At 60.8% G+C, this 53,153-nt stretch carries 63 protein-coding genes and 1 pseudogene; 40 read left to right on the top strand and 24 right to left on the bottom strand.

All coding sequences use genetic code 11. The features are described from left to right. Window positions 1-323: 323 nt before the first annotated feature. Entirely contained in the window at window positions 324-1,313 is a 990-nt protein-coding gene (locus tag J9893_RS09930; protein ID WP_210601815.1) for a luciferase-like monooxygenase, read from the top strand. Between the two features lie 233 nt (window positions 1,314-1,546). Next, window positions 1,547-2,047, top strand: coding sequence for a 2TM domain-containing protein (locus J9893_RS09935; RefSeq protein WP_206865755.1), 501 nt, complete (start codon window positions 1,547-1,549; stop codon window positions 2,045-2,047). 152 nt (window positions 2,048-2,199) lie between these two features. Here J9893_RS09935 and J9893_RS09940 read toward each other — a convergent pair whose 3' ends face one another. From J9893_RS09940 to lptD, 6 genes are read right to left on the bottom strand one after another with little or no spacing between them, the layout of a single operon-like run. Further along, a complete protein-coding gene (locus J9893_RS09940; protein ID WP_210601814.1) occupies window positions 2,200-3,021 on the bottom strand; it encodes a symmetrical bis(5'-nucleosyl)-tetraphosphatase in 822 nt (273 codons plus the stop codon). Window positions 3,022-3,027: 6 nt separating this feature from the next. Further along, window positions 3,028-3,390 (bottom strand): Co2+/Mg2+ efflux protein ApaG, encoded by a 363-nt coding sequence (gene apaG, locus J9893_RS09945; RefSeq protein WP_010673206.1) that lies wholly within the window; start codon window positions 3,388-3,390, stop codon window positions 3,028-3,030. Window positions 3,391-3,394: 4 nt separating this feature from the next. Further along, window positions 3,395-4,207: a 16S rRNA (adenine(1518)-N(6)/adenine(1519)-N(6))-dimethyltransferase RsmA gene (rsmA, locus tag J9893_RS09950; RefSeq protein WP_010673207.1), complete on the bottom strand. Its 813-nt coding sequence runs from the start codon at window positions 4,205-4,207 to the stop codon at window positions 3,395-3,397. Next, window positions 4,197-5,243 (bottom strand): 4-hydroxythreonine-4-phosphate dehydrogenase PdxA, encoded by a 1,047-nt coding sequence (gene pdxA, locus J9893_RS09955; protein ID WP_246875544.1) that lies wholly within the window; start codon window positions 5,241-5,243, stop codon window positions 4,197-4,199. Before pdxA ends, rsmA begins: the two co-directional genes overlap by 11 nt. Continuing rightward, window positions 5,243-6,535: a peptidylprolyl isomerase SurA gene (surA, locus tag J9893_RS09960; protein WP_010673209.1), complete on the bottom strand. Its 1,293-nt coding sequence runs from the start codon at window positions 6,533-6,535 to the stop codon at window positions 5,243-5,245. Before surA ends, pdxA begins: the two co-directional genes overlap by 1 nt. 30 nt (window positions 6,536-6,565) lie before the next feature. After that, window positions 6,566-8,998, bottom strand: coding sequence for an LPS assembly protein LptD (gene lptD / locus J9893_RS09965; RefSeq protein ID WP_039040025.1), 2,433 nt, complete (start codon window positions 8,996-8,998; stop codon window positions 6,566-6,568). A 174-nt stretch (window positions 8,999-9,172) separates the two neighbouring features. Between lptD and J9893_RS09970 the strand changes: the two genes are divergently transcribed. The 3 genes from J9893_RS09970 to djlA are packed head-to-tail and all read left to right on the top strand — an operon-like array spanning window position 9,173 to window position 11,692. Further along, entirely contained in the window at window positions 9,173-10,183 is a 1,011-nt protein-coding gene (locus J9893_RS09970; RefSeq protein ID WP_052816415.1) for a phosphotransferase, read from the top strand. Beyond that, entirely contained in the window at window positions 10,180-10,848 is a 669-nt protein-coding gene (murU, locus tag J9893_RS09975; RefSeq protein ID WP_201996042.1) for an N-acetylmuramate alpha-1-phosphate uridylyltransferase MurU, read from the top strand. The genes J9893_RS09970 and murU overlap by 4 nt, the downstream gene beginning before the upstream one ends. 19 nt (window positions 10,849-10,867) lie before the next feature. After that, a complete protein-coding gene (djlA, locus tag J9893_RS09980) occupies window positions 10,868-11,692 on the top strand; it encodes a co-chaperone DjlA (RefSeq protein WP_069784555.1) in 825 nt (274 codons plus the stop codon). 84 nt (window positions 11,693-11,776) lie between these two features. Here the strand turns inward: djlA and J9893_RS09985 are convergent, their stop codons facing one another. From J9893_RS09985 to J9893_RS10070, 18 genes are all read right to left on the bottom strand, one after another. Continuing rightward, entirely contained in the window at window positions 11,777-13,132 is a 1,356-nt protein-coding gene (locus J9893_RS09985; protein ID WP_104454691.1) for an NCS2 family permease, read from the bottom strand. Between the two features lie 255 nt (window positions 13,133-13,387). Beyond that, window positions 13,388-13,717: a hypothetical protein gene (locus J9893_RS09990; RefSeq protein WP_039040029.1), complete on the bottom strand. Its 330-nt coding sequence runs from the start codon at window positions 13,715-13,717 to the stop codon at window positions 13,388-13,390. A 111-nt stretch (window positions 13,718-13,828) separates the two neighbouring features. Continuing rightward, a complete protein-coding gene (gene ettA, locus J9893_RS09995; RefSeq protein WP_010673216.1) occupies window positions 13,829-15,496 on the bottom strand; it encodes an energy-dependent translational throttle protein EttA in 1,668 nt (555 codons plus the stop codon). Window positions 15,497-15,524: 28 nt separating this feature from the next. Then, the gene (locus J9893_RS10000; RefSeq protein ID WP_128341967.1) at window positions 15,525-16,832 is read right to left on the bottom strand and encodes a DUF3596 domain-containing protein; all 1,308 of its coding nucleotides are present in this window, start codon (window positions 16,830-16,832) and stop codon (window positions 15,525-15,527) included. Then, window positions 16,808-17,023: an excisionase family protein gene (gene xisR, locus J9893_RS10005; RefSeq protein WP_307773191.1), complete on the bottom strand. Its 216-nt coding sequence runs from the start codon at window positions 17,021-17,023 to the stop codon at window positions 16,808-16,810. The genes J9893_RS10000 and xisR overlap by 25 nt, the downstream gene beginning before the upstream one ends. 60 nt (window positions 17,024-17,083) lie before the next feature. Next, window positions 17,084-17,542, bottom strand: coding sequence for a single-stranded DNA-binding protein (gene ssb, locus J9893_RS10010; RefSeq protein ID WP_210601813.1), 459 nt, complete (start codon window positions 17,540-17,542; stop codon window positions 17,084-17,086). Then, window positions 17,539-18,153 carry a 3'-5' exonuclease gene (locus tag J9893_RS10015; protein ID WP_210601812.1) on the bottom strand — a complete coding sequence of 205 codons (615 nt, stop codon included), beginning with the start codon at window positions 18,151-18,153 and terminating at the stop codon, window positions 17,539-17,541. Before J9893_RS10015 ends, ssb begins: the two co-directional genes overlap by 4 nt. Before the next feature lie 21 nt (window positions 18,154-18,174). Beyond that, window positions 18,175-18,474 (bottom strand): hypothetical protein, encoded by a 300-nt coding sequence (locus J9893_RS10020; protein WP_041205538.1) that lies wholly within the window; start codon window positions 18,472-18,474, stop codon window positions 18,175-18,177. Between the two features lie 13 nt (window positions 18,475-18,487). After that, window positions 18,488-18,904: a hypothetical protein gene (locus J9893_RS10025; RefSeq protein WP_210601811.1), complete on the bottom strand. Its 417-nt coding sequence runs from the start codon at window positions 18,902-18,904 to the stop codon at window positions 18,488-18,490. Then, entirely contained in the window at window positions 18,901-20,595 is a 1,695-nt protein-coding gene (locus J9893_RS21640) for a phage N-6-adenine-methyltransferase (protein WP_246875545.1), read from the bottom strand. Before J9893_RS21640 ends, J9893_RS10025 begins: the two co-directional genes overlap by 4 nt. Beyond that, window positions 20,592-21,143: a hypothetical protein gene (locus J9893_RS10035; RefSeq protein ID WP_210601810.1), complete on the bottom strand. Its 552-nt coding sequence runs from the start codon at window positions 21,141-21,143 to the stop codon at window positions 20,592-20,594. Before J9893_RS10035 ends, J9893_RS21640 begins: the two co-directional genes overlap by 4 nt. Next, entirely contained in the window at window positions 21,140-21,484 is a 345-nt protein-coding gene (locus tag J9893_RS10040) for a DUF4406 domain-containing protein (protein ID WP_210601809.1), read from the bottom strand. The genes J9893_RS10035 and J9893_RS10040 overlap by 4 nt, the downstream gene beginning before the upstream one ends. 136 nt (window positions 21,485-21,620) lie before the next feature. Then, window positions 21,621-21,917 carry a TM2 domain-containing protein gene (locus J9893_RS10045; RefSeq protein ID WP_246875546.1) on the bottom strand — a complete coding sequence of 99 codons (297 nt, stop codon included), beginning with the start codon at window positions 21,915-21,917 and terminating at the stop codon, window positions 21,621-21,623. A gap of 281 nt (window positions 21,918-22,198) precedes the next feature. After that, on the bottom strand, window positions 22,199-22,516 hold the full coding sequence (locus J9893_RS10050; protein WP_182951248.1) for a hypothetical protein: 318 nt from the start codon (window positions 22,514-22,516) through the stop codon (window positions 22,199-22,201). Window positions 22,517-22,582: 66 nt separating this feature from the next. Beyond that, the gene (locus J9893_RS10055; protein ID WP_182951246.1) at window positions 22,583-22,948 is read right to left on the bottom strand and encodes a hypothetical protein; all 366 of its coding nucleotides are present in this window, start codon (window positions 22,946-22,948) and stop codon (window positions 22,583-22,585) included. A gap of 54 nt (window positions 22,949-23,002) precedes the next feature. Continuing rightward, a complete protein-coding gene (locus tag J9893_RS10060) occupies window positions 23,003-23,833 on the bottom strand; it encodes a DUF3037 domain-containing protein (RefSeq protein ID WP_210601808.1) in 831 nt (276 codons plus the stop codon). Continuing rightward, window positions 23,830-24,618, bottom strand: coding sequence for a HipA family kinase (locus J9893_RS10065; RefSeq protein ID WP_210601807.1), 789 nt, complete (start codon window positions 24,616-24,618; stop codon window positions 23,830-23,832). The genes J9893_RS10060 and J9893_RS10065 overlap by 4 nt, the downstream gene beginning before the upstream one ends. Window positions 24,619-24,647: 29 nt before the next feature. Next, window positions 24,648-25,310, bottom strand: coding sequence for a S24 family peptidase (locus J9893_RS10070; RefSeq protein ID WP_246875547.1), 663 nt, complete (start codon window positions 25,308-25,310; stop codon window positions 24,648-24,650). A gap of 112 nt (window positions 25,311-25,422) precedes the next feature. Here J9893_RS10070 and J9893_RS10075 point away from each other — a divergent pair, with 112 nt between their 5' ends. From J9893_RS10075 to J9893_RS10245, 35 genes and pseudogenes are all read left to right on the top strand, one after another. Continuing rightward, entirely contained in the window at window positions 25,423-25,629 is a 207-nt protein-coding gene (locus tag J9893_RS10075) for a helix-turn-helix transcriptional regulator (protein ID WP_171865123.1), read from the top strand. Window positions 25,630-25,640: 11 nt separating this feature from the next. Then, entirely contained in the window at window positions 25,641-26,162 is a 522-nt protein-coding gene (locus J9893_RS10080; RefSeq protein ID WP_246875548.1) for a phage regulatory CII family protein, read from the top strand. Next, window positions 26,162-26,443: a hypothetical protein gene (locus J9893_RS10085; protein ID WP_242897884.1), complete on the top strand. Its 282-nt coding sequence runs from the start codon at window positions 26,162-26,164 to the stop codon at window positions 26,441-26,443. The genes J9893_RS10080 and J9893_RS10085 overlap by 1 nt, the downstream gene beginning before the upstream one ends. Then, entirely contained in the window at window positions 26,433-26,699 is a 267-nt protein-coding gene (locus tag J9893_RS10090; protein ID WP_210601806.1) for a hypothetical protein, read from the top strand. The genes J9893_RS10085 and J9893_RS10090 overlap by 11 nt, the downstream gene beginning before the upstream one ends. Window positions 26,700-26,751: 52 nt before the next feature. Further along, window positions 26,752-27,756, top strand: a complete 1,005-nt coding sequence (locus J9893_RS10095; RefSeq protein ID WP_349237078.1) for a hypothetical protein — start codon at window positions 26,752-26,754, stop codon at window positions 27,754-27,756. Continuing rightward, on the top strand, window positions 27,734-28,219 hold the full coding sequence (locus J9893_RS10100; protein WP_210601804.1) for a hypothetical protein: 486 nt from the start codon (window positions 27,734-27,736) through the stop codon (window positions 28,217-28,219). Before J9893_RS10095 ends, J9893_RS10100 begins: the two co-directional genes overlap by 23 nt. Further along, the gene (locus J9893_RS10105; protein WP_113724886.1) at window positions 28,219-28,479 is read left to right on the top strand and encodes a hypothetical protein; all 261 of its coding nucleotides are present in this window, start codon (window positions 28,219-28,221) and stop codon (window positions 28,477-28,479) included. Before J9893_RS10100 ends, J9893_RS10105 begins: the two co-directional genes overlap by 1 nt. Beyond that, window positions 28,476-28,703, top strand: coding sequence for a hypothetical protein (locus tag J9893_RS10110; protein WP_246875549.1), 228 nt, complete (start codon window positions 28,476-28,478; stop codon window positions 28,701-28,703). The genes J9893_RS10105 and J9893_RS10110 overlap by 4 nt, the downstream gene beginning before the upstream one ends. 109 nt (window positions 28,704-28,812) lie before the next feature. Continuing rightward, window positions 28,813-29,514 carry a phage regulatory protein/antirepressor Ant gene (locus J9893_RS10115; RefSeq protein WP_246875550.1) on the top strand — a complete coding sequence of 234 codons (702 nt, stop codon included), beginning with the start codon at window positions 28,813-28,815 and terminating at the stop codon, window positions 29,512-29,514. Then, complete coding sequence (locus tag J9893_RS10120; RefSeq protein WP_005324004.1) at window positions 29,511-29,708, top strand: DUF3283 family protein; 198 nt, start codon at window positions 29,511-29,513, stop codon at window positions 29,706-29,708. The genes J9893_RS10115 and J9893_RS10120 overlap by 4 nt, the downstream gene beginning before the upstream one ends. After that, entirely contained in the window at window positions 29,705-30,697 is a 993-nt protein-coding gene (locus tag J9893_RS10125) for a DUF968 domain-containing protein (protein WP_349237076.1), read from the top strand. The genes J9893_RS10120 and J9893_RS10125 overlap by 4 nt, the downstream gene beginning before the upstream one ends. Next, on the top strand, window positions 30,684-31,070 hold the full coding sequence (locus J9893_RS10130; RefSeq protein WP_041211155.1) for a RusA family crossover junction endodeoxyribonuclease: 387 nt from the start codon (window positions 30,684-30,686) through the stop codon (window positions 31,068-31,070). The genes J9893_RS10125 and J9893_RS10130 overlap by 14 nt, the downstream gene beginning before the upstream one ends. Window positions 31,071-31,164: 94 nt before the next feature. Continuing rightward, window positions 31,165-31,686: an antitermination protein gene (locus tag J9893_RS10135; RefSeq protein WP_232300634.1), complete on the top strand. Its 522-nt coding sequence runs from the start codon at window positions 31,165-31,167 to the stop codon at window positions 31,684-31,686. 193 nt (window positions 31,687-31,879) lie between these two features. Continuing rightward, window positions 31,880-32,086 (top strand): hypothetical protein, encoded by a 207-nt coding sequence (locus J9893_RS10140; RefSeq protein ID WP_073349951.1) that lies wholly within the window; start codon window positions 31,880-31,882, stop codon window positions 32,084-32,086. 2 nt (window positions 32,087-32,088) lie between these two features. Continuing rightward, on the top strand, window positions 32,089-32,580 hold the full coding sequence (locus J9893_RS10145) for a lysozyme (RefSeq protein ID WP_210601802.1): 492 nt from the start codon (window positions 32,089-32,091) through the stop codon (window positions 32,578-32,580). Further along, window positions 32,580-33,119, top strand: a complete 540-nt coding sequence (locus J9893_RS10150; protein WP_210601801.1) for a DUF2514 family protein — start codon at window positions 32,580-32,582, stop codon at window positions 33,117-33,119. Before J9893_RS10145 ends, J9893_RS10150 begins: the two co-directional genes overlap by 1 nt. 126 nt (window positions 33,120-33,245) lie before the next feature. Further along, window positions 33,246-33,782, top strand: coding sequence for a terminase small subunit (locus tag J9893_RS10155; protein WP_041205565.1), 537 nt, complete (start codon window positions 33,246-33,248; stop codon window positions 33,780-33,782). After that, window positions 33,754-35,700, top strand: coding sequence for a terminase gpA endonuclease subunit (locus J9893_RS10160; protein ID WP_246875551.1), 1,947 nt, complete (start codon window positions 33,754-33,756; stop codon window positions 35,698-35,700). The genes J9893_RS10155 and J9893_RS10160 overlap by 29 nt, the downstream gene beginning before the upstream one ends. Further along, window positions 35,697-35,906 (top strand): hypothetical protein, encoded by a 210-nt coding sequence (locus J9893_RS10165; protein WP_210601800.1) that lies wholly within the window; start codon window positions 35,697-35,699, stop codon window positions 35,904-35,906. Before J9893_RS10160 ends, J9893_RS10165 begins: the two co-directional genes overlap by 4 nt. A 14-nt stretch (window positions 35,907-35,920) precedes the next feature. Then, window positions 35,921-37,465 (top strand): phage portal protein, encoded by a 1,545-nt coding sequence (locus J9893_RS10170; RefSeq protein ID WP_246875552.1) that lies wholly within the window; start codon window positions 35,921-35,923, stop codon window positions 37,463-37,465. Next, window positions 37,377-39,476 (top strand): ClpP-like prohead protease/major capsid protein fusion protein, encoded by a 2,100-nt coding sequence (locus tag J9893_RS10175; RefSeq protein ID WP_349237074.1) that lies wholly within the window; start codon window positions 37,377-37,379, stop codon window positions 39,474-39,476. The genes J9893_RS10170 and J9893_RS10175 overlap by 89 nt, the downstream gene beginning before the upstream one ends. Window positions 39,477-39,532: 56 nt before the next feature. Beyond that, window positions 39,533-39,847 carry a capsid cement protein gene (locus tag J9893_RS10180; protein WP_210601799.1) on the top strand — a complete coding sequence of 105 codons (315 nt, stop codon included), beginning with the start codon at window positions 39,533-39,535 and terminating at the stop codon, window positions 39,845-39,847. Further along, window positions 39,847-40,143 (top strand): hypothetical protein, encoded by a 297-nt coding sequence (locus J9893_RS10185; RefSeq protein WP_005323966.1) that lies wholly within the window; start codon window positions 39,847-39,849, stop codon window positions 40,141-40,143. Before J9893_RS10180 ends, J9893_RS10185 begins: the two co-directional genes overlap by 1 nt. A 7-nt stretch (window positions 40,144-40,150) precedes the next feature. Beyond that, the gene (locus J9893_RS10190) at window positions 40,151-40,759 is read left to right on the top strand and encodes a phage tail protein (protein ID WP_102948355.1); all 609 of its coding nucleotides are present in this window, start codon (window positions 40,151-40,153) and stop codon (window positions 40,757-40,759) included. Between the two features lie 34 nt (window positions 40,760-40,793). After that, window positions 40,794-40,958, top strand: a complete 165-nt coding sequence (locus J9893_RS10195; protein ID WP_162624078.1) for a hypothetical protein — start codon at window positions 40,794-40,796, stop codon at window positions 40,956-40,958. Window positions 40,959-40,990: 32 nt separating this feature from the next. Further along, on the top strand, window positions 40,991-41,392 hold the full coding sequence (gene gpU / locus J9893_RS10200) for a phage tail terminator protein (protein WP_210601798.1): 402 nt from the start codon (window positions 40,991-40,993) through the stop codon (window positions 41,390-41,392). After that, entirely contained in the window at window positions 41,392-41,865 is a 474-nt protein-coding gene (locus J9893_RS10205) for a phage tail tube protein (protein WP_210557534.1), read from the top strand. Before gpU ends, J9893_RS10205 begins: the two co-directional genes overlap by 1 nt. Continuing rightward, window positions 41,862-42,299 carry a hypothetical protein gene (locus J9893_RS10210; RefSeq protein WP_210601797.1) on the top strand — a complete coding sequence of 146 codons (438 nt, stop codon included), beginning with the start codon at window positions 41,862-41,864 and terminating at the stop codon, window positions 42,297-42,299. The genes J9893_RS10205 and J9893_RS10210 overlap by 4 nt, the downstream gene beginning before the upstream one ends. Before the next feature lie 26 nt (window positions 42,300-42,325). Next, the gene (locus J9893_RS10215; RefSeq protein ID WP_223918242.1) at window positions 42,326-42,637 is read left to right on the top strand and encodes a phage tail assembly protein T; all 312 of its coding nucleotides are present in this window, start codon (window positions 42,326-42,328) and stop codon (window positions 42,635-42,637) included. Further along, window positions 42,615-44,744, top strand: a complete 2,130-nt coding sequence (locus J9893_RS10220; RefSeq protein ID WP_210601796.1) for a hypothetical protein — start codon at window positions 42,615-42,617, stop codon at window positions 44,742-44,744. The genes J9893_RS10215 and J9893_RS10220 overlap by 23 nt, the downstream gene beginning before the upstream one ends. Window positions 44,745-44,746: 2 nt before the next feature. Beyond that, window positions 44,747-45,343 (top strand): hypothetical protein, encoded by a 597-nt coding sequence (locus tag J9893_RS10225; protein WP_210601795.1) that lies wholly within the window; start codon window positions 44,747-44,749, stop codon window positions 45,341-45,343. After that, the gene (locus tag J9893_RS10230; protein WP_171865159.1) at window positions 45,340-45,924 is read left to right on the top strand and encodes a hypothetical protein; all 585 of its coding nucleotides are present in this window, start codon (window positions 45,340-45,342) and stop codon (window positions 45,922-45,924) included. Before J9893_RS10225 ends, J9893_RS10230 begins: the two co-directional genes overlap by 4 nt. Before the next feature lie 5 nt (window positions 45,925-45,929). After that, entirely contained in the window at window positions 45,930-46,331 is a 402-nt protein-coding gene (locus tag J9893_RS10235) for a hypothetical protein (protein ID WP_102948362.1), read from the top strand. Further along, a complete protein-coding gene (locus J9893_RS10240; protein WP_210601794.1) occupies window positions 46,331-51,979 on the top strand; it encodes a DUF1983 domain-containing protein in 5,649 nt (1,882 codons plus the stop codon). Before J9893_RS10235 ends, J9893_RS10240 begins: the two co-directional genes overlap by 1 nt. Window positions 51,980-52,037: 58 nt before the next feature. Next, window positions 52,038-53,153: pseudogene (locus J9893_RS10245) on the top strand (hypothetical protein); the annotation flags it as partial.

Consider the following 53,153-nt stretch of genomic DNA (forward strand, 5'->3'; position numbering starts at 1 on the left):
GGACAAGAAAATCTCTTTTCTAGTCTGACGGCGCTTACTGCTGAATTCACTGTCGGCGAAGGTGAGCTGATGACTCATAATGAACCCTTTTTCATGGCTCCAGATGACAAACATGATCTCATATCAGGGACTTGTTCGCACCTTCCCTAACAGTGTGCTTGCTGGATGACAAAAAGCCTAGGACTCGATCTTGCGCTCTTCAGCCCCAAATCAACAGCCGGCCTTCACGCTGCGTCCTTGCCCCTGTGGTGAGATGATTCGTTCAGATATCTCGTGCTACATTGCTCCCCTGATAAACGCCCTGTGAACCAATGGAGTGTCCCATGTCTGTCGTCCCCTATTCCGTGCTGGATCTGGTGCCCGTTCCCGAAGGTGGTCTGCCGGCCGAGTCGTTTCGCCACTCGCTGGATCTGGCTCGCCATGCGGAGCGCTGGGGTTACCATCGCTACTGGCTGGCGGAGCACCACAACATGCCGGGCATTGCCAGCGCCGCCACAGCGGTGCTGATTGGCCACCTGGCCGGGGGCACCACGACGTTGCGGCTCGGGGCTGGCGGCATCATGTTGCCGAACCACTCCCCCCTGGTCATTGCGGAGCAGTTCGGTACGCTAAGTTCCCTCTATCCGGATCGCATCGATCTCGGCCTGGGCCGCGCCCCTGGCAGCGATCAGCGCACCATGCAGGCGCTGCGCCGCCAGCGCAGCGGCGAGGTGGATGATTTCCCGGCGGATGTACGCGAACTGATGAGTTATTTTGGCGACGAGGTCGGTGCCGTGCAGGCGGTGCCGGGTCAGGGACTCCATGTGCCCATCTGGCTGCTGGGCTCCAGCCTCTACAGTGCCCAACTGGCTGCGGCCATGGGGTTACCGTTCGGCTTTGCCTCCCACTTCGCTCCCGCCATGTTGCTGCAGGCGCTGGAGATCTACCGTACCCAATACCGCCCCTCTGCCCGCTGGCCCAAACCCCATGCAGTGGTGTGCGTGAATCTGATCGCCGCCGACACCGACCGTGAGGCCCGCTTCCTGTTCACCACCCTGCAGCAGCAGTTCCTGCGTCTTTACCGGGGGGATGCCGGCAAGCTGCCACTGCCGGTGCAGACGCTGGGGGATGAGTGGTCTCCCCGCGAATTGATGGCGATGGAGCAGACCCTGGCTCGCTCCCTGGTGGGGGAGCCGGATCGGGTACGCCACGGCCTCAAGGCCCTGCTGGCCGAGACCGGTGCCGACGAGCTGATGTTCAACGGCCCCATCGTCGATCACCAGGCGAGGCTGCGCTCCTTTGAAATTGCCGCCGAGCTGATGCAGGCGCTATAAGCTCGACTCCCCGAAGAGCAGGGCGCTATCTTGCTAGAAGCGCCTCTGTCGCCCTGCTGTCAGGTCATCGAGAGGGGGCGTTGTGGGGAGGAAAGATGGGGTTTTTGCCCTCTCTATTTTATCTAATGCACTGAATTAAAAGGAAAGTCAGGTTGGTGTCAGGCTGCTGTCGTGTCGCATGCCACCCTCCGGCCCCTATGCTGGCCCCGTCAATCAACCACAAGGAGTTCGAGATGATCGTCAGGAAGTTGAGATTGCAGCGGGGCTGGTCACAGGAGCAGTTGGCCGCCTTTACCGGCCTGAGCGTTCGCACCATTCAGCGGATCGAGCAGGGTCAGCAGCCCGGACTGGAATCCCTCAAGGCCCTGGCCGCCGTCTTTGAGCTCGAGGTGGCGCAACTTGACGGTACAAGCCAACAGGAGCATGAGATGAGAGGGAGTGACACGATGGAACGGGATCCGATTCGGGTATCGGTAGAGGAGCGGGCCGCCATGCGTTATGTGGAGGGGCTCAAGGGCTTCTATTACCACATCGCCAGCTACCTGCTGGTAATATGCGGGCTGTTTGTCATCAACTACCTGAGCAACCCGGGCTATATCTGGGCCTGGTGGCCGGCACTGGGCTGGGGGTTGGGGCTGATCTCCCATGCCATCAACCTGTTCCAGCCCTTCAAGCTGTTCGGCCCCGAGTGGGAGCGACAGCAGATCGAGAAACGACTGGGACGCAAGCTCTAGGGTGAGCTGTGCACCATAAAAAACGGGCCCGGCAATACCGGGCCCGTTTTGTTTTATTGTCTGCAGCTACTTGGCGTTGGCGGGACTGTGAGTGACGATCAGGGCATCATCTTCATGGCACCACAGGGTTGCTCAGATTCAGCCGCTTATCGTCACTTGGCGTAGGTAGGGCAGGGGGTCGCGATCAGGGCATCATCTTCATAGCGCCACAGGGTGAGGCTGTTGCCCCAGACGCACCCGGTGTCGAGTCCCTTGATATCGGATTTGCCGGTGTTGCCCATCAGGGCCGCCCAGTGGCCGAAGACCAGAATGGGGTCATCCACATGGTGCTCGCGCTGCTCGAACCAGGGGCGCAGGCCCGGGGTCGATTCGGTGGGGCCCTTCTTGCATTTGAAGTCGAGGCGCCCGTCGAAGTAGCAAAAGCGCATCCGGGTGAAGCTGTTGATGATGTAGCGGTAACGCTCTATGCCTAGCAGGTTGTCGTTCCAGCTGTCGGGCTGATCGCCATACATGTTGTGCAGCAGCCAGCTGTACTGATCCCCGCGCAGCAGGCTCTCCACCTCCCGGGCACAACTGCGGGCGGTGTGGGCGTCCCATGCGGGGGAGAGGCCCGCATGCACCATCATGATGGGCAGGTCGGGGTGTTCTGCCAGCAGGGGACGGTGACGCAGCCACTCCAGCAGCTCGTCCCGATCCGGGGCCTCCATCAGCGCCTGCAGCTTGTCTTTCTTCTTGAGCGGGGCGACCCCGTGGGCTACCGCCAGCAGATGCAGGTCGTGGTTGCCGAGCACGGTGACGGCCTGCTGCCCCAGTGATTTGACGAAACGCAGGGTGTTGAGGGAGTCCGGCCCCCGGGCGACGAGATCGCCGCACAGCCAGAGCGTGTCGTTATCGAAGTCGAACTCGGCAAGATCCAGCAGACGGCGCAAATCGTCGTAGCAGCCCTGGATATCACCGACGAAACAGTTCGCCATGAAACCTCAGTTGATTATGTTGGGGACGGCCAGCGTGAAGGGGGCGATGGGGGCTTCGAATTGTTGCCCCGATTCATCCTGCAGGATGTAGCTGCCTTCCATCACGCCAAGCGGTGTGGCTAGGGGAACGCCACTCTGGTAGGAAAAGGTCTCGCCGGGGGCGATCAGGGGTTGTTCACCGACCACGCCGGGACCTTCCACTTCCAGCATCTTGCCATTGGCATCCGTAATGAGCCAGCGTCGATGCAGCAGTTGCACCGTGCCCGGACCCAGGTTCTCAATCTCGATGCGATAGAGAAAATGGTAGGGATCTGCGGTTCCCGCCACATAGCTGGGGTGGGGGCGGACCACTATCCGGGCTTGGGTCATGGGATCAGGCCTGTTGCTGGTCGGCCAGCCAGTTGGCGATCGTGACGAACTGCTCGAGGGAGAGATTCTCCGGGCGCAGGTTGCCATCGATGCCAAGCTCGGTCAGCTGGGCGTCGGTGATGAAGTTGGAGAAGCTGTTGCGAATGGTCTTGCGACGCTGGCCGAAGCCTTCGGTGCAGACCCGGTTCAGGCAACGAATGTCTTTCGCGACGATAGTCGGGTTCTTGTGCGGGATCAGACGCACCACGGCGGAATCCACCTTCGGCGCCGGCTTGAAGGCGCCCGGGCCCACTTCCAGCACCGGCACTACCTGACAGTAGTACTGGGTCATCACGCTCAGACGGCCATAGGCCTTGCTGCCCGGGCCGGCGGCCAGACGCAGCACCACTTCCTTTTGCAGCATGAAGTGCATGTCCTCCACCCGGTCGGCAAATTCGCACAGGTGGAAGATGAGCGGGGTGGAGATGTTGTAGGGCAGGTTGCCGAAGATGCGCAGCGGCCCCTTGCCTTCCCCCATCAGGGTGCTGAAGTCAAAGCGCATGGCATCGGCTTCGATGACGGTCAGCTTCTCTTTCAGGGTGGGGTGTTCGCGCAGACGTGCGGCAAGATCCCGGTCCAGCTCGACCACGGTCATCTTGTCCATCTGGGCGGCGACCGGCTCGGTGAGCGCGGCCAGACCCGGGCCAATCTCCACCAGATTCTGACCCGGTTGCGGGTTGATGGCGGCCACTATCTGGTCGATCACATACCGGTCGTGCAAGAAGTTCTGACCGAAACGCTTACGGGCCGTGTGGCCCATGTGCACCTTACTGCTCATATCTTTTTTTCTCTACCATCTGGATGGCGTGGTTGATCGCGGTGGTGAGGCTGCCGGGGTCTGCCAGGTTCTTGCCTGCCAGATCCAGCGCGGTGCCGTGGTCCACCGAGGTACGGATGAAGGGAAGTCCGAGGGTGATGTTGACCGAGTTGCCAAAGCCCTTGTACTTGAGCACGGGCAGCCCCTGATCGTGGTACATGGCGAGTACCGCATCCGCATCCTTGAGGTATTTGTCCTGGAACAGGGTATCGGCCGGCAGCGGGCCGACCAGATCGATCCCTTCCTGGCGCAGGGCGGCCAGGGCGGGTTCGATGACATCGATCTCTTCACGGCCCAGATGACCCCCTTCCCCGGCATGGGGATTGAGGCCGCAGACATAGATCCGGGGCTGTTCGATGCCGAATTTGCGCTTGAGATCCGCATTCAGGATGCGGATCACCTTGCCAAGGCGATCCTCGGTGATGGCCTTGGCCACATAGGCAAGGGGAATATGGGTGGTCGCGAGGGCCACTCTCAGCCCTTCGGTGGCCAGCAGCATCACCACATCGGCGGTGTCGGACTGCTGGGCGAAGAACTCGGTGTGACCGCTGAACGAGACGCCCGCCTGGTTGATGATCCCCTTGTGCACCGGCCCGGTCACCACGGCGGCAAATTCGCCGCTCAGGTTGCCGTCGCAGGCGCGCTGCAAGGTAGCCAGCACATAGGCGCCGTTGCCCTCATCCAGCTTGCCTGGCACCACGGGGGCGCCGAGCGGCACGGGGCAGACGGTCAGAGTCCCCGCCCGCTGCGGACGAGTGGGGGCGCTTTCGTCATAGGGTTCAAGCTCGACGGGCAGCCCCAGCAGGGCGGCCCGTTCGCGCAGCAGGGCGGGATCGACGATCACCACCAGCTGATGGGGCCAATCCTGCTGGGCAATCTGCAGGACCAGATCCGGACCGATCCCGGCCGGTTCACCCGGGGTGATGGCAAGCCGGTGGCAGCTCTGTTGTGCCTCGGTGTGCCCTGGATGCGCCTTGATCATCTGCGTGTCGCCCATCAATTGGGTTCGATCTGGATGTAGGCTTCGTCGCGCAGCTCATCCAGCCAGGCCTGGGACTCTTCGGCGAAGCGGCGGTTGAAGATGAGCTGGTAGGCGCGTTGCTCCTGGGCCTTGCCGGTGGCGTCCTGGCTGCGGCGATCCTCGAGCTGCACGATGTGCCAGCCGTGGCTGGTGCGGAAGGGTTCGCTGATCTGGCCCGGTTGCAGGCGACCCAGCATGTCGCGGAATTCCGGCACATAGACGTTGGGATCAGACCAGCCCAGCTCGCCACCCTGCACCGCAGAGCCCGGATCCTCGGAGTATTTCTCTGCCATGCTGGCAAAGCTGGCCTTGCCGCTCTTGATGTCGTGCAGGATGCCGTCCAGGGTGCCCTTGGCCTTCTCCTCGCTCAGGATGATGGAGGGCTTGATCAGGATGTGGCGCGCCTTGACCTCGGTCTGCATGACCTGTTGCTGACCCTTGGTGTCGAAGATCTTGATGATGTGCAGACCGGCGCCGGAGCGCAGCGGGCCGACGATGTCACCCTTGCCGGCCCCTTGCACGGCTTCCGCCATCAGGGTGGGCATCTCCTGCGGGCTCAACCAGCCCCAGTCACCCCCTTCCAGCGCCTTGGGACCGTTACTCTCGGCAATGGCCAGCTTGCGGAAGTCGGCCCCCTCTTTCAGGGACGCCAGAATGCGCTCGATCTTTGCCTTGGCAGCGTTGAGCTGCTCGGCATTCGGGTTGTCCGGCAGCGCGACCTGGATATGGCCGATATGATATGACGTCTGCTGCTGGCCCTGTTTGCTCAGGGCCTCGACCACCTGCTTGACCTCCTGATCGGAGATGTTGATGCGACGGCGGACCTGGCTGCGGCGCACCTCGTTCATCAGGATCTCGCGGCGCACCTCCTCACGGTACTGGGCGTAGGTCAGGCCTTCCCGCTCCAGTTGGGCGCGCAGTTGCTCCAGGTTCATCTTGTTGTCGGCGGCAATGCTCTGGATGGCCTGTTCCAGCTGGGTGTCACTGATCTTGAGCCCCTGGCGCTCCGCCAGTTGCAGTTGCAGGCTCTCCTGGATCAGGCGATCCAGTGCCTGCTTGCGCAGGGTGACGTCATCGGGCAGGGACTGGCCGCTCTCCTGGGCAGAGGCCTTGACCTTTTGCACCAGGGCCTCCTGCTGACTGGCCAGCACCACATCCTTGTTGACCACGGCCAGCACCTTGTCCATCAGCTCGGGGGCGGCGAGTGCACCCTGGCTCATGACTCCGAACAGGCCTGCGGTCAGCAGGGAAATCAACGTCTTCTTCATATCCATCTCTCAAGGCGTTTGCCAGACCGGTTACTGGTCTCGCAGGTTAAACGGACGAATGTAAGGCAGTGCTTCGGTGTCCAGGGAAGTGCCCTTGGAGCCGGTACCCACGCTACCCAATCCTTTCATTTCAAATTGAATGCCGAGGCTGCGCTCGGACGTCGGGGTCAGGTTCACGTTGTCTGGCGTGTTGACCCATTCCAGGTTGAAGTTGATGCTCCAGCAGCAGGAGTCGTATTTCAGACCCACCTTGCGGTCCACTTTGACGTTCTGGTTGAGCTCCTGATAGTAGCCGCCATAAAGGTGCCAGCGATCGTCCAGCGGGGTGGTCAGCAGCAGGCCGATCTGGTTGAGATCCGTCACCTGGCCCTTGTGGTCGAGGTCGTAGTTGGCATCCCGCACGAAGCGGTGGTTCAACTGGCTGATCAACTTTTCGTGACGGTATTCCAGGGCGCTGTTGGCAGAGCTTATCTGGCGCTGTTCCATATCATATTGTGCCCCCGCATGGGCATACCACTGCTCGTTGATCTTGGCGTCACCCTCGAACGACAGCGGGGAGCGGGTATTGGTGCTCAGCTCATCGCTGCTGTAAAGCTTGACCCTGGGCGCCACGAAGTCGAAGGCTTGGGCAACGGCCAACCGGATTCGTTCATCCCCGGCCGGATCATAAATGCGGGTGGTGACCCCCAAGGAGAGCCGGTTTGAGTCGCTGATGCGGTCCAGACCGGCGAAGCGGCGATCGCTGAAGAGGCTGTAGTAGTCCTGGCGCATGGTGGTGGAGTCATAGACACCGATGTTGTCCTGATCCTTGTAGGGCACATAGAGGTACTGGAATTCAGGCTCCAGGGTCTGGTTGGCACCCTCGCCAAACCACTGCTGATCCCGCTCGAAGGTCATGCCGCCCTTGAGACGGAACGAGGGCAGTACCCGGGTGATGGTCCCCTCTTCCAGGGTGACGTCGCCGCCCTCTCTCGGGGTGAAACGATTGGTGAAGGTGCTGCTCATCTGGTCAGGCACCGTCTGGTCGTAACGGGTGTACATCAGCTTGTACTGGCTGTCGAGGAAGTAACCCGCCTCGTCAACGAGGGGGATAGTCAGGGTGGGGGCCGTGTAGACCCGGGTGCCGGTGTAGGCTTCACCCTTGTTCTGCTCGATGGCCTGATCGTTGTTGTAGCCGAAGTTGGTCAGCTCGGTATTCCAGGCCAGATCGTACCAGCTGCCCTGCTGGTAGTAGTTGTGGTTGATGCGCGGCATCAGCTCGTGGGGCTGCTGGGCGCTGGCCAGCAGGATCTGGTAGGTCCGTACCTCGGCATCGAGGTTCCAGTTCTGCTGGTAGTAACCCGCCTTCAGGGATTGCTGCAACTGGTTGTCGACCTGGGTCCCCACCTTGGGGGTGAAGTCGTTGAAGTAGTTGTAGTCCTGGTCCCGTACCTTGGTGTAGTCCACCGACACCCGCATGGCGTTGTCCATGAACATGGAGGTGTGGCGGGCACTGAGCAGGTAACGGTGACCATCAGAGAGATGCTGATTGAGGCTGGCCGTCTCGTCGTACTGCTTGTCGTCCGCCAGGTTCTCGAAGTAGAGGCTCCCCACGTGGGCCGGGTCCGGCATGTAGCGGAACTCGACCTGTTCCATCAGGCCCCGTCTGTCCATGAAGCGGGAGGTGATGGTGGCATCGTAGTTGGGGGCGATGTTCCAGTAGAACGGCTGGGTGATGTCCATACCGTTCTTGGAGCTTTGGGTATAGCCCGGGTAGAGCAGACCGGTCTTGCGCTCATCCTTGATGGGGAAGTTGATATAGGGGAAGTAGAAGACCGGATAGTCATAGAGCCAGAGGCTGGCGTTCCAGGCCTCCCCAAATACCTCGGACTGATCGATGTCGATGCTGCCGGCCTTCAGGGTCCAGGCCTCCTGGCCCGGTGGGCAGGTGGTGTACTGGGCCCCTTCCAGAGTGATGTTCTGGTTGTTGTTGGTCATGGTCACCTTTTCGGCGAAGCCGCGCACCGGTGAGCCATGGACCTGATACTTGCCCTCTTCCAACTCGGAGTTCTTGGTGTCCAGGTTGGATTTCAGGGTTTTGTCGCTGGTGACCGTGATCTGGCCATCGTTGTAATAGATGTTGCCGATGGCGATGACATCCCGGCTCTTCTGGTCGAGCTGGGCATAGTCGGAGTCGAACTTGCGCACGCCCTGGCGCACCTTGACGTCACCCTCGTAGACGGCGGTACCGCCCTGCTTGGCCTCCAGGCGATCGGCATCCACCTCGACGGGCTGGGCATTGGCGTCCTGGTCCGCACTGGGCTTCTCTATCTTGGGAACATAGTCATAGCAGAGGCTGTCGAGGATCCCGGTAGCGGGTGGCGCATTGAGTGGCGCTGCCTGGGCCATGAGCGGGCTCAGGGCAGGAACAAGGCTGATGGTCAGGGCGATGGGACAGGAGTATCCCAGTGTCCATTTTGTCATGTGAAAGGCTCGCGCAATCCGTAGTAAAAACGGTGGATTCAGGGCATGCATTTTATGTCAGGATCCATCGAGTTGACATTGCATGTCATTGCTTTATGTTAGCCGGCAATGATAAAGCATTATTGCGGCCAGGGCTAACAGCCAAGTGCTGCTTTCCAACTTGGTTCCCGACTCATGCACGATCGCGCTTCCCTGCTTTTGCAATGGGCTCGCCGGATTTCCGGTGACGCCAACCTCTCGTTGACGCTTATTTCCGGTGACGCCAGTTTCCGCCGCTACTTCCGGGGCGGCGGTCTGGTGTGGGTGGATGCTAATCCGAAAACCGAAAAAAATCATGAATTCGTTCGCAATGCCACCGCCCTGCACGATGCGGGGCTGCTGGCCCCCGAGGTAAAGGGGGTCGACTACGAGCAGGGATTGCTGGCGGTGACGGACCTGGGGGATACCCAGCTTATCGGCTGCCTGAACGAAGCGAGCGTACTGGCCTGGTATGGCAAGGCCATCGCCCTGCTGCCAAGGCTCGGCACTGTGGCGCTCGAGCTCGAGCCCTTCGATGAGGCCTTCATGGCCCGCGAAAATGCCATCTTCCCCGAGTGGTTGCTGGGACATCACCTACAACTGACCCTGAGCGATGAAGAGCTGCAGTTGCTGGCGGAGACCTTCGCCTGCCTCACGGCGAGCAACCAGGCCCAGCCACAAGGAGTGATGCACCGGGACTTCCACAGCCGCAACCTGATGGTGTGCGGCGGGATGAACCCGAAGGAGAGCGACCTCGCCCTTATCGACTTCCAGGACATGGTCATCGGGCCGCTGAGCTATGACCTAGTTTCCCTGCTCAAAGATTGCTACGTGCGCTGGCCGGACGCGGTGATCGAGCAGGGCATGCGACTTGGCTTCGACACCCTGCAAGGGGCCGGCCTGCTCGGCAATCTGGACTATGCCGCGTTTCGTCGCGCAGCCGATCTCACCGGCATGCAGCGCCATCTCAAGGCGGCGGGTCTCTTCACCCGCCTCTATCACCGCGATGGCAAGGCCGGCTACCTCAAGGACATTCCCCGCACCCTCGGCTATGTGGTCGATGTTTGTCGCAGCCATGGCGCCGCCTATCCGGTGCTGGCCCGCTTCGGCCAGTGGCTGGAGCAGGTGGTGCTGCCCGGATTGGCGCGCACCGGGGTGACACCATGAAGGCGATGATCCTGGCCGCGGGGCGGGGGGAGCGGATGCGCCCGCTCACCGATCTGCTGCCCAAGCCGCTGCTGGCGGCGGGGGGCAAGCCGCTCATCGTGCACCATATCGAAAAACTCAAGGCAGCCGGCGTGACCACACTTGTCATCAACCACGCCTGGCTCGGACACAAGCTGGTGGCGGCACTCGGCGATGGCAGTGCGCTCGGGGTATCCATCCACTGGTCGGCCGAAGAGAGCGCGCTCGAGACCGCCGGCGGCATCGTGCAGGCGCTGCCTCTGCTGGGCAGCGAACCCTTTCTGGTGATCAACGGCGATACCTGGCTCGACCTGGATTATCGCGCTCTGGTGAACCAGCCGCTTGGGGAGGATCTCGCCCACCTCTGGCTGGTGCCCAACCCTCCCCAGCATCCGCAAGGGGACTTCTCCCTGCAAGCGGGTCGGGTGCTGGACACCCCGGCCCTCACCTTCAGCGGCGTCGGCCTCTATCACCCCGCCGCCTTTGCCGGCTTGCCCTGCGGGGTGCGCAAGCTGGCCCCCCTGCTGCGCGACTGGATGGCGCTGGGACGGGTGGGTGGCAGCCTGCTGGCTGGCGAGTGGCGCGACATCGGCACAGTGGATCGGCTGCGCGAGCTGGACGAGCAACTGCTCGCCGGCACCCATTAACATCACGAGGTCTTGAACCATGCGTATTTGGGGCAAGGTGCTTGGCACCTTCTTCGGTTTTCTGCTCGGCAACATCTTCGGTGCCCTGCTGGGCCTGTGGATCGGCCATCGCTTCGATCGGGGCATGGGGATCCGCGGGGCCTTCCAGCGGGCACCCAGCCAGCAGCAACAGGCCGTCTTTTTCCATGCCACCTTCGCCGTCATGGGCCACATCGCCAAGGCGAGCGGCCAGGTCACCGAGCACGAAATACGGGTCGCGTCCAACCTGATGGACAGGATGCGGCTGGCCGGAGAGCAGCGGGTACGGGCTCAGGAGTCGTTCCGCCTTGGCAAGGAGGCGGACTTCCCCCTGCGCGAGACCCTGGCGGAGTTTCGCCAGGCGAGCCTGGGGCAGCGTGACATCCTGCGCTTCTTCCTCGAGGTCCAGCTGCAGGCCGCCTTCGCCGACGGTCAGGTGGAGGCGAACGAGCGGGCCATCCTGCAAACCATCGCCGACGAGCTGGGGTTCAGTCGCATCGAGCTGGCCCGCATTCTGGCCATGGCCGAGGCCCAGATGAACTTCTTCCACCGTCAGCAACAGCAGGGCAGTGGCCAGGGGCAGCAATACCGTCAGGAGCCCCCCTCCCGGGATCGCCTCAAGGATGCCTATCAGTTGCTTGGGGTGAACGAGAGCGACAGCGATCAGGAGATCAAGCGTGCCTATCGCAAGGAGATGAGCAAGCATCACCCTGACAAGCTGGCTGCCAAGGGATTGCCCCCCGAGATGATGGAGATGGCCAAGGAGAAGACCCAGGAGATCCAGCAAGCCTGGGAGTGGATCCGCGAGGCCCGCGGTATTCGCTGAGCCCTGTACCCGCCAAAAAAAATGCCCGTCGATGACGGGCATTTTTGTTTTCAGAGTCTGGTTTTTCTTTTCATGGAAGAAAAATCAGTGGGCATCGACCCAGACAAACTTGAGGACGAAGAGCAGAGCCACCACCAGCACGCAGGGGTTGATCTCGCGCCAGCGGCCGGTGCCCGCCTTCATCACGCAGTAGGAGATGAAGCCCACGGCGATCCCCTCGGTGATGGAGAAGCTGAACGGCATCATCACCGCGGTCATGAAGGCCGGCACCGCTTCGGTCAGGTCTTCCCACTTCACCCGGGTCAGCTCGGAGCACATCAGCACGCCCACGTAGATGAGGGCCCCCGCTGCGGCATACGCCGGCACCATGGCGGCGACCGGAGAGAAGAAGATGGCCAGCAGGAACAGGATGCCCACCACGATGGCGGTCAGGCCGGTGCGACCGCCGACGGCGACGCCGGAGCTGCTCTCGATGTAGGCCGTCACGGACGAGGTCCCCATGAAAGCGCCGCCGACGGAGCTGACGCTATCGACCACCAGGGCCTGCTTCATGCGCGGGAAGTGTCCCTTGTCATCCGCCAGCTTGGCGCGGTTGGTCACGCCGATTAGGGTGCCGGAAGAGTCGAACAGGTTGACCAGCATGAAGGAGAAGATGATCCCGGCGAGGCTGATGTCCAGCGATCCCATCAGATCCAGCTGGCCGAAGACGGGGGTGATGCTCGGCGGTACGGAGACGAAGCCCTTGAAGGTGACGTCGCCGAACAGCCAGCCCAGGGTGGTGGTCACCACGATGGCGATCAACACGGCGGAGTGGACGCCACGGGCGGAGAAGATGCAGATGAGGAAGAATCCCAACAATCCCAGCAGGCAGGGCAGGGAGGTGAGGTTGCCCACGGTCACCATGGTGGCGGGGCTCGCGACCACGATGCCGGCATTGTGCAGGCCGAGCAGGGCGATGAGCAGACCGATGCCGGCGGTGATGCCGACCCGCAGGGTCAGGGGAATGTTGGCGATGAGCCAGTAGCGTACCCGCAGCAGGGTCAGGATCAGCAGGCCCAGCGCACCCCAGAAGATGGTGCCCATGCCGACCTGCCAGGAGTAGCCCATGCCGGCCACCACCACGAAGGCGAAGAAGGCGTTGAGGCCCATGGCGGGAGCCAGGGCGATGGGCAGGTTCGCCAGCAGACCCATCAGGATGCTGCCGATGCCGGCGATGAGGCAGGTGGTAACGAACACGGCCTGGGTGTCCATGCCGGCCGCAGAGAGGATCTGCGGGTTGACGAAGACGATGTAGACCATGGTCAGGAAGGTGGTGATGCCGGCGATCACCTCGGTGCGGGCCGTGGTGCCATGACCGCGCAGGGCAAACAGGCGCTCGAGCAATCCCTGCCCGGCAGCCGGGCTGGCGGTCTGCCCGGTAGCGTGATGTGGTTGATTCATGTTGGATTCCAATGGGTGACGTGAAATAGGCAGCAGGAGGCCCGGCCCATCCATGCGGGGCGACGGACCCTGATTCTGGCGGTGAAGTGACCAGACTCGTCCTGATACCGTGACAGCGCGCACATTTTCACACAGGCGGCCAGGTTTACAAACCCCGGATGTGCGAGGCGGATCAATGAATAGAGTAAAAATTCAAACGTTTTCCCCCGGAGGCAGGAAAAAGGGGACCAATAGAGCCCCGTTTCCACATCGGGATCAACGGTTTTTCTGGTAGCGTTCGATAAGCTGGCTCAGCACGGCATCGCTCTGCTCCAGCAAGGGATCGAGGGCCAACCCCATGCGTTGTAGCAGCAGGGTGGCCTGGGTTTCGCTCAAGGGACGGCCATCGAGGAAGTAGGCCTGCTCGGCCAGTTGCTTGTCATGGCGGGGCAGCAGCACCCAGTGCACTCGTCGGGGTTCGATGGCGGCGAGGATCCGGTTGGCGGCCGCGCAGAAGGTATCGATGTGCTGCTTGCCATCCGGCCCCAGACAGCCGGGTTCGAGCCGGATCTGGATGGTGAGTCTGGTGGTGGAGGCTTGGGTCATGGGTCGCTATCGCTGGGGTAGAGGTGGAGATTGTAAGTCAGAAGAGGCAAAAAAGGGGAGCCCCGGCTCCCCTTGTGACGTCATACCTGGCGGCGCGGCTGTTGCCTCGCCTTACTTGGCAATGCGCTTGTACTTGGCGCGGCGCGGCTGGATAGCCTCGGCACCGTAGGTTTTCTTCTTCCACTCTTCGTATTCGGTGAAGTTGCCTTCAAAGAATTCGATCTTGCCCTCGTCCTGGTAGTCCAGGATGTGGGTGGCGATGCGGTCGAGGAACCAGCGGTCGTGGGAGATGACCATGGCGCAACCCGGGAACTCCAGCAGGGCGTTCTCGAGGGCGCGCAGGGTTTCGATGTCCAGATCGTTGGTCGGTTCATCCAGCAGCAGCACGTTGCCGCCGGTCTGCAGTAGCTTGGCCAGGTGCAGACGGCCACGTTCACCACCGGAGAGCTCGCCGACCCGCTTCTGCTGGTCGGAACCCTTGAAGTTGAAGCGGCCGATGTAGGCGCGGCTCGGGAACTCGTAGTTGCCGATGCGCAGGATGTCCTGGCCGTCGGCGACTTCCTCGAACACCGTCTTCTTGTCGTTCATGCTGTCGCGGAACTGATCCACGGAGGCCAGCACCACGGTGTCACCCAGGGTGATGGAACCGGAATCCGGCTGCTCCTGACCCGACATCATGCGGAACAGGGTCGATTTACCGGCACCGTTCGGACCGATGATGCCGACGATGGCACCCTTCGGAATGGAGAAGGAGAGATCGTCGATCAGCTGGCGGTCGCCATAGGACTTGCAGAGGTTGGCCACCTCCACCACCTTGTCGCCCAGGCGCGGTCCGGGCGGAATGAACAGCTCGTTGGTCTCGTTGCGCTTCTGGTAGTCGTTGGTGTTGAGCTCTTCGAAGCGAGCCATACGAGCCTTGGATTTGGCCTGACGGCCTTTCGGGTTCTGACGAACCCACTCCAGTTCCTTCTCGATGGACTTGCGACGGGCGGCTTCGGAACTCGCTTCCTGGGCCAGACGGGCATCTTTTTGCTCCAGCCAGGAGGAGTAGTTGCCCTCCCAGGGGATGCCTTCGCCGCGGTCCAGCTCCAGGATCCAGCCCGCCACGTTGTCGAGGAAGTAACGGTCGTGGGTGATGGCCACGACGGTGCCTTCGTAGTCGTGCAGGAAGCGCTCCAGCCAGGCCACGGATTCCGCATCCAGGTGGTTGGTCGGCTCGTCCAGCAGCAGCATGTCCGGTTTTTCCAGCAGCAGGCGGCACAGGGCTACCCGGCGGCGCTCACCCCCGGAGAGGTGCTTGATCTGGGCATCCCAGGCCGGCAGGCGCAGGGCGTCGGCCGCACGCTCCAGCTGGTTTTCCATGTTGTGGCCGCCCTGGGCGGCGATGATGGCTTCCAGCTCGCCCTGTTCGCGGGCCAGCTTGTCAAAATCCGCATCCGGGTCGGCGTAGGCTGCATAGACCTCGTCGAGGCGCGCCATGGCGCGTTTGACGTCGCCGACCGCCTCTTCGACCGCTTCGCGTACGGTCTGCTCCGGATCCAGCTTCGGCTCCTGGGGCAGGTAGCCAATCTTGATGCCGGGCTGCGGACGGGCTTCCCCTTCGATCTCGGTGTCGATACCCGCCATGATGCGCAGCAGGGTCGATTTCCCGGCGCCGTTCAGACCCAGCACGCCTATCTTGGCCCCCGGGAAGAAGGAGAGGGATATGTTCTTGAGAATATGACGCTTGGGCGGCACGACCTTGCCAACCCTGTTCATGGTGTAAATAAATTGAGCCATTGGCTAATTCTCTTTAATTTACAGGTTGTTATTGTGTTGCTGTGAAATCTTGGGGCTGTATTGGGGCCAAATCTGAAAAGCTGGCCCCAAGCCTGCCCCAAACCCTGTCCGCTTCGTCGCGGTCTTGTTCGGGAATCCATTTGCCATAGACTGTTCGCACCATGGTGCTGTCCTCGTGCCCAAGGTAAGACGCAACCCATTCAGGGTTGGCGCCAGCGGTCAGCATCCAGCAAGCAAATGTATGGCGCATATGGTATTGGGTTCGGCGGCGAATGCCAGCCCTCTTTATCAACCTGTCCCATTTGTCGCCCAAGGTGAAGGCTGTGTAGCAGATACTGAGCCCGGGCGTCTTGCTGGTGACGTCTGGACTAAATACAAACGTGACCTTCTCGTCGACCTGCCGGCGGTCCCTCAACGTCTTCTTGATGTAATGGGACTGGCGCATGGCTGTCATTGGCCGCATGCGCTTCAGCGCCTCGATTGCAGGGGGCAGGAGTACAATGGTTCGCTCATGTCCGGTCTTCGGTACCTTGAAGTTGCGGGCCTGGGTGATGTTGCGGCGGATTTGGAGCTCCCCGCGCTCCAGGTCAACATCCTCCCATGCTAGGGAGCAGAGCTCCCCAGTACGCATGCCTGTCCAGCATGCGAGCTGGATCCACATCGCATCCATATCGTGCCGAGCTGCTTCCTGCAGGCGCCGGAACTCATCTTGATCAAAAGGGTCTGGTTTATCCCGGATCACTTCCACCTTGGTCAGCACTGAAGAAAGGTCCTGGTGGGTGTAGCCGTTCTGCTTGGCGAAGTTGAACAGCCCAGCGGCGACCATCATGTAGTAGTTGACCGATCTCGGAGCCAAGGGCTTGCTGGTTCTGTTCCGCGGCTCGGTCATCAGGTACCGGCGCCATTGTTGCAGGTCTTCGGTCCGGAAGGTGCTGACGATCCGGGTGTGGTCCAGGTCGGCGGCCATCATCCCCAGAATGGAGCGATAGCGACCACGGGCGTTATCGCCGATGTCCACATCCTTGATCTTCAGGTAGTGCTCCACTAGGTCACCTAGCGAAATGTCACGGCTTGCAGTCGTGCCAGCGAACCGGTGGGCATTCTTGCTGTCTGGGAAGTGCTTGGCGTAGTCGAACACCCCGATGGCAATCTCGTGCAGGATGGCCTCCCGTTTTCGGGAGGCATGCTTGATGTTGGCTTTGGTGGCCGGCATGTTGAGCGTTTCCCGGCATCGCTTGCCGTGGAAGCGGAAGTCGATGCGAAGGCTCTTGCCGTGTAGTTCGACACCTGGTGTTACCGCAACGATGTCGATCAGTTCTTGGTTCCGGTCAGCCAATCCTCATATCTCCGCCAGTGATAGACATACTTCCCATCCGGGGCCAACTTGTAGTGGACCCCCTCTATAAGCTGGCCCTTCTTCCGCTTCTCGCTGATGGCCTTCTCAGTGTACCCGAACATCTCCCCCAAAACTCGAGGCAGAACCCAACTGGGGCGTTCCATCACAACCACTTTCTGATGCATATTCATGTCTCCTTTACGCCTCACGGCTAGAAGATCGGCCCCATGGGGCCACTGTCTTTCGTTGGCCTAGAACGGCAGATCGTCGTCATAATCGATGGGTGGTTCGGTGTAGGCCGGCGACTGCGCCGGTTGTTGGGTTGGCCTTGGCTGACCGCTTGCTCCCTGCTGTTTCCCTCCTCCATTCCCTCCCAACATCTGCATCACACCGGTGAAGCTGTCGACCAGCACCTCGGTGGTGTAGCGCTCCTGGCCTCTCTGATCCTGCCATTTGCGGGTCTGCAGTTTCCCTTCCACATAGACCTGTGAACCCTTCTTCAGGTACTGGCCCGCCACTTCGGCCAGCTTGCCCACAAGCACCACCCGGTGCCACTCGGTACGTTCCTTCTGCTCGCCGGTCTGCTTGTCGCGCCAGCTTTCGCTGGTGGCCAGAGAGAGGGTGGCGATCGCCATGCCACCCGAGGTGTATCTGATTTCAGGATCCTGACCCAGGTTGCCGATCAGGATGACTTTGTTGATGCCTTTCATTCATTACCCCGCGACACTTGTCCTTCTGCCAGCTGCATCTGTTCGGCATCCCGGATACAGTCATGAAGTGAGTGATGGGGGACGAACCAGTCTGGCTTTTGCCACTCATCCAGATACCCCTTGCTGCCACCAGATAGCGCATCGATGTAGGTCCGTACATCCCGCACCTGGTTGTATTTCCATGGAACCGGCAGGCTGAAGTCCTCGAACAGGGAGACCAGAATCGGCGGATCAAAGTCGGTGGCGCGGGCAAAGGGCTGTGCTCCCTTCATGAAATCGGAGAGCAGGATCAGCGCCTCCCGCACCGGGGTATTGCTGCCGTTGATGATACCGTCACGGGCCTCTTTACCCTGCTTGTTCCACCAAGCCACCGTCCCCGGGTCAACGGTGCGACCCGCCAGCAACTGCTCGGTCACATTCAGCTTGAGGTGCAGGACGTTCTCGCCCTCGGTGGAGAGGCGGCCATTGTCGATGGTGATCCCCACCTCGGCATCGTGCTTGTTGAAGCGGACGGCAGAGAGAGTGAGCACCACCGCCTTCTTGTCCATGGCCAGGGTTTCGGTATCGAATACCACGGTGTCGCCCTGATACCGCTCGGCTTTATCGTTCATGTCGTGATTTCCTCTGGACGGTCAGCTGTTCGTGATGGTTGCAAGCAGGGCATGGATTGCGTTGATTGATACCGCCTTGTCCGCATCAGGAGCAGGAAGGGATCGCATAACCCCCTCCATCTGGCGCAACTCGGCCTCGGTGTTAACACCGATCAAGCCAGCCAGCGCCGAGCGCAGCAAGGCAATGTCAGCCTCGGCCTTTCGCAGCGGATGCGCCTTGCACACTTTGATGTGATCGGTCAGGACTTGGCTGCCATGTGCCGGGGTATCCTGCGGATATTCGTGGCCACAATACACACAGGTGAGAATTCTTTCGTTCATGTCGTGTTTTCCTCTAACCATTCTGTTCGCTTGATGCGACCGCCCTGCGATAGCCGCCGTGGGTCGCCTGGGAGTTATTCAGGCAGCGGGTGATGCCGACTCGAATAAAACCGCCAACACGCTCGGCATCGGTGATGCTGGCGAACCTGACGGTTTGCTCTTTATCGTTGGTGCCGATCACCGGGGTCTTGTGCCACCGCGGTGGCTGAACCTGGTCAACATAGAGACGGCGAGCATGCCGTCCCTTGCCGTTGTCGTCGGTAATGCGGCCATGCTCTACCCGGGTGGTGAAGCGTGGCTCACGCTGGATCTGGCTGATCAGTACGCTGGCCTTGATCGCGGTGATAGAGAAGGCCGTCGCCACCTCTCCACAGAGGGCGCCCTCTTCCCTGGCGTGAATCCATTCGGCCACGTCTTGGACGATGCTCATGCCATCACCTCATTCACTCGGGTAATGGCGTTGATCATCACGCTCTTTTGCGTGACGGGGCTGAGGGTCGGCTCGTTATGCAGGGCGTTCATAAAGGCGATGACGGCCTCCTGGCGGTGCAGGTCGAGCATGGTGAAGGACTCGGTGAAGTTGTATCCCTCAACCTGCTTCAGAGTGGAGACAGCCTTGCGCAGCAGCACCTTGGTTTCCTCGTCCAAAGTGGTGTATTCGTCCATGAGCTGCTCATCGCTTACTGAGATGGCGATCGCTACCTCCCGGGCGGTGTAGTGCTCCTTGGCGCCGTAGAGCACGGTCAGCACGGCGACAAAGCACGACCACTCGGCGCCGCCCAAATTGAGCTCGTTGTTCTGGTAGTCAAAGGCCCAGTCCTCGAGCGGCTTGGTGCTGGGTTCCTCGGTTGGGTGGTGGGCATCCAGCAGCTCGAGCTGCCGCTCTGCATGGTTTGGCTCTGGGCTGGTGGCTTCGACACTCTGCACCAACAGCTCGGCGGCCTTGGCGGTGGCCAGTTCCAGCAGATCGCCTGGGGCCGTCAGGTTGTCGATGATCCAGGCGGCCAGCTCGGCGGTCCTGGCCGGGGTCAGGATGTCCGCATCGTCGATCTGGTAGATAACCCCCTTCACTGCGGGGTGGCGTTGCCAGTGGGGCAGGGTGGGGGAACGACTCTCTTCTGCGACAAAGCCCTGATGGATAGGCTCGCCGGCCAGCAGGTTGGCGACGGCCAGATCGAGCCGATAGAAGATCTCGGAGAGTGGATAAGGCTCGTCCAGCCAGCCTTGCACATAACCCCTGACCGTATCCTGTTGCTCTTCGCCGAGATCAACGCATTCAATTTGCTTGGCCATGATGCTGCTGGCATCGGCATAGCCCAGTTCGGCCGCCGCAGCGGCGCTGGCCTCGTTATCGTCGGCTGCTGGTGGTTCCCCCGCGGCCGGTTCTGTTTCGGCGGGTTGCTTCTGGGTGACCACGGGGGTCAGCTTGGGGTCGGCGTTACGGATAACGTGATCGGCGGCCAGGGTGAGCTCCACCGCTTGCCGGTGGATCATGTCGAGGATGATGGTGCCGGTGGTGATGAGATCGTCACGGCGCAGGCGTGCCTCGGGGCGGCGCTCGCCCTGCCAGCCGGCGTCGAAGATCACCACGGCTGAGGCAAAGCCGCTGGAGCTGGGCTTGTCCTTCTTCGGGTCGCGGGGCACGTACCAGCTCGGTACCTCAAAGCCGATGCGCCCGCTGATGAACTGGATGAAGTCGGCATCTTCCGGCCACCAGGTTTCGCTGGTGGCGGCCTTGATGAGCAACATGATCTTGGCGCCCAGCGCCCGTTGCTCGCGGCAGTAGTTGAGGATGGCCTCCATCCCGGTGATGGGGTTCCCCTCGCTATCCGTGCAGGGGCGCGAGTAGGGCGGGTTGGCGTAAGCTGCTCCACCGAGGCGGCGCAGGTCGGCGGCTAGCTCCTGGGTGAGGGCGTTGTCTTCGGCATCGTAGTAGTGCGGCACCAGGTGGTTGCAGTCGTCGGCGAACATGTCGAGCACCACCGGCCCCAGGGTGGGGGCGAACTGGTGGAACAGGCCCCAGGCCAGCGCCTTGGGGGTCTGCCATTGGTCGCCAATCTGCTTGAGTTCGTGGTCAGGATTGGCCTGCAGTTCGGCCAGCGCTTGGGCGTAGTGGTTCATGACGCACCGCCTTCCTTCTCTTTCAGTTGTGCCAAAGCGTATCGGCACGCATCATCAGGAGTCAGGCCCTGGCCGCTGGCCAGCAGCACGCCATCATTCTCCTTCGGATTGGTACGCAACCATGCCATCCAGTCTGTGGTTCTGGTGCGGCTCAGTTCGATATAGAGGAACGGGTGAGTGTCAATCAGCTGTTCTGCCACGCAGAGAAACTCAGCTGATGGCAAGTTGGTGGTGAACTCCTGCAGAGCGCTTTCAGCCTCAGCCAGCCATGCCTTGATGGGGTTCACGGAGTGAGCATCTGCGACCTCTCCTGCCAAGGTGAGGTGGGTTGCCATGCGCTGCACCAGCGAACGCAGAGCACGGACCCGCCCAGCCTGAGCAGTCAGAGTTAAAGCGGCCTGCTGAGCTACAGCAGTGATGGACTCTTCAGTCCATCCTTCGTGGCCACGTTCGTCTTCCCAAAGAACCTCAAAGGCATCGTTATAGATATCGTCAGCCTCTGTGCTGGCAATGGTCTCGAGCAAATAGATAAGGTTGTCCAGCTTCATGCCGCCTCCTCTTCCTTGGTGGGGTACCAGGCAAATCCGTCTTCGGCTTGGCGGATGACCTTGCCGCACTTCATGGCGAGTTGGAACTCGGCGGTGGCGCCCTGGCTATCGCGCCAGCCCGGGAGCATGACCAGTTCGTCGGCGAGCATGACCATGGGCAGGCAGCAGGCCATGTACTCGGCTTGGTTCAGGCCCTCGGGGAGGGTGGCAGGGTTGAGCGGGATATGGCCGCGCTCACGCTGGTGGTTGGCCTCGGCATGGAAGGCGGGGCGGTTGCAGTCAGGCAGGCCCGACATGGGGCCGGCGATGTAGATGCGCTTGTGGTGTTGCTGGTTAGACATGGTTTATCCCGTTCACTGGTGTGTCTGGGGCAAAAATACGATATGTATTCATGGTGGTCAATACGATTTGTATTTTTTTGGTGTTTGGGCATGAAAAAGCCCACCATGCTGGTGGGCTCTTACTCTTATGTCGGATTCAGGTGGTTGCGTACTTCTCAGCAAAGCTCTGATCTGACGAGCAGAGATAAATGATGAACTCGATAAAAGCGATAAAAGACGGGATGAATGTCCAGCAGAAGACCAGATATAGAATCCCCTGCATGGTCTTACCAAGATAAAACTTGTGAATGCCTAAGCCACCCAAGAAGAGGGCCAGCAATGCCGCCGTGATCCTGCTCTTACTCGTGCCATATACTGCTCCACAATGTGGGCAGGACACCGCCGTTTTATGAATCTCTTTACCGCAGCCGCGGCAAAAAACCATCTCTGACATATTAACTCCTTGTTGGTTTGACGATCTTGCTACTCATTCGCTGAGTGATTTTCTTCACGTTTGCGTCCTTGACGAAATCAAACTGCATTATCCCAAGGCTTGAGGTCTAGATCATAAACTCTGAAGCCAGCTAGAATGTTCCAGCACTTTCCACTGTGAATACAGTGGCTTTTGAATATGGCAGTTTAAAAAACTCAGCTTTTTAACCAGTTATCACTTGGCTATCGATAGAAATTAGGCGGCGATCAGTAGGTACGCCGTGAGGCGACAACGAATTGTTTTTATCGATCGTAGGTCTTGCCGCCAGTCGAAATACTGTAGAGCCATGAACTGTAAGGAAGCCGCCCCAAAATCGTGGCATTTTTCCCAACTGCAGCAATTGTCATTCCCCTGCATAGGAGGCTAACCCCACCTTGCATTCTCTCACACATAGCATCCGGGCTGTCGATGAACTCTGTCTTGTTCAGGCGAATGATAATAGCGGTCTGACCTTTCGGTATAGCTCCAATTGGTGGTATGACAAACAGGGTAAGTTGCGTGTAGCAAACGATTGTTGTCACTGCGAGAATTACTAGACCTGTGAGTGTTATTTTTTTCATCCTTGATTTCTCCTTTTCGCCAATTCCTAGATCAACTACTTATTGGCACTACGGCTTATGAAACGGCTACCAGCTCAGCTCTTCACTGCTGGCCTTCAGGTTTTCTTGGTACATCATCCAGAGGGTGTTGTAATTGCACATATCAATGCCGCCATCACAGTAGTCCAGAATCACTCGGTCCATGATGTCACGGTTTTTGGCTTGGGTGGCTTGCTTGAAGTCGGCGAGGTTCTGCTGTTCCATCATACGCAAGGTGGTGGGCTGGCACATATCGAGCTGGCCGTCGCAGTAGTCGTGCTTGACACGATCCTTGATATAAGCGATCACCTCCTTTTTCTGGGCCTCGGTACCGTCGAAGTCCATGGGGTGGATAAATCCCGCCTGGGCAAGCAGCGGCACGCTGGCGATCAGCAAGGTGGCAAGTCGTTTCATGTATTTCTCCCATAAAAAAGCCCGACATGTCGGGCTATAGTACGTTGTTTGTCATTATAATTGTGAGGCGAAGGTCAAAATCCTATCTTCATCATTTGCTGGGATAGTCGTTACTTTGTTATTTTTTAATATGCCATTTGCCATGTTGACAGCAAATAAAATGGTTTTGTCATTGTTATCTTGAGGCGGCTCAATTGGCATTATTACGTTTTCGGGTATTAATATTCCTGCGTTGAACAGTCTCTTAAAGCGAGCGGCCCACTGTTCTGCATCTTCAACAATTTTGTTGGGAGTGCTAGAGGCCAAGCTCAGAGGGCGAATTGCTTTTAGGGTACTGTCATCCCGTTGATGTGTGAAGGGAACTCTGGCTTTGACTAGCCCCATCTCATCTTCTAGGCTGCGTTGTTGGTAGTATTTGCGCAAATTATGCTGTTCCAACAAGGTGCGCATTGCCCCTTCTAGCTGTTCTGTCGCTGACGGTTGCTTGGCAAAGCTGTGGTGCACATAGTGCTGGTAGAGCTGTTCCAAGTATTGACCCAAGTCGCTATCGACCAAGGCTACTTTGGCCTGGCTAAAGTAGATCAACCCCTCTTTAGCCTTGGTCGCTTGCTGGAACAATCTGAGCACTGACTCAGGTTCACCGATGCGTTGCGTCATTTCTTTAACGCGTTGCAACTCATCAACAACAAAGTTGGTGGCTGTTCTTGGTAGGCGGAAATCGAGCTCATTGAAGAACTTGGTGACTCTAGAAAATGCTATCCTTTCAACACGATAGTCGAAAAAACCTGCCTTTGGGGCACACATAACAACCCCTACGTTGGCAAACTCTTCAGTTTCACGGTAGGGGCGGAATTGTACGATGGCGTAGACCACTTCGTGTCTCATAGCTCTATCCACCTCCAAAATTCACGATGTTGGTACCTTTCAAGGAGCGGCTGGATAACGTCAATTATGACATCTTTGCCATCCCCCAACCTTCCATTTGCCACTTCTCGCCAAAGGGGCGGGATGGCGGCGATGATCTGCGGAAGATGCACCATCGCCTGTCTCATGCGTTCAATATACTCATCCTGAGTGACTATGTCATTGAGCGAGATCCCCGCATTGTCACCTGAGAAGACGTGATGCTGGCGAATATGGATGTCATTTTCGCGCTGGTCGAGTGCCAGGTTATGGTCGAATACCACTATTGGCTGGTCAAGCGTAGGGTCATAGAGCAGGTTCACGTTGCCACCTTGATCTGACAAAGTGCGATCTCCATTCATCACCCAGACATCGAACAGCAGGATGTCTGTTTTCAGCTGTGGGTCCACTTTTCTGGCCATCGCCATGGTCAAGGGAAGCGTCGAGGCATGGAAATGCGATGCAAACCCTGGGTAGTCATCATCGCCCCACAGCGTGCTATCACCCCGCATTTTCAGTAGCTCAGACATACTGTCCACTAATCGACACTCAGGTGTCGTCAAGCCAAAAGCTCTTGCGAGATGGCTGCATATCCACTCGGCAATCAACTCAAAAGCACTGATTTCATCGAGTGTTTTGACCACGTAGCGCCGCCCGTCATCACCCAGACAAAGTTTGGCGCCTGTGCTGCCTTCACGCATCACTTCGAAAATTTTCTTAATTTCAAAAGGCGCAGCGTTGAAATGTGGTAATGGGTTGTTTTGCAAAAGCGGTAAATCCTCTGCCTATGCGCTTGTTAGCGACGACGTCTACGGCGGCGGTGTTCCACCATGGTACCGATGATCTGGATATGCTGACGGTCTGAGCGCATGGTGGGGTAGTCGTCATTGAGTGGTGCCAGCTCGAAAATTTCTTGGCCATCTTCGCCATAACCCCGGGGGCGGTACTTCTTGAAGGTGGCTTCCTCTTCGCCGTTCTTGGCGACCACGAAATCCCCCGGGTGGAGTGGCTCGTCCGGGTCGATCAGCACCAGGTCTCCTTCGGTAAATTCCGGCTCCATAGAATTGCCCCTGATCACGATAGCGAAGGCACGCTGGCCCAAGTCCAGATCGGTGGTGACATAGGCCATGTTGCCATCACATTCGCGGATCTCGCTGGTTTCAGTCCAGACCCCGGCCTGCACATAGGTGATCACCGGGATCCGGTGAATATCTGGCGGGGCGAGCTCCATATTCGGTTCGTCGCTGACGATGCTGCCATCTACCCCGATATTGATGCTCTTGAGATCCAGGGCGCCCATTATATCGAGGATTACATCCATCGCTGGTTCGCGACGCTTGTTCAACCAATGCCCAATCGCACCCTGAGTCACCCCCAGCTTTTCAGCTAGTTGCTCCTGAGTGATGCCGAGCTTTTTCATCCGGCTCTTGGCCAGGCTGTGCCATGTATCTTTTTCCATGCTGAAAATATTACGTTGCGTATTGTTTTTCTCAACGCACAAATTGTCATGGCTGCAAATCGTGTTATAGTACATATCGTATTAATTAACCCCAGAGAGAATGGAGTTGTCGATGAACAACATCAAGGAACTGCGCGATCAGGTGGGCAAGACGCAGTCTGATTTGGCCGCTGAGCTAGGAATCACTCAGGGGGCGGTTGCTCACTACGAGAAGAGCCGTCGCAAACCCGGGTTGGACACCTGTAGAAAGATTGCTGCTGCCATTAGTCGTTGGGGGATTCAGTGCTCTATCAATGATGTTTTCCCCCCTGAGAAGTGATGAGAACCATCATGACAAAACCCACCAGAACAACCACGAGAGTGAAGCGGGAACACTCCCACCTTTCTGACCCCATTGACGCCGCTTATCAGCTGAGCCGCCGGTACAACATCACCGATCTGGCCCGCCTGATGGGCTCCAAGCGCCCGACCACCCTGAACAACAAGTTCAACCCTGCTTGCGAAGACCACCACCTGACCCTGTCCGAGGCAATGGCGGTGACCGAGCTAACCGGTGACAACGCCATCCTGCAGGCCTGGGCGCTGGCCCGCGGCCATACGCTGGTGGCCCTGCCTGATAGCACGGTGACCGAAGAAGAGCTGGCCGACCAGGTGATGCTGGTGGGCGAGGTGGTGGCGGCAGTGTTTGGCGAGCTGCGGGAGGCGCGGCAAGACGGGGTGATCGACCCAATGGAGCGGCAGGCCATCACGGCGGCAGTGCACCGGGCCATCAAGGAGCTGTTGAGCCTGGAAGAGTCGGTAGCCAGTCAGGTGCGCCCGTTCCCGGGGCCACATGCACAAGGAGAGAAGTGATGAAGGAAGCACAAAAAAAGTGGGCCGGCGCTGCGGTAACAGCCCGACCCGAGGTCCATTTTCGCGGAGAAAAGAACGTGGAGAAGCGTACCCAACAATCGCCGAGGGCGCAAGGCAGTCGCCGCTCGTGCATCCCGCCCATGTTGCCGAAGCTGGTGGTGGGCACCCGGGGGGCCTTCTTGGTCTACAGCGGGTTGCGCATTCCGGCCACGGCCGAGCAGGTGCAACGCCATCTGGCCTGTTTGCAGCAACACCTGCAGGAGGTGGCCCATGCATCCTGAGCTGTTTATCGAGCGCAACGTGGCGCAGATCCTGCCGGCGGGGGGATACACCCCGGATGTGGTGCACACCGCAACCCAGGCGGCCCTGCGGCATTTTCGCACCACGCCGTGCTTTGCCAAGGGGCAGGCCTTTGCCAAGTGTCTGGCGGAGGGAAAGAAGATGGCCAAGTTGCTGCAACGCAAGCTGCGCCAGCAGGAGAAGGACGCCAAGAAGGCGGCCAAACCGACGCGAGTGAAGAAGGTGAGCCATGGGTGAGGTAGTCAGACTGGCGGCCCCGGTGGCCGCCCCTGTTTCGCGAGGATGCAATGTGGCCGACAACCGTCGCAGTGGGTTTGTCCTGCTGTACAAGAGCCTGAAGGAGGTGCCGTTTTACCGCGATCCGGTGCGCAAGGCGCTGTGGCTGCACCTGCTGCTGGAGGCGGCGCACGAGCGCTGCGAGGTGAGCTTCAACGGCAATCGCCTGTTGATCCAGCGTGGCCAGGTCGTAGGCTCTGCCCGTTCCCTTGGGGAGGCCTGTGGCATCTCCGAAGACAGTGCCCGCCGATCCCTGGATGCTTTCGAGCAGGAGGGGATGATCAGCCGCTCCAGCAAGCAGGGTACCCGTGGTTATACCCTGGTCACCCTGCTCAATTACGACCCTTACCAGCGCGGAGTTTCAGAACACATTGGCGCGGAGTTGGGCGCGGAGTTGCAACCCGCATCAGAGCAGGGGACGGAGGGGGTATCGCAATCTGATGGCGCGGAGTTAGGCGCGGAGTATCACGCCGAAGATCTAAACAAGATAAACAATAAAACAAACAAAGATCTTAAAGACTCTTCGTCGCAACTCGCTGACGCGACTTTCGACCAGCAGGGGGAGGGAACTGCCATCGAGAGGGTTGCCGATCCCGAACCCAAGGCCCGGGTGATTCCCGAGGCTGCCATCCAAACCCCGAGCGGCAAGGCGTGGGGAACCGGTGATGACCTGATGACCGCGCAGTGGATGTTCCGGCGGGTGCAGTTGATCACCCCGACCGCCATTGAGCCGAACTGGGCGCAGTGGGCGAACGTGATACGGCTGATGCGCGAGCTGGACCAGCGCAGCCACCGCGATATCTGCGAGCTGTATGACTGGGTGAGCCGGGATGCGTTCTGGTGTGCCAACGTGCTGTCGCCGCAGAAGCTGCGCCAGAAGTGGGACCAGCTGCAGGCCAAGCGCGGTAATCCATCTGGCGGCCACCAGCGCCCCCTGTCCAATCTGGCGCAAGCCCAACAGCAGGCCCAGGCCCTGCGAGCCGCGGGGGTCGATTATGACGACAACACTCCCCTCTAACGTGACCAGCCTGCCCGTGAATCAGGCCACTTTGCAGGTGAGCACCGGCATGTCGATGTTCCTGGCCGATGAGCTGTTGCCGCTGATGGCCGGGTGCTGGCCCGCCAGTGCCAGCCAGTTGGATGCCAATGCCCGCGGCGTGGCCATGGCCTGGGGTGTTCAACTGCGCGGGTTCACCGCCCAGCAGATCCGCGAGGCGGTGTTAGAGCTGGCCGATGACGCCGGCCGCCAGTTCGCCCCGCGCCCGGCCGAGGTCAAGGCCACCATCCTGCAGCGCAATCCGGTACCGAAGTCTGCCCCTGTTGGCCGCCAGGTCTCTTTGCGAGCCTGCGAGATGCAGGCGGAGGCCCGTGTCTATGTGCGTGATCGCGAGGTGACCGATGAGGCGGTGCAGGCAGAGCTACAGCAACTGTTGACTGAGCTGCACAACCAGGGAGTGACGATTACGGGGAGGGTTGCCTGATGAACAGCTATTTCAACGGGGACGCCGAGCGCGATGTGCGTGAGGCACAGTTCTGCCGGGTCGCCATCTATTCGCCGGTGCGGGGCTGGGTGGGGGAGCGGGTACAGTTGGAGGTGTCGAACTCAGCGAAGACCCTGGGCCAGACCGATGCCGCCACTGGCGCCGGGCATTACCTGGTGATGGGGGGCGCGGAGCAAGCGCAGGCGGAAGCGGCGCGGATCCGGGGCAGTGCGGTGGCGCTGGTGAGGGTAGGGGCATGATGCACTACTACGCCCAGCACACCCCGACCCGGGATCTGGATGCTCCGCTGCTGGGCATCGAGGAGCTGGAGAAGGCCAGGCAGGCCGGGCTTTGTATCACGTTCGGCATGTTCATTTGGCATGAAGGCGGTTTTGACGAGTGGACCAGGGAAGTCGGCCTGGTCGTCGGTATGGCCCTGCGCAAGGCGAGCCGCCGGCCCAGGGAAGGGAGGGAGATGGGATGAACAAATTGATGGTGGTGCTGGTGGCCTATGCCCTGATGGCACTGGTGTTTGTGGGAGTGGCCCTGGCGGTGGCCAGCAGCATGAGCAAGGGGGCGGTGTGAGGGAGCTGATGACTCGGGGTTCTGCCCTGTTGACGATGACCAGCGTGGAGCTCGCGGAGCTGACGGGCAAGGAGCACAAGAATGTGCTGGCCGATATTCGCCGGATGCTGGTGGAAATTCAATCGGCTGAAAAGTCAGCCGATTACCGGGACAGCCTTGGCCGTGCCCAGCCCTGCTTGTTGCTGGATAAGGAGGAGACCCTTTGTCTGGTGGCCGGCTACAGCGCCCAGTTGCGGATCCGGATTATTCGTCGCTGGCAGGAGCTGGAGCAACAGGGCCATCAGGGCGCCCTGGTGATCCCCCAGACCCTGCCGGAGGCCCTGCGTCTGGCCGCCGAGTTGGCCGAGCAGAAGATGGAGCTGGAGCGCAAGGTGGCGATGGATGCCCCGGCGGTGGAGTTCGCCAAGCAGATCGCCAGCGTGGAGAAGGGGATCACCTTGTCGGCGTTCGCCAAGACGGTGGGCCTCGGCCCCAATACCCTGTTTTCCCTGCTGAGGGAACGCAAGATCTTGATGAGTTGCCGCGGGGAGCGCTGGAACCTGCCGATGCAGGAGTATGTGGACCGCGGGCTGTTCGCGACCCGGGAGAGCTCGTTTGACAGCAACGGCGAGCGGCGCATCAGCTTCACCCCCCTGATCACCGGCAAGGGCCAGCAGTGGCTGGTGGAGCGACTGATCCGTGACGGCATCCTGCGTGGGGTGGCGGCATGAGTCACAACCTGGCCCTGTTGCCATCGGCTGAACGGCAGCGCATCGAGTTGATCAAGCAGGCGCACCTGCTGGTGTGGCGCCGTCGCCGTAACGAGATCGGGCGTGAGGTCGTGGTGGCCGCCATCGATGAGGTGGATGAAGAGCACCGTGAGTGGTTTCGCCAACAGTTGAACGCGATCAGGGGGCAAGCGTGAGCGCAGGTAACGCCGTGTTTGTCGAAGCGCTGGGGCTGGCCCTGGTGCCGCTGGGCGACAGCCTGCCAGCGGTGAGGCGCCAATTGGCTGGCAAGCCGGTGCGCCTTGTGCGCGATCAGGGGGCTGACCTGCTGGCCCAGTTCCCTGAGCTGGTGTCGGCCCTGGCCTGCGCCGCAGTGGTCAATGCCGCCGGTGGGGAGCTGCTGACCGCCAATGCCACGGCTTGCGTGATAGCCGATGGCTGCATCGGGGAAACCGTCACCGCAGAGGTGGAGGGGGTCCATCTGCCTTTGTGCTGGCATCACGACAACGAGCACCGCAATGGGCAGTTACCGATCCGCCTCGCCGATGTGGCCGGGTGGCTGGCGCAGCTTGTGCTGCAGCGGGTCGCTGGCTGGTGTGGGGTGGCCGCTGCTGACCTGACTGCCCGGGATCTGTGCTGGTGGGCGACCGTCTATAAGGTGCTGCCTTCATTGCCGGATCCGCTGCTGCGCTCTGCCTGTCGCCTGGCACCCATCGAACCGGATCGGAAGTGGTCGCCCCGCGGTAACCGGGAGACCGATGCCCGCTATCGTGATCATCGCCTTGAGGTGGCAGAGCGCGATCCACTGGCCGATCTGCGGGCCCGCATCAATGCCAAACCGGCCATTCGCCAGATTGATCCTGAGCCTGCTGCCTTGCATTTAGGCAAGCCCAAACGACAGCGCTGGGAGTGTGCGGCCTACTTGGCTTTTGTTCGACAGTTGCCCTGTGTAGTGACGGGCCAGCGCGAGGGCATCGAGGCGCACCACGTTGTGGGTCACGGGATGAGTGTGATGGGCAGCAAGGCGCATGACCTGATGTCGTTCCCACTCGCCCACCAGCCACACATGGAGTTGCACCGGATCGGGTGGAAGGCTTGGGAGGCCAAGCACGGTTCGCAGTTGGAGCACGTTATCAACACACTGGAGCTGGCTTGCTCCTTGGGAGTGTTCAATGCCAAAAGCTGATTCATGGACAGTGACCCTGCCATGGCCCCCTTCAACCAACCGGATCTGGCGCAATGTGGCCGTGAGCGGTAAGCCCAGAACCCTGCTGAGCCAGGAGGGGAGGGTTTATCGCAAAGCTGCGGCCGATGCCTGTCTGGCTGCCAAGTTAGCCGGCAAGCAGATTCCCGATCGGCTGGCCCTGCGGCTGGTGGTGCAGGCCCCTGACCGGCGAGCCCGGGATCTGGATAACACGGTGAAGGCGGTGCAAGACGCCCTGACCCACGCCGGTGTGTGGCTGGACGATAGCCAGATCGACCGGTTGCTGGTGGAACGCGGGCCGGTAGTGAAAGGGGGAATGGTGTCGGTAACTGTGGAGGTGATGAGTGCGCTTTGAATATGCAATTACCGTAGGGGATCCGCGTTCTGTGATGCTGCAGGCCTATCAGGCCCAATCAACGGGGCGTTCTCATTTGACAAAGAGTGATGTGATGACGGCATTGGGAATGGTTCAGAAGCACAATGGTGCCGGCATGGCGCTGGTGATGGCGCGTTACTGCAAAGACCTAGGGGATGCCAAGAAGGCCCTGCTAGCTGTGCAAGCCGAGTGCACCAAGATTGCCCCCCGCTATGTGGGGGCCAACAAGGAACGTGGCCATGGCATGGCCTTGCGCCGGGTGGCCGAGCTGGCCCTGGAACACTACTGCCGCACTGCTGACACTCCTGGGGCTTCCTGTCACCCGCAGTTCTGCCGGGGGCGGGGAGTGATCCGCGACCTGGAACTGAGCCGCCTGCACGGCAAGGCGATTGATAAGGTGTGCCCACGCTGTGGTGGTACCGGGCTACGCCCCATCCCGGGTACTCAGATCAGACGCGCCATTGAACCGTTGGCTGGTGGACTGACCCGTGGGCAATGGGAGCTGGGCTGGTATCCGCTCTATCTGGCCGTGCTGGATTGGTGCCACCAGCAGGAGTCAGCGGCGCAGGCGCGCTATTGGTATACGACGCGGTAAGTCACTTGCCCCTAGAACCCCGCTTCGGCGGGGTTGTTGCTTGTGCAGGTGAGGGTGGCTTGACGGCCACCTGCAATTTTGTGTAGGCTGATTGCCAACGATGGAAGACTGCACCCGAAAGGTTGCGGTCTTTTTTGTTTCTTGCTCTCAAACCTCGGCTTAGCCGGGGTTTTTTCGTTTCTGGGGTGGATTCATGAATCAAGGACATGAGCAGATCGCTACCACTGTGGTCGGTGAAGCTGCGAAATCTGCCCCTCCTGTAGCGGTGGTGAGTATGTCGTGGGCTGGTGTCTCTTTGAATGACTGGGTGCTGATCGCGACGCTTGTGTGGCTTTCGGTTCAGATCGGCTGGTTTATCTGGTCGAACATCATCAAGCCACGCGCCAAGCAGGTGGGGTAGGCATGACAAAAGTACGAATTGCCATAGCGGCGCTCACGCTCAGTGCTGCCGGCTTTGTGGGGATCCTGAATCGGGAGGGGTGGGGGCCGACGGCTTACCCTGACCCGGTACACGGTACCAAGCTCCCCACTATCGGCTTTGGGAGCACCGAAGGGGTCAAGATGGGTGACACCATCACGCCCGTCGCCGCGGTGAACAGGAGCCTTCGGGAGGTGCGGGTGTTCGAGAATGCCCTTAAGGCCTGCATCAAGGTGCCACTCCACCAGTATGAGTTCGACGCCTATGTCGAGCTCTCCCACAACATCGGTCCCGGCGCCTTCTGCCGATCCACCATCGTGAAGCGCCTGAACGCTGGCGACTACCCCGGGGCCTGCGAGGCGATCCTGCTATTCAAGCGTTCCGGCAACCAGGACTGCTCGGTACCGGGGAACCGGGTATGCCCCGGGCTCTGGAAAGACCGGCTGCGCCTCAATGCGAAGTGCAAGGGGGTGTGATGGGAGTGACTCAGCAGAGCAAGGTGCTGCCGTTCCTGGCCGGTGCCTTGGTGATAGCCGCCCTGGCCGGCGGTGGGGTGGCGCTCTACTGGTCTGGTCAAGCCAATGGGAAGGAAGGGGAGCGCAAGACCTGGCAGGCGAAGTGGAATGAAGAGGCTGCCCGCCTTGCCACAGCCAGAACTAAGGCTGAGCTGAAGGCTCGGGAGGAAGAGCAGCGCCGGCAGGCTGAAATCGATGAGGTGAGAGACCATGCACAAGAAGAAATCGCCCAAGCGCAGGCTGATGCCGCTGCTGCTGACCTTGAGTCTGGCCGGCTGCGCGAGCAAGCCCGCCGCCTGGCAGCCCGAGCAAGTCAGTGCGCCAGCAATCCCGGGGCTGCCCAAGGAGGCCCGGCAGCCGGACATCCTGCCATGGTGCTCGCCGACCTGCTCAGCCGGGCTGACGAGAGAGCGGGTGAGCTGGCAGCAGCGTATGACCGAGCTCGAGCGTCAGGACTAGCCTGCGAAAGAGCCTATCTCTCATTGACCCAACCCCGTTAACCCAACTACCGCAATACCCCACCCCCCGGTCAAAGGTACTCCCCCCAGCCCCCCGTCCTCGACGGGTCGGACGGGGCGCGGTTTTTCACTACATATGAAACCCCAAGAAGTGAGGTTGTTGTTTTCATGTCAGAGCCATCAGACAAGGATCGCCCTGCGCCTGGCTGGCTGAAAAAATCCGACATGGCTGCAAGCCTGGGGATCTCGGTACAAGCCTTTGATAAGTGGGGAGTTAAGCCAGTCAAAAAGATCGGGCGCAACGTTTATTTTGATGTGCGTTCGGTTGTGGATAACCGGATCGAGAACGCGATCCAAAAACACCAACCAACGGATCCTCAAGACATGGATGAGGATCAACTGGACTTCCAACGGTGGAGGCTCACCAAGGAGCAGGCCGACAAGGCCGAGCGCGAGAACCGGATCGCTGAGCGCCATCAGGTGCCGACCGAGTTTGCAACGTTCGCTCTGACGCGCATCGCCGCCAAGGTCAGCAGTCTGCTCGACACCGTTCCACTCACTATGCGCCGCCGTTATCCCGAATTGCAGACCAAGCACATCGAGGGGCTCCAGCGCGAACTGGTCATAGCCAGCAACGAGGCGGCCTCCCTGGGTGATCTGCTGCCGGAGTTACTGGATGAATATATCGACAGCACAAGTAAGTAGCCTGGCGGCTGCCGTCAACCTTGGGCTGTCAGCCCTGCTCAGGCCGCCGGTGCAGACCGCCGCCGAGTGGATGGATGACCATTACTACCTGCCGGTGGAGTCCTCCTATCAGGAGGGCCGCTGGAAGTCGCTGCCGTTCCAGGTGGCCATCATCAACGCGATGGCCAATGACGACATTCGAGAGGTCAATTTCGTCAAGTCGGCGCGGGTTGGTTACACCAAGATGCTGCTCGGTGTGGCCGCTTACCTGTTGGAGCACAAGAAGCGCAACGGACTGATCTGGCATCCCACTGATGGTGATGCTGAAAAGTTCGTCAAAAAGCACGTTGATCCCATGATCCGTGATGTCCCCAGACTAAAGGCGCTCGCGCCCTGGTATGGGAAGAAGCACAAAGACAACACGCTGGAGCTCAAGCGATTCGCCAACGGGCGAGGGTTAGAGATCCGGGGTGGTAAAGCGGCGGCAAACTACCGAGAAGCCTCTCCCGACTTCGGTATCTATGACGAGCTGGCCGCCTTCGATGCTGACATCGATCACGAGGGTTCGCCCACGTTCCTCGGTGACAAGCGGATGGAGGGCTCGACCCACCCCAAATCAATCCGTGGCTCTACCCCCAAGATCGCGGGGCAGTGCCAGATAGAGCGGGCGGCCAGCGAATCGCAGCACCTGATGCGTTATCACGTGAAGTGCCCACATTGCCATGCAGAGCAGTACCTCAAGTGGGGCGGCCCCGATGCCGAGTTCGGCATCAAGTGGGACGGTAACAACCACAACTCGGCGTTCTATCTGTGCGAGGCAAATGGCTGCGCCATTCGCCAGCATGAGATGGATTACGAGACGGTGGAACGCTGGATCTGCGAGCGCACCGGAATCTGGACGCGGGACTCCATCGACTGGTTCGACAGTGATGACCAACCGATCCCTCCTCCCGAGTCGGTGACCTTCCATATCTGGACGGCCTACAGCCCGCTGACGACATGGGTGCGGATTGTCTCTGACTTCCTCAAAGCGAAGGATGACCAGGGCAAGCTAAAGACCTTCGTCAACACCACGCTGGGCGAGACCTGGGAAGAGGAGACCGGTGAGAAACTGGAGTGGGAGGCGCTTGCCGCCCGCCGCGAGGTATGGCCGCACCCCGTCCCTGATGGGGTGCTCTATATCACTGTCGGGGCTGATACCCAGGATGACCGTTTCGAGTTCGAGATCACCGGCTGGGGCGTGGGGGAGGAGCATTGGGTGATCGACTACCAGCGCCTGTACGGCAACCTCGGGCACACCGAGATCTGGGATCGACTGCACGAGCAGTTCTCGCGCCAGTTTATCAAGGCCAACGGTGAGGTGATGGATATCGGCCTGGTGCTGATTGACTCTGGTGGTCACTACACCGATGAGGTCTATCAGTTCTGTCGCCGCAACCCGCGCAAATATATCCCTATCAAGGGGGCCACGGTGATGGGCAAACCCATCATCACCTTCCCGCGCAAGAAGAACCGGCAGGGTGTTTACCTGTCTGAGGTCGGCACCGACACCGCCAAGGACGTGATCTACGCCCGCCTGGCCGATGTGCCTGCATCGCTATCCGGGCCGCTGCCTGGTTACCGGCACCACCCTGTCGCCGAGTGGGCAGATGAACACTATTTCAAGGGGCTGACCTGTGAGCGCAAACGGCTGGAGTTTATCAAGGGCCGCCGCGTCTATCGCTGGGTTAACCCATCCGGCGCCCGCAACGAGCCGACCGACTGCGCGGGTTACTCACTGGCCGCCGTGCGCCTTGGCGTCCAGCACAAAGGCTGGCGCCTGGTCGCCAGGCATCAGCCAACCACTATCAACCACGCCGAGCAGGTATCCCGCCCGCAGCCAAGACCCACGGCTGCAGGCAACAGCTGGCTCGGCACAAACTCAGGAGGCTGGCTGTGAAGCTGAGCGATATCGACAGCATGATCGAGCTGTACCTGCAGGCCGAGCGCGATGTGCTGGCCGGCAAGCAGGTAACGTTCCAGGGCCGCACTGTGACCTCTGAAAACCTCAACGAGATCCGCTCTGGTCGGCGGGAGTGGGAGCAGCGCAGCGCCAGCGTGGCCAACCCTGCCCGTCAGCCCTATGCCGCCGCGAGGTTTACATGAGAGCCATAGATAAGTTGGTCGGGTTTATCTCGCCCGGCTGGGCGGCCAACCGGATGCGCGACCGCTTGCGAATGATGGCCTACGAGGCGGCAATGCCGTCCCGAACCCATCAGGCCAAGCGGGAACGGCGGGGCGCCAACGTGGCCACCCAGCAATCGGCGATCAGCTTGCGCGAGCAGGCCAGAGCCCTGGACGAAAACCATGACATCGTGATCGGCCTCCTCGACAAAATGGAGGAGCGGATTGTCGGCGGCAAAGGCATCCAGATCGAGCCGCAGCCCCGCTCTGTCGATGGGCAGTTGCTGGATGACCTCGCCAAGGAGATCCGCCGGCGCTGGGCTGCCTGGTCGCTCAAACCGGAAACCACCGGCACGTACACCCGTCCCGCCATGGAGCGCCTGGTCTGTCGTACCTGGTTGCGCGATGGCGAGGTGTTTGGCCGCCGCCTGCTCGGCACCATCAAGGGCTATCAGCATCATTCTGACACCCCCTTTTCGGTGGAGGTGCTGGAGCCTGACTTTGTGCCGTTCGAGATGAACAGCGTGGCGGATGGCGTCAGACAGGGGATCAAGGTCGATGCCTGGCGCCGGCCGAAATCCTACTTTGTGATGTTCGATCACCCCGGCGAGATGCAGGGCTATCGCTACCGCACCAAGGAGGTTGAAGCCAGCGAGATGTATCACCTGGCCCTGCGCAAGCGGATCCATCAGCTGCGCGGCGTTACGCTGCTGCACGGTGTCATCACTCGCCTCGCTGACCTTAAGTCGGTGGAGGAGGCCGAGCGTGTGGCAGCTCGGATCAGTGCCTCGCTCGCCTTCTTCATCAAGAAGGAGCACCCGGAGGGATACCAGGCGCCACCAGATGGTTCGCCTGCGCAAGCGCAGCGAATGATCGACATCACGCCGGGTATGACCTTTGACGACCTGCGCCCCGGCGAGGATGTCGGGGTTATCCAGTCCAACCGGCCAAACACCGCCCTGAACATCTGGCGAGCTGGTCAGCTGCGCTCATCCTGTGCCGGCACCCGCAGCCAGTATTCGAGCGTGGCCCGCGACTATGACGGCACCTATTCCGCCCAGCGCCAGGAGCTGGTCGAGGGGTGGGAAGGTTTCGCCGTGCTGCAGGATGAGTTTGTGGCCAACTGGTCACGCCCTGTCTTTCGGGATTGGCTGCTGGCTGAAACCCTGCGCAGCAAAGACCCGCTCAAGCTGCCTCCCGAGCTGGATATGAAAACCCTGTTCGATGCCATCTATCTGGCCCCTGTCATGCCCTGGATTGACCCGGAGCGTGAGGCTAACGGCTGGAAAGCTGTGATTCGTGGCAGTGCTGGCACGGTGACTGAGTGGATCCGGGCTCGCAACAGGAACCCTGACGAGGTGCGTGATCAGCGTCTTTCCGAACTGGAATGGGAGAAACAAAACAACGTCATCACCGATTCCAACCCTGCTAATGACCCAGGAGCACAACCCAGTGAAAAAGCACCACCTGACGGCGGCGTTCCAGAGCACGCTGATGCCAGCGCGAGCGGAGGCCGCCAGCGACCAACCCGCCGCCGATAACCAGAGTCCCCGCAGCTGGTACACCATCAGCGCCTTGGCCGGCTCAGAGCCCACTGTCGAGATCTACATCTATGACGTGATCGGCTACTGGGGTATATCGGCCCAGCAATTCATCTCGGATTGCAAGGCTGCCGGGGTGTTCAGCGCCAAACAAATCAATCTGCACATTCACAGCCCCGGCGGCGATGTGATGGACGGGTTTGCCATCTACAACACCCTGGCCCGCCTCACCTGCAAGATCGACATCTGGAACGATGGCCTGGCGGCCAGTATGGCCTCGGTCATCCTCTGCCTGCCCAATGCCACCGTGCATATGCCGAGCAACGCCTGGGTGATGATCCACAAGCCATGGTCTGGAACGGTCGGCAATGCAGACGATTTGCGAGATACAGCCGACTGGCTCGACCGCAACGAGGCGCTGCTGCTCAACGCCTACGAGAAGAAAACCGGCAAGCCCCGCGAGGAGCTGGCCGCGCTACTGTCGGCAGATACCTGGCTCGATGGCCACCAAGCCAAAGAGATGGGGTTTGTCGATGTCCTGGAAGAGCCGATCTCGGCTGCCGCCTACGTTAACGAGAACAAGATGAAAGACTTTAACAATATCCCCACTCCGGCCCGAGCGATGTTCGGTGCCAACGCGAACGCCGGCGGCGAAGCACCCGCACCGGCTAATCCCGCCCCGGCAGCTAAAGCTCAGCCGACCTCGCCTGCTGGTGAGGATCCTGTCGCTGCCTTCAAGCGACAGGAGCAGGCTCGCCGCAATGACATTCAGGATCTGTTTGCGCTGACCGGCGGCCGCTTCCCTGAGCTGATGGCCGATTGCCTGGCTGATATGGATGTTTCCGCCGCCGCTGCGAAAGAGAAAATCAAGGCCGCGCTGGGCACCGGCGCCAGTGAAACCGGCCCGCTGGGTTCCACCGTGCATATCCACGCTGGCAACGGCAACCTGATCGGCGACTCTGTTCGCGCCTCCCTGATGGCTCGCTGTGGTCATGCAGAGAAAGAGCGTGACAACCGCTATGACGGTTTCAGCTTGCGCGAGCTGGCGCGGGCATCACTGGAAGGTCGCGGGGTATCCACCTCCGGCATGATCCCGATGAACTATGTCGGCATGGCCTTCACCCACACCAGTTCCGACTTTGGCAAGATCCTGATGGATGTCTCCAACAAGTCAGTGCTGGAAGGTTGGGAATCCGCCAACGAGACCTTCGAGAAGTGGACGCGCAAGGGCACCTTGTCCGACTTCAAGGTAGCCCAGCGTGTCGGCTTGGGTGATATCGCCAGCCTGCGCAAAGTGCGCGAGGGTGCTGAGTACAAGCACATCACCCTGAACGACACCGGTGCCACCATCCAGCTGGCGACCTACGGCGAGCTGTTCTGCATCACCCGCCAGGCGATCATCAACGATGACCTCGACCTGCTGACCCGCATCCCGAAACTGATGGGGGCGGCGGCGCGTGGCACCATCGCAGATCTGGTCTATGCCGTGTTGACCCAGAACATCAAGATGCCGGACAACAAGCAGTTGTTCCACGCCGATCACCACAACCTGCTGAGCGGCGCAGACTCTGCCATGAGCATCAAGGCACTCTCTGCTGCCAAGGCGCTGATGCGCAGCCAGAAGGCGGCCGCAGAAGGTGGCAAGGGTCGCGCTCTCAACATCCGTCCGGGCTTTGTTCTGGTTCCGACCGAGCTGGAAGATACCGCGTTCCAGCTGATCAACAGCACTTCCGTCCCCGGCGCCGATGCCAACTCCGGCATTATCAACCCGCTCAAGGGCTTCGCCGAGGTGATCGGTGAGCCGCGCCTCTCCGATAGCGATGTGGCCCAGTGGTTCCTGGCTGCGCAGGGTGGCGACACGGTTGAGGTTGCCTATCTGGACGGCATGGATGCGCCATGGATTGAGCAGCAGGAAGGCTTCACCGTTGACGGCGTTACCACCAAGGTTCGCATCGATGCGGGGGTTTCCGCCCTCGACCATCGCGGCCTGGTCAAGGCTGCCGGCAAGTAATCGGAACGGCCCGCCACACGGCGGGCCATCTTTTGGCAAACAACAGGAACAGCAACATGGCAAAGAATTTTGTTTGTACCGGCACCCAGCTGGCGTTTGTAGCCCCGGCCGGTGGTGTGGTTTCCGGCAAGCCTATCAAGATGGGCGCTCTGACCGTTGTCCCGCTGGAGACCGCCGCCGCTGGCACCGAGTTTACCGGCGCCCTGTCCGGTGTCTGGACTCTCCCCTGCGACACCGCATTGACTATCGGTGCGGCCGTCAAGTGGGATGGTGCCAAGCTGGTCGCGGACACCACCAAGGACGCGGACGACTTCGGCAAGCTGGTTAGCAGCGGCGCCAGCGGTTACGCCGACGCGCTGATCGTCCAGTAATGGTGACCGGCTCCCGCTGGCAGCGGGCGGTCAGTCGCCTCAACGTGGCCGTTGATCAAGCCATGGGTATCGATGCCGTTGTCGCCGGTCAGCCGTTGACCGTGATCTATGACGAACAGCCTGATGCATTTGCCCAGGTGGCGACAGTGCTGCGCGAGCTCGCTGTGAGCAGTCCGCCGCCCGGGGTGCGTTTTCGTAATGGTGACAAGGTAGAGGTGCCAAGCCTTGGCCTGGTGACCACTGTCAGAGACGTGCCATACATGCGGGCTGGCCAGTTGATCATCCCCATCAAGTGAGGAAGCCATGCCCATCAAGCAAGACTTGGACAAGGCGCTGGCGAACCTGAATCTGCTGCCGACCAAGCTGGTGCCGAAGGCGAGCGCTCAGGCGGTCAACCGGGTGGCGGCTGGCGCGTCCAGTCGGGCTATCCGGTTGACCGCCAAGGATAGCCGGGTGCAGGTGCCCGCCAAGTTGCTGCGCCCCCGGGTGAAGATCTTCAAGGCGTCACAGCAGAAGCCATCAGCCACGATCAGGGTGCGCCGCCGCCCTATACCCTTGATCAAGGTGGGGGCCGTCCAGCAGCGCCTGGTGCGCTATCGGCAGAGCGCCTTCACGGGGATTGGGGACATGCAGGTCGGTCGTCATCGTGTGCCTGGTGGCTTCATCGCTGACGGTGGCCAAGGCTTTGGCGAATACCGGCGGGGAGGTGGCTATGCGGCCACCAAGCTCAAGAGCTGGCAGATCTTGCGCCGGGTCGGCAAAGGCCGTCATGCCCTGGAGGTGATGCGGATCCCGCTGGTGACCCCGATCACCGAGCACTATGAACGGGAATCAAAAGCAGGGATGGCCCGTGACATGCCCCGCGAAATGCAGCGGGCACTGTTGCGTCAGCTTCAATTGACCTTCAAATGAGGATAGGATTCTGATCTTCACGCAAGGAGAGTTCATGATAATCCTGAAAATTGTGGTTGCCCTGGTGATGCTGGCATTGATCGCCATTGGCACCTTTCAGGGCGGCTGGCTGGGATTTGTCATCACAGTCGGCATGACCCTTATCCTCAATGGCATGTTCAACCGCTGGGACGCCAAACGGCAAACCCCATCACGATAACCCGCTTCGGCGGGTTTTTTATTGGACCCAATATGACAATTCGAACCGACATCCGGGCGGCCCTGGCCGAACGGGTGCGAACCTGTGTGCCCGATCTGCGTGAGGTTTACCCCTCCCGCCCGGTGGACGTCGCCGCCGAAGACCTGCCCCTGGCGTTCTGCTACTTCCTGGAAGGGGGCGATGGTGAGTTCTCCCTGGATGGGGAGAGCGAGCAGGCCCTGCTGATGGTCTCCCTCTATGTGGCCGAAACCAACCAGGCGGACGCCGATCTGGACGAGCTGGCTGAGAAGCTGGCGCCGCTGTCTGGGGAAGATCTCAGCGGGCTGCTGCTGGAAGGGCTGGCCTCGGCGGGCTGGCAATACGGTGTAGATGATCGGGGCACTGGCCTTATGTCTCTGACCCTCAATTTTAACGCGACCTGGAGCAAACCCTGATGACTGATGCAACCAAGCCGGTGAAGGGCGCCGGTACTCAATTTTTCATGGCTGCCGCTGCTGGCGCCGATAAGCCGGACCCCACCACCGGCAATGCGGTTATCCGTTTGGCTGATGTCAAAGAGCTGACGCCGCCCGAGATGAGCGCCGAAGAGCAAGAAGATGCGTACCTGGACGCGCCGGACCCTCAGTGGAAAGAGAAAACTGCCGGTCAAATCGACCCGGGTCAGCTCTCGATCACCCTGGCCTGGAAGCCTGCGGAAGCAACCCAGAAACAACTGGTGAACCTGCTGGCCCAAGCCCCTCGCTGGTTTTTCATCAAGTACCCCAATGGGGCGTGGGATGGCTTCTATGGCTTTGTCAGCAGCGTTGGCAAGGCCGTCCCGGCGAAAGAGACCATCACCCGTTCGGTAAAAATCTCCCTCTCTGGCCGTCAATCCCCGGCAGAGACTGACTGGAACCCTGCCGCATGACCGAGCCACACATTGATAGCCGCACCATCAAGCTGCGGACCCCCCGTGGCTTGGAGTCTGATGTCACTGTGCGGGCGCTGACGGCCCTGCAACTGTTCGACTACCAGACCTATCTGGCGGACGTCGAGTGGCCTGCCCAGCCCCCGGAAGGGGATGACAAGGCCGCCCATAAATACACCCTGCAGGTGCAGAGGGTGCTCTATGAGCTGAACGCCACCATGGCGGCGTTTGGCTTGCAGTACCTGCATCCGGCGGAATCTATCGAGGAAGTCAAAGCCCGGGTGATCCGTTCCTACCCCTTGCCCGATCACATCATGCGTCTGGCCCTGGCGGTCAAGGAGCTGAGCGGCCTGGCACAACCACCTGCCGCCGAGGAAGAGAAAACGGCGCAAGAGGGTGACTCGAAGGAGCCAGCCGACCCAAAAAAGGCTTAGCGGCTGAAAAGGCGTTCATCCTGAGCCTGGCCCGCCAGTTTGGTCGAGCAGACTGGCGGCGCTGGCTGAGCGAGTTTTCGGCTGCTGAGTACCTGGACTGGGTGGCTGATTTCTCAAAGCACCCGACCGATTATCGGATCCGCCAATACGAAACCGGCCAGATCTGCGCCCTGCTGTTGAATGTCCACCTCAAGGCAGAGCACTGGGTCAGTCCCTCAGAATTTTTCTATAACCGCCCCGAACCCGTGGTGGTTGAACAAAGTGACGAGGAGATCGCCAACTTGGCCGCCTTCATCCCGGGAGTAGAGAGAACCTATGTCATCGACCCAGATTGCTGACCTTCGGGTGCTCCTCAGCGCGGATCTCTCGTCCTTGCCTGCCGATGTCCGCTCCGCTGCGAACGTGCTGAAAAGCTATGCTGCCGACGCCAAGAGTGCCGAAGACTCGACATTCAATTTTGGTCGCTCGTTCAATGAAACGGCAGATCTGCTGTCTCACAAATCCGTTGCTATCGTGCAAGGGTTCAGCGTCGTCCAAGGTGCCGTGTTGGGCCTGGTCGGGACGGCGGTGGGGCTGGCTGCATCCGTCAGTGCGTTGGCCCAGCAAGGGCGCGAGCTGGAGCAAATGTCGCTCAAGGCGGGGGTGTCCGTTGAGAAGATGCAAGAGCTTGCCTATGCCACCGAGCAATACAATGTCAGCGGCGACAAGCTGGCTGACATGCTCAAGGACGTACAGGACAAGCTCGGTGACTTCTCGGCCACCGGTGGCGGCGAGTTCAAGGACTGGATGGAGAACATCGCCCCCAAAGTGGGGCTGACCGTCTCCAAGCTGCAACAGATGGCGGGCCCGGAGGCATTGATCGCCGTCCAGAACGCCATGGATGCGACCAACGTCAGCGCCTCGGAACAGGTGTTCTACCTGGAGTCTATCGCCAATGACGTCTCCACGCTCCAGCCCCTGCTGCGCAACAACGGCGCCGAACTTCAACGCCTGACCGGGCACTATCGAAACCTCAACGTCGCCCTGTCACAGACCGACATCACCCAGCTCAAAGAGATGGACCAGAAGCTCAAGGATGTGAGCCTGCGGCTGCAAAGCTCATTCGCCCAAGGCGTGCTGGGAGCATCGGATCAAATCGACTGGCTGACCGAAAAGCTCGGCTATGCCGTCAGCTACTGGGGGACGCTGCTCGATAGCTGGGCGGACAACCCACGCACGGTTGATGGAATGAGCCGTCGCCTCGGCAACCTGCGTGAAGAACTCAAGGATCTGGATGACCAGATCAAAGAGACGTCGGAGCAAAAGGCATTCGGCGGCGTCGGCCTGATCGATGCCATCTTGGGCGATACGGCGGGCCGTTCTGCCCTGCCGGAGCTCCAGCAGCGCCGCGCCGAGATTGAGGCCGAGATAGACCGGATTCAGGAGGCGTATGGCAAGAAGCGCTTCGGGATTGGTGAGCAACCGGAGTACCAGCCCCCGGAACCGGTCAGCTCCCGTGATACCAGCGCTGACAACAAAAAGCTGCTGGAGCAGGGGGAGGCCCGTCTCAGTGCCCTGGACATGCAATTCGCCAGTGAGCTGGACAAGCTGCGCCTCTCCCATGAGGAGCGCCTGGCAGAAATCGACAGCCTGCAGGTCAGCGAGGCCGAACTGCGGCGCCGCGGCTATGAGAGCCTGAGTGAGCTGCGAGAGGAGTACCGCCAGAAGGAGGCGGATCACTTCGCCGAGCAGCAAGCTGACTACATGGCCAAGCGTGAAGAGGCGATGGCCAAGGAGCTGGAGGCGGATCAGCGCAAGCAGGATCAGCTTGCCGAGCAGGAGCGCGGGCGCGTTGAAAGGCAGAAAGCCGCCCAGCAACAGGGTGCCCGCGACATGCTCAATTTCACCAGCCAGACCCTCAGCCTCACCACTGACATGCTCCAGCAGTCTGGTAAAGAGCAGACCTTCATCATGAAGGCCCTGCTGGCCGCTCAGAAGCTGCTGGCGATTCCGTCGATCCTGGTGGCCGGTGAGCAAGCAGAGGCCGGGGCTGCGGCGTTTGCCGCGATGACCGGCGGCCTGCTTTCGGCTGAGTCGGCCCGCGCAATGATCAAGGCCCAGACCATGATATCGGTCGGCATCGTCGCCGGGACGGCCATTGCAGGCATGGCCCATGACGGCATCGATACTATTCCCCGGGAGGGAACCTGGCTGCTCAATACCGGCGAGCGGGTTTACACCAACAAGTCCGCCCAGCGTATCGATCAGATGTATGACCAGTTGATGAGTGGAGGAGGCGTGGCGGCCAGCGGCGGTGCGGTGTTTGAGCAGCACTTTCATTTCAGTGCCGACATGACCGACACCGACCGCAATCAGGTGATCACCGAGGCCGCCCTCCGGGGTTACCACATGTTCATCGAAGACCTTGGCAGCAATGGCCAAGCGCGTCGAATGCTGGGGGTATAACGATGGAAATCTATGACTGGCCCGCCGAGTTCAGGGTGCGGGAAAACGCCCTCGACCTGGAAACCATGGGGCGGGTATTTGAATCGTCGTTTGACGGCTCAGAGCAGACCGTCGCCACCCCGGGCAGCAAGTGGCTGATGGAGCTGACCATGGGCAAGATGGAGCCCGCTGTTGCCCGTCGCCTGGAAGCCTTCATCGCCAAGCTGGATGGCAAAACCAACCGGGTCAGGTTGTGGGACTTCGCTCACCCCAAACAGCCGGTACATGGTGCCCCTATCGTCAGTGAGGCGCTGAACATGCGCACCGCGATGACGAGCAGAGGGTGGAAGCCCTCGACCCTGGTACTGCGGGATGGCGACTGGCTACAGGTGGGCGATGAACTCAAGCGGGTCACGGCAGATGTTTGGTCGGATCAGTCTGGCGCGGCCCGGATTGCGTTTGCCCCCATGCTGCGCAAGAGCCACCCGAGCGGCACCCCCCTGGTGGTCGAGCGCCCCATGGGGGTGTTTCGCCTCGATGGCGGTGGCAAATCTCGTCGCCCGTCTGGCCTTCGCCGTGATCTCGGCACCCTCAAGTTCAAGGAGAGTTTCTATCCATGATCACCGGCCTTGATCCTGATGTGATCGCCGCCCTCAATCAGCCAAACGTGACAGCGCTCTATGCCCTCAAGCTGGACTTGGTGAGCGGTATGAGCCGCCTTCACTCGGGCTTGGGGGAGCTGGTGCTGGGTGGTGAGGTGTATTACGGGGTAGGTGCCCTGGGGGCGGTCAGCCCCCAGAAAGAACAGATATCCACCTCGCCAACCAAGCTGAGCGTCACCCTGACGGGGTTGGACAACGCCCTGCTGGCCGAGGTGATGAGGGAGCGCATCGTTGACCGAATGGCGTGGCTTTATCTGGTCGTGCTTGGCCCTGATGGCACCCCCCTCAATGCCTGTTTGCAGTTTAGCGGCAAGATAGCGCAAACCCCCATCAAGGCAGGGCGAACCAACACCATCCAGCTCACCATCTCGAACAAGTTTGAGGACTGGCAGAAGGGCCTCAACTTGCGCAACACCGACGAAAGCCACCGCCGCATTCACCCGAATGATCGCTTCTTCCGCTATCAGAACCAGATGGCTGACCGATCCATCTACTGGGGATCCAAGAAAGATGCCCCGAGTTTCAACTATGAGGACTGACCGCCATGCGCCACCCAGATTGGCAAATCCGCATCATCACCACCATTCAGGCCGCCACCGAGCGGCCTTTTTGTTGGGGTGAAAATGATTGCTGTCTGTTTGTCGCTGACGTGTGCCTTGCCGCTTGCGACAAGGATCCCGCTGCCCAGTACCGGGGGCGCTACACCACCGAGATCGGCGCCAAGCGGGTGCTTGCAAAGACCCACGGCAGCATTGAGGCCGCCCTCGATGCGCTGTTTGTCCGTGTACCAATTGCCATGGCCCAGCGCGGCGATGCCCTGGTGTTTGATGGCCCAAACGGGTTAACCGCCGGGGTCATGTGGGCTGGCCAAGTCTGGGCCATGACAGAGCAAGGCGCCCGCCCCATCCCGGATCAAGTCCCCCTCATTGCCTGGAGAGTTGAATAATGCCCGCTGCTGCCGTCCCTCTGATCGCTGGTGCCGCTGCTGGCGCGGGCGCTTATGCTGCCGTGACGGCTGTCACGGTGGGCATGGCGCTTTCCATCGGCACGGCGGTGGCCACCGCCACCATGATGTTGACGACGAAAAAGCCGTCACTCTCTGACTATCGGAGTGCCAGCGAGCGCAGCCAGGTGCTGCGAGCTGCCGCCAGCGACAAGACTTGTGTCTATGGCCGTGTGATCTCGTCCGGGTTGCTGTCGTTCGCTGCCGAACAGGCCGGGGAACAGGATGAAGGGGAGTGGCTGCACCTGGCCCTGGTACTCGCCGGGCATAAGTTGTCTCGCATCGGGAGCATCTGGTTGGGCGATGACTTGATCGGCGAGTTCTCAGATCTGGTGTCCTACGAACTCCATGCCGACCGCAAAACCTGCGACCCCTTCATGTTGGCCAAGTGTGCCGATTGGAAGGAAGACATGATTGGCCAGGGGATCACCTGGCTGCGCCTGTCACTCAAGTTCGACCCCCAGAAGTTCCCGGCGGGGCTCCCCAACATCAAGGTGGAGAAGTTCGGAAAGGAGGTGTGGGATCCCAGGGACAGCAAATGGAAGTGGAGTGATAACGTCGCCCTGGTCATCCTCGACTATTACCGCTCCTGGCTGAACGTGCCGGACGATGAGATCCGCATGAACGAGTTCATCGTGGCTGCCAACATCTGCGATGAACTGGTCACGCGCCCGGATGGGACGCGGGAACCCCGCTATACGGCCAACGTGGAGTTCGATCTGGGCGAAGCCAGATCCAAGGTGTTGGAAGCACTCCACATGGCGTGTGCCGGCCAGCCGACTTACATAGGCGGCAAGCACGGCATCATCGCGGGGGCTTATTACGGGCCTGCCAGCGACGAGATCCGGGCGCACCAGATTATCGGGGATATCGAGCTGCTGCCGGAGCCAGCCAGCAGCGAGAAAATCAACCAGGTGACTGGGACATTTGTTGACCCGATCACCTTCAAGAAGACCGACTTCCCGGCGGTGATTGTCAACGAATGGGTGGAAGAGGACGGCGGCCTTGCCCTGTTGGAAGACCTCGACCTGCGCTGTGTGACCAGCGAATACCAGGCCCAGCGCCTGGCGAATATCATGCTGCGTCAGCGCCGTGCCGCCCGCACCCTGACATGTCCGATCAACCTCTCTGGCTGGCGCTATCGCCCCGGTAGTTCGATCAAACTCTACATCCCGGCTCTGGGCATCAATGGCCCCGAGTTTCGGGTGGTCGATTGGTCGTTCTCGCTGACCAGTGGGGTCGAGCTCACATTGCGAGAAGAGAGCCCGCTGTTTTGGTCGGATGCCATTGGTAAGCCCATGGAGCGCCCGGAAATCACCGAGCTACCCTCGGGCGGTGTGGCCATGCCGGATCAGCTCCGGTATGAAGTGGAACAGATTGGCGAGGTGATCCAGGGCGTGCTGTCCTGGCGCAACGTCGGCACCATCGCCTACAACCAGGTGATCATCCAGCGCCTTGACCCCGGCAAGCCCCCGGTGGTGGTGCTGACTGCCCAGGTGCCGGGGCAATCTTGCCGGGTGAATGGCCTGGCGGCCGGAAACTACGTGGGCCAAGTCCGCGCCATCGCCATGACCGGCGCCCCGTCGCCGGTTGCGTCGGTCAATTTCACCATCCAGGTGCCCGCTATCCCCGTGGGGGTCGAGGTTGAGGCAGGCAACTGGTCCCTGGCCTTCCGCCCGGTGTTCACCGGTGGCCAGTCCTACGGCACCCTCTGCGAATGGTGGTGGAGCAAAGTGCAGCTGCCCCTGGCCGAGGTGCAGACCAAGGCCACCAATGCAGGCTTGGGTGCGTTCATGACGTTTCAAGGGTTGCAGCCAGACACCACCTATTACGTGTGGTTGCGGGCCGTCAACGCCTACGGCAAATCTGGTCTGTTTGCGGCCAGCGGGAAAACCTCCTACGACGCCGCCTCCATTCTCGACATCTTGGATGGGGAGATCGGTGGCGAACACCTGCGCGAGGAGCTGCGCAAGCCCATCGAGCAGATCGCGGACATCGTTGACCAGGCGATCCCAGACATCATTGGCAAACTGGAGCTGGTCGAGCGCGAGTTCACCGATTTGAGCGAAACCGTCGCGCCGATTGCTGAACGGGTGCCCGTCATCGACCAGCAGATGACCGGCTTGGGCGATGCCCTGTCGGCCCTCGATGAACGGTCAAAGCAGACCGAAAACCTGCTGCGCGATGAGCAGAACCACCTGGGCCAGATGGGCATCGATACCGTCCTGCAGCAAGACAAGCTGCACGGCAAGATTGACCGTGTACAGAGTGAAATGGGCGATCTTCGCGATGCCATTTTCACGGTTAATCCCGGCACCGGCCAGATTGAAATGGATGTGGTGCGGGCGCTGCGCGACGAGACCCAGGCCAGTTTTACCGAGGTCAACCAGAAACTGGACGCCGCCACCGGCACCTTGGCCACCAAGGCCGATCATGCAGTGGTGGATGCCCAGGGCGAACGGCTGACCGAGGCTGAGCAGGTGCTGGATGGCATCAATGCCAAGATCACCCAGACGGTCACCAAGTCGGAGTTCACCAGCGAACAGCAGCGCCTGACCGAGGTCAGCAGCTCCCTGGATGCCGCCATGGGGCAGATCCAGCAGAAGGCTGCCCAGTCCACCGTGACCGAGCAGGGAGAACGGCTCGCGGCGGCAGAGCAACGGATCACCGTCAACAGCGATGCCCAGTCGGCCCTGGCCGAGCGCGTATCCGGCCTCAAGGCCGAGCTGGAGGCAGATGACCAGACCCTGCTGGCCAACATCACCGAAGTGGCGCGGGTCAGTACCGAGGCTGACCAGGTGCTGGCTGAGCGGGTCAGCGGGGTCGAGGTGCGCACCGACACCGCCGAGGGCGCGATCCGGGCGCTGGAGGAGATTGTCGAGAGTGACGGCGGGATCACCGCTGGCCGCTTTGACGAGATCACCGCCACCCTGGATCTGACGGTCAAGGCCGCTGACCAGGCCGCAGAGGCCGCCATTGCCAACGCTCTCGCCGGTGAGCAGGGAGAGCAACGTCACCGCACAGCGGAGGCGGGGATCCGCCGCGACCAGCAGGTGCAGCTTGATCTTCATCAGGCCCTGGCGAGCGAGGTCACCGACCTCAGTGCCAAGTTCGAAGGGGAGAAGGCCGCCACCACTGCCCGTCTGACAGAGGTTCGGGAGGTGATCGCCGGGGTTGAGCAGTCCACCGCCCGGGAGTTAAGCCAGCTCAAGACCGACTACCAGGCAGCAGACAGCAAGGCCGCCGCCGCCTTGGAGGAGAGCAAGCGCACCCTGAGCGCCGCCGATGAGGCCATGGCTGAACGGGTAACCCAACTGCAGGCCACCCTGGAGGGGGATGATCAGACGCTCAACGCCGCTATCCTGGAAACCCAGCGCACCCTGGCGCAGGGGGATCAGGCGCTCGCCGAGCAAATCGGCCAGCTCAAGACAGCCAGCGGCGATCAAGCCGCCCAGCTCACCAGCCTGGGCAAGGTGGTCACCGATGGTCAGCAGGCCACCGGCGAGGCCCTGCAACAGCTCACCACCAAGACCGACAAGACCCAATCCGATGTGGGCACCTTGTCTGAGGCCGTGGCAGAGCAGGGCAAGGCGCTGGCCGCTCGCCAGGATGACCTGTCAGCAGAAGTCAATCTGACCGCCTTGGCCAGCATCGGCAACACCTTGGCAGATGTTCAGGACGAGGACCGGGCTCGCAAGGCCCGCGCCACGATCACTCGTCGTCAGGATACCCAAGCGGACGAACACCAGGCGCTGGCCCGTGAGGTGACCCAGTTCCGTGCCGAGTTTGAGGGGGAGCAGGCGGCAACGTCCGCCGCGCTCACCGGGGTGAGGGAGGTGATCGCCGGGGTGGAGCAATCCACCGCCCGGGAGATCAGCCAGCTCAAGGCCGATTACCAAGCGGCAGACAGCAAGACCGCCGCCGCCTTGGAGGAAAGCAACCGCACCCTGAGCGCCGCCGATCAGGCCATGGCCGAACGGGTAACCCAACTGCAGGCCACCCTGGAAGGGGATGATCAGACGCTCAACGCCGCTATCCTGGAAACCCAGCGCACCCAGGCGCAGGGGGATCAGGCGCTGGCCGAGCAGCTGACCCAACTCGCCGCCAAGGTGGAGACGGGTGACAAGGCGCTCGATGCGGCCATCAAGCAGACCCAGCAAGCCCAGGTGACTGGCGACAGCGCCCTGGCCACGCGGATGGATCAACTGCAGGCCTCCCTGGAAGGGGATGACCAGACGCTCAACGCCGCTATCCTGGAAACCCAGCGCACCCAGGCGCAGGGGGATCAGGCGCTGGCCGAGCAACTGACCCAGTTGCAGGCCAAGGTGGAGACGGGTGATAAGGCGCTCGATGCGGCCATCAAGCAGACCCAGCAAGCCCAGGTGACCGGCGACAGCGCCCTGGCCGCCCGCATGGACCAACTGCAAGCCACCCTGGAAGGGGATGACCAGACGCTCAACGCCGCTATCCTGGAAACCCAGCGCACCCAAGCGCAGGGGGATCAGGCGCTGGCCGAGCAACTGTCTCAGCTTCAAGCCAAGGTGACCAGTGGCGACACCACCCTGGGGTCAGCCATTCAGCAGGCCAAGCAGGCTCAGGTGGATGGGGACAAAGCCAACGCCGACGCCATCACCAAGGTGCAAGCCAGCCTCAACCAAACCACGGCAGCCGTGGAAACGGCAGCCAAGGCGGTGGCTGACCTGAAAGGCAACGTGGAGGCGGGTTGGTACACCAAGGCCCAAATCGCGGGGGAGGGGGCTGGCTTTGGCCTGTCGGTCAAGCTGAATGCCGATGGCAACGTGCTGAGCACCTTCGTGATCGATGCGGATGTGTTCGCCGTGATGTCGAGGGCGGGCGGTGCGACGACAAAGCGCCACCCGTTCGTCATCAAAAACGGCACCGTTTACATGAATCACGCCATGATGGACACGGCAGAGATCGGCAACGTGATCGCCAAGTATATCAAGGTCACCGAGCTATCGGCTGTCACCATAGAGAACAGCCAGTTCAAGGGCGGCAATGCCGGGTTTGGTCCCGGCGGCCCCTTTGCTGGGTGGGGGGAAGGGTGGCACACCATCATCTATGCAGACGGTCGGATCCGCACCAACCGGCTCTATGCCGACGATGGGATATTTACGGGGGAGGTGAACGCCAACAAAGGCATATTCAACAACGTAGTGATGCGAGAAAACTGCGAGATCCTGGGCAAGCTCGACGTCAACCAGATAGAAGGCGACATCACCACGCTGATCAAGGCGGTGGCCAACTTCTCGATCCCGGCATACCGCCGCGCCCGCAACGTGGTGTGCATCGATCCGGTGACGGCCTATGGCAACGTATCGGGTCAAGGAACGATAGGGATGGCGGTGGTCTTTTACCTCAATGGGGTGGAGAAAGGCCGCGTGTCCAAGACGGAATACGTCGCCGCAGGTGGCACCCGATATTTATCCATCGACATCAAACCCTCGTTCGAGCTCCCGGCAAACACCAATGCCACCATCACGTTCGGCATCGAGCCGGTTGGCGGTGGAGTTGGTATCAGCTCCACCGGTTTCAGTGGCCAGGCGGTCTGGCTCACTGGCTTGAAGTAACACTGACCCACCTTACAACCCGGCCTCGCGCCGGGTTTTCTTTTGAAGGAACCTTGCAATGGCAGGACTTTGGCAGCGCACCGGCAATGTCACGGTGACGAATGGCAGCAAGACCATCACCGGTTTTGGCACCAAGTGGAAAACCGGCACCCTTCCTATCCAGAAGGGGCACACCTTCTATGGCCCGGACAATGCCGCTTATGAAGTGGACACCGTAGTCAGCGACGAAAGCATCTTGTTGGTTGATACCTATCGCGGCGGCACCCTGGCTAACCAGGCATACCGGATTGACATCACCCGCACCTCGACCATCAGCCAGTTTGCTGCTGACCTGGCCTCCCTGGTGGCCAAATACCGCAGCTGGTTCGACGGTATGATGACCTGGCTGACCGGCTCGGGGGATGTCGCCATCCTTAACCCGGACACCGGCGCCAACGTCACCATCCCCAGTTGGAAGAAGGTGGCCAGCGAAGGAGAGGGGCAGACGGCCCGCGCCAAGGTCGAAGCCGACCGGGCAAAGACCGAAGCGGATCGCGCCGCTGCGGCCGCCAATGCCACGGCCGAAGCCGGGACCGGCTCGCTGATGCGCGTGGGCGGCGCCACCATCCTCGATGCGGAGCGCTACGCCCTGGAGCGGGCAACCGGCGGCAGCCAGACCATCATTCGCGACAGAGCTGGCAACGCCAATGCTATGTTCGTGCTGCCGCGCTTCAGCTACGCCGACCTGGGCATGACTGCCGATATGGGCACTGGCGATGTGACGGCGTTCGATTTTGGCAGCGGCAGCATCAAGAGCGAGATATTCATCGGCGCCTATCTTGCGTCCGGCTCCGGCGCTGTCAGCGCGCCGCGGCGAGATCCCCGCATCTCGCTCGATCACACCGCCGCCCGCAACGCCTGTAGTGCAAAAGGCGAAGGCTGGCATCTGATGACGGCGCACGAATGGGCGGCAATCGCCCTGTGGTGCATGGCCAACGGCTACGAGCCGATTGGCAATACCAACTGGGGGCGCAGTCACGCCAAGACTTGGATGGTAGGCGATCGGGCCGACAACCGGGCACCTGGCGATGTCGCCGGTACGGGGCGGACGCAAACGGGCTCGATGGGCGCGGAGGCGACACATAACCGCACGCCCATCGGCATAGCGGACCTGGTAGGCAACGCCTGGGAGTGG

The organism is Aeromonas sp. MaB10011B (assembly GCF_017939325.1).
Taxonomy (GTDB): Bacteria; Pseudomonadota; Gammaproteobacteria; order Enterobacterales; family Aeromonadaceae; genus Aeromonas; species Aeromonas caviae.

Excerpts from the sequence above, each read along its gene's own strand:
- J9893_RS09930 (WP_210601815.1), top strand. The coding sequence starts at position 324 with ATGTCTGTCGTCCCCTATTCCGTGCTGGATCTGGTGCCCGTTCCCGAA.
- J9893_RS09935 (WP_206865755.1), top strand. The coding sequence starts at position 1,547 with ATGATCGTCAGGAAGTTGAGATTGCAGCGGGGCTGGTCACAGGAGCAG.
- J9893_RS09940 (WP_210601814.1), bottom strand. The coding sequence starts at position 3,021 with ATGGCGAACTGTTTCGTCGGTGATATCCAGGGCTGCTACGACGATTTG.
- apaG (WP_010673206.1), bottom strand. The coding sequence starts at position 3,390 with ATGACCCAAGCCCGGATAGTGGTCCGCCCCCACCCCAGCTATGTGGCG.
- rsmA (WP_010673207.1), bottom strand. The coding sequence starts at position 4,207 with ATGAGCAGTAAGGTGCACATGGGCCACACGGCCCGTAAGCGTTTCGGT.
- pdxA (WP_246875544.1), bottom strand. The coding sequence starts at position 5,243 with ATGGGCGACACGCAGATGATCAAGGCGCATCCAGGGCACACCGAGGCA.
- surA (WP_010673209.1), bottom strand. The coding sequence starts at position 6,535 with ATGAAGAAGACGTTGATTTCCCTGCTGACCGCAGGCCTGTTCGGAGTC.
- lptD (WP_039040025.1), bottom strand. The coding sequence starts at position 8,998 with ATGACAAAATGGACACTGGGATACTCCTGTCCCATCGCCCTGACCATC.
- J9893_RS09970 (WP_052816415.1), top strand. The coding sequence starts at position 9,173 with ATGCACGATCGCGCTTCCCTGCTTTTGCAATGGGCTCGCCGGATTTCC.
- murU (WP_201996042.1), top strand. The coding sequence starts at position 10,180 with ATGAAGGCGATGATCCTGGCCGCGGGGCGGGGGGAGCGGATGCGCCCG.
- djlA (WP_069784555.1), top strand. The coding sequence starts at position 10,868 with ATGCGTATTTGGGGCAAGGTGCTTGGCACCTTCTTCGGTTTTCTGCTC.
- J9893_RS09985 (WP_104454691.1), bottom strand. The coding sequence starts at position 13,132 with ATGAATCAACCACATCACGCTACCGGGCAGACCGCCAGCCCGGCTGCC.
- J9893_RS09990 (WP_039040029.1), bottom strand. The coding sequence starts at position 13,717 with ATGACCCAAGCCTCCACCACCAGACTCACCATCCAGATCCGGCTCGAA.
- ettA (WP_010673216.1), bottom strand. The coding sequence starts at position 15,496 with ATGGCTCAATTTATTTACACCATGAACAGGGTTGGCAAGGTCGTGCCG.
- xisR (WP_307773191.1), bottom strand. The coding sequence starts at position 17,023 with ATGAATATGCATCAGAAAGTGGTTGTGATGGAACGCCCCAGTTGGGTT.
- ssb (WP_210601813.1), bottom strand. The coding sequence starts at position 17,542 with ATGAAAGGCATCAACAAAGTCATCCTGATCGGCAACCTGGGTCAGGAT.
- J9893_RS10015 (WP_210601812.1), bottom strand. The coding sequence starts at position 18,153 with ATGAACGATAAAGCCGAGCGGTATCAGGGCGACACCGTGGTATTCGAT.
- J9893_RS10020 (WP_041205538.1), bottom strand. The coding sequence starts at position 18,474 with ATGAACGAAAGAATTCTCACCTGTGTGTATTGTGGCCACGAATATCCG.
- J9893_RS10025 (WP_210601811.1), bottom strand. The coding sequence starts at position 18,904 with ATGAGCATCGTCCAAGACGTGGCCGAATGGATTCACGCCAGGGAAGAG.
- J9893_RS21640 (WP_246875545.1), bottom strand. The coding sequence starts at position 20,595 with ATGAACCACTACGCCCAAGCGCTGGCCGAACTGCAGGCCAATCCTGAC.
- J9893_RS10035 (WP_210601810.1), bottom strand. The coding sequence starts at position 21,143 with ATGAAGCTGGACAACCTTATCTATTTGCTCGAGACCATTGCCAGCACA.
- J9893_RS10040 (WP_210601809.1), bottom strand. The coding sequence starts at position 21,484 with ATGTCTAACCAGCAACACCACAAGCGCATCTACATCGCCGGCCCCATG.
- J9893_RS10045 (WP_246875546.1), bottom strand. The coding sequence starts at position 21,917 with ATGTCAGAGATGGTTTTTTGCCGCGGCTGCGGTAAAGAGATTCATAAA.
- J9893_RS10050 (WP_182951248.1), bottom strand. The coding sequence starts at position 22,516 with ATGAAAAAAATAACACTCACAGGTCTAGTAATTCTCGCAGTGACAACA.
- J9893_RS10055 (WP_182951246.1), bottom strand. The coding sequence starts at position 22,948 with ATGAAACGACTTGCCACCTTGCTGATCGCCAGCGTGCCGCTGCTTGCC.
- J9893_RS10060 (WP_210601808.1), bottom strand. The coding sequence starts at position 23,833 with ATGAGACACGAAGTGGTCTACGCCATCGTACAATTCCGCCCCTACCGT.
- J9893_RS10070 (WP_246875547.1), bottom strand. The coding sequence starts at position 25,310 with ATGGAAAAAGATACATGGCACAGCCTGGCCAAGAGCCGGATGAAAAAG.
- J9893_RS10075 (WP_171865123.1), top strand. The coding sequence starts at position 25,423 with ATGAACAACATCAAGGAACTGCGCGATCAGGTGGGCAAGACGCAGTCT.
- J9893_RS10080 (WP_246875548.1), top strand. The coding sequence starts at position 25,641 with ATGACAAAACCCACCAGAACAACCACGAGAGTGAAGCGGGAACACTCC.
- J9893_RS10085 (WP_242897884.1), top strand. The coding sequence starts at position 26,162 with ATGAAGGAAGCACAAAAAAAGTGGGCCGGCGCTGCGGTAACAGCCCGA.
- J9893_RS10090 (WP_210601806.1), top strand. The coding sequence starts at position 26,433 with ATGCATCCTGAGCTGTTTATCGAGCGCAACGTGGCGCAGATCCTGCCG.
- J9893_RS10100 (WP_210601804.1), top strand. The coding sequence starts at position 27,734 with ATGACGACAACACTCCCCTCTAACGTGACCAGCCTGCCCGTGAATCAG.
- J9893_RS10105 (WP_113724886.1), top strand. The coding sequence starts at position 28,219 with ATGAACAGCTATTTCAACGGGGACGCCGAGCGCGATGTGCGTGAGGCA.
- J9893_RS10110 (WP_246875549.1), top strand. The coding sequence starts at position 28,476 with ATGATGCACTACTACGCCCAGCACACCCCGACCCGGGATCTGGATGCT.
- J9893_RS10115 (WP_246875550.1), top strand. The coding sequence starts at position 28,813 with ATGACTCGGGGTTCTGCCCTGTTGACGATGACCAGCGTGGAGCTCGCG.
- J9893_RS10120 (WP_005324004.1), top strand. The coding sequence starts at position 29,511 with ATGAGTCACAACCTGGCCCTGTTGCCATCGGCTGAACGGCAGCGCATC.
- J9893_RS10130 (WP_041211155.1), top strand. The coding sequence starts at position 30,684 with ATGCCAAAAGCTGATTCATGGACAGTGACCCTGCCATGGCCCCCTTCA.
- J9893_RS10135 (WP_232300634.1), top strand. The coding sequence starts at position 31,165 with ATGACGGCATTGGGAATGGTTCAGAAGCACAATGGTGCCGGCATGGCG.
- J9893_RS10140 (WP_073349951.1), top strand. The coding sequence starts at position 31,880 with ATGAATCAAGGACATGAGCAGATCGCTACCACTGTGGTCGGTGAAGCT.
- J9893_RS10145 (WP_210601802.1), top strand. The coding sequence starts at position 32,089 with ATGACAAAAGTACGAATTGCCATAGCGGCGCTCACGCTCAGTGCTGCC.
- J9893_RS10150 (WP_210601801.1), top strand. The coding sequence starts at position 32,580 with ATGGGAGTGACTCAGCAGAGCAAGGTGCTGCCGTTCCTGGCCGGTGCC.
- J9893_RS10155 (WP_041205565.1), top strand. The coding sequence starts at position 33,246 with ATGTCAGAGCCATCAGACAAGGATCGCCCTGCGCCTGGCTGGCTGAAA.
- J9893_RS10160 (WP_246875551.1), top strand. The coding sequence starts at position 33,754 with ATGAATATATCGACAGCACAAGTAAGTAGCCTGGCGGCTGCCGTCAAC.
- J9893_RS10180 (WP_210601799.1), top strand. The coding sequence starts at position 39,533 with ATGGCAAAGAATTTTGTTTGTACCGGCACCCAGCTGGCGTTTGTAGCC.
- J9893_RS10185 (WP_005323966.1), top strand. The coding sequence starts at position 39,847 with ATGGTGACCGGCTCCCGCTGGCAGCGGGCGGTCAGTCGCCTCAACGTG.
- J9893_RS10190 (WP_102948355.1), top strand. The coding sequence starts at position 40,151 with ATGCCCATCAAGCAAGACTTGGACAAGGCGCTGGCGAACCTGAATCTG.
- J9893_RS10195 (WP_162624078.1), top strand. The coding sequence starts at position 40,794 with ATGATAATCCTGAAAATTGTGGTTGCCCTGGTGATGCTGGCATTGATC.
- gpU (WP_210601798.1), top strand. The coding sequence starts at position 40,991 with ATGACAATTCGAACCGACATCCGGGCGGCCCTGGCCGAACGGGTGCGA.
- J9893_RS10205 (WP_210557534.1), top strand. The coding sequence starts at position 41,392 with ATGACTGATGCAACCAAGCCGGTGAAGGGCGCCGGTACTCAATTTTTC.
- J9893_RS10210 (WP_210601797.1), top strand. The coding sequence starts at position 41,862 with ATGACCGAGCCACACATTGATAGCCGCACCATCAAGCTGCGGACCCCC.
- J9893_RS10220 (WP_210601796.1), top strand. The coding sequence starts at position 42,615 with ATGTCATCGACCCAGATTGCTGACCTTCGGGTGCTCCTCAGCGCGGAT.
- J9893_RS10225 (WP_210601795.1), top strand. The coding sequence starts at position 44,747 with ATGGAAATCTATGACTGGCCCGCCGAGTTCAGGGTGCGGGAAAACGCC.
- J9893_RS10230 (WP_171865159.1), top strand. The coding sequence starts at position 45,340 with ATGATCACCGGCCTTGATCCTGATGTGATCGCCGCCCTCAATCAGCCA.
- J9893_RS10235 (WP_102948362.1), top strand. The coding sequence starts at position 45,930 with ATGCGCCACCCAGATTGGCAAATCCGCATCATCACCACCATTCAGGCC.
- J9893_RS10240 (WP_210601794.1), top strand. The coding sequence starts at position 46,331 with ATGCCCGCTGCTGCCGTCCCTCTGATCGCTGGTGCCGCTGCTGGCGCG.